Source organism: Bordetella sp. BOR01, from assembly GCF_019218885.1.
In the GTDB taxonomy this organism is placed as follows: Bacteria; Pseudomonadota; Gammaproteobacteria; order Burkholderiales; family Burkholderiaceae_B; genus Bordetella_A.
Window position 1 is genome coordinate 226,149 of record NZ_JAHUWT010000006.1, and the last position, 56,613, is coordinate 282,761.

53 protein-coding genes (2 of these 53 running past the window's edge) are annotated in these 56,613 nt (G+C 66.5%); 39 read left to right on the forward strand and 14 right to left on the reverse strand.

All coding sequences use genetic code 11. The annotated features are described in order from the left end of the window. Positions 1–211, reverse strand: the 5' portion of a protein-coding gene (locus KW845_RS28450; RefSeq protein ID WP_218372771.1) for a spermidine synthase. 560 nt of this gene lie to the left of the window's left edge; 211 of the gene's 771 nt are visible here — the first part of the coding sequence; the start codon lies at positions 209–211; the stop codon falls past the left edge of the window. Positions 212–269: 58 nt separating this feature from the next. Here KW845_RS28450 and KW845_RS28455 point away from each other — a divergent pair, with 58 nt between their 5' ends. The 5 genes from KW845_RS28455 (at position 270) to KW845_RS28470 (ending at position 5,750) form a co-directional block, all read left to right on the forward strand. Next, positions 270–1,856, forward strand: a complete 1,587-nt coding sequence (locus KW845_RS28455; protein WP_218372772.1) for a gamma-glutamyltransferase — start codon at positions 270–272, stop codon at positions 1,854–1,856. Continuing rightward, positions 1,853–2,776 carry a LysR family transcriptional regulator gene (locus KW845_RS28460; protein ID WP_218372773.1) on the forward strand — a complete coding sequence of 308 codons (924 nt, stop codon included), beginning with the start codon at positions 1,853–1,855 and terminating at the stop codon, positions 2,774–2,776. Before KW845_RS28455 ends, KW845_RS28460 begins: the two co-directional genes overlap by 4 nt. Before the next feature lie 158 nt (positions 2,777–2,934). Next, positions 2,935–3,297 (forward strand): hypothetical protein, encoded by a 363-nt coding sequence (locus KW845_RS29585; protein ID WP_255593016.1) that lies wholly within the window; start codon positions 2,935–2,937, stop codon positions 3,295–3,297. Beyond that, complete coding sequence (locus KW845_RS28465; protein WP_255593017.1) at positions 3,294–4,658, forward strand: acyclic terpene utilization AtuA family protein; 1,365 nt, start codon at positions 3,294–3,296, stop codon at positions 4,656–4,658. Before KW845_RS29585 ends, KW845_RS28465 begins: the two co-directional genes overlap by 4 nt. 72 nt (positions 4,659–4,730) lie before the next feature. After that, a complete protein-coding gene (locus KW845_RS28470; protein WP_218372774.1) occupies positions 4,731–5,750 on the forward strand; it encodes a tripartite tricarboxylate transporter substrate binding protein in 1,020 nt (339 codons plus the stop codon). Between the two features lie 240 nt (positions 5,751–5,990). Here the strand turns inward: KW845_RS28470 and KW845_RS28475 are convergent, their stop codons facing one another. Next, complete coding sequence (locus KW845_RS28475; protein ID WP_218372775.1) at positions 5,991–7,172, reverse strand: acetyl-CoA C-acyltransferase family protein; 1,182 nt, start codon at positions 7,170–7,172, stop codon at positions 5,991–5,993. 94 nt (positions 7,173–7,266) lie between these two features. After that, positions 7,267–8,061 (reverse strand): crotonase/enoyl-CoA hydratase family protein, encoded by a 795-nt coding sequence (locus tag KW845_RS28480; protein ID WP_218372776.1) that lies wholly within the window; start codon positions 8,059–8,061, stop codon positions 7,267–7,269. A gap of 316 nt (positions 8,062–8,377) precedes the next feature. Here KW845_RS28480 and KW845_RS28485 point away from each other — a divergent pair, with 316 nt between their 5' ends. From KW845_RS28485 to KW845_RS28545, 13 genes are all read left to right on the forward strand, one after another. Beyond that, complete coding sequence (locus KW845_RS28485) at positions 8,378–9,532, forward strand: acyl-CoA dehydrogenase family protein (protein WP_218372777.1); 1,155 nt, start codon at positions 8,378–8,380, stop codon at positions 9,530–9,532. Positions 9,533–9,540: 8 nt separating this feature from the next. Further along, on the forward strand, positions 9,541–10,560 hold the full coding sequence (locus KW845_RS28490; protein WP_255593018.1) for an acyl-CoA dehydrogenase family protein: 1,020 nt from the start codon (positions 9,541–9,543) through the stop codon (positions 10,558–10,560). Further along, positions 10,557–11,771, forward strand: coding sequence for a CaiB/BaiF CoA-transferase family protein (locus KW845_RS28495; protein WP_218372778.1), 1,215 nt, complete (start codon positions 10,557–10,559; stop codon positions 11,769–11,771). The genes KW845_RS28490 and KW845_RS28495 overlap by 4 nt, the downstream gene beginning before the upstream one ends. After that, on the forward strand, positions 11,768–12,748 hold the full coding sequence (locus KW845_RS28500) for a quinone oxidoreductase (RefSeq protein ID WP_218372833.1): 981 nt from the start codon (positions 11,768–11,770) through the stop codon (positions 12,746–12,748). Before KW845_RS28495 ends, KW845_RS28500 begins: the two co-directional genes overlap by 4 nt. Positions 12,749–12,763: 15 nt before the next feature. Continuing rightward, positions 12,764–13,885, forward strand: coding sequence for a mandelate racemase/muconate lactonizing enzyme family protein (locus tag KW845_RS28505; RefSeq protein ID WP_218372779.1), 1,122 nt, complete (start codon positions 12,764–12,766; stop codon positions 13,883–13,885). Between the two features lie 86 nt (positions 13,886–13,971). Next, positions 13,972–15,162 carry an ABC transporter substrate-binding protein gene (locus KW845_RS28510; protein ID WP_218372780.1) on the forward strand — a complete coding sequence of 397 codons (1,191 nt, stop codon included), beginning with the start codon at positions 13,972–13,974 and terminating at the stop codon, positions 15,160–15,162. A 25-nt stretch (positions 15,163–15,187) separates the two neighbouring features. Continuing rightward, positions 15,188–16,048: a branched-chain amino acid ABC transporter permease gene (locus tag KW845_RS28515; protein WP_218372781.1), complete on the forward strand. Its 861-nt coding sequence runs from the start codon at positions 15,188–15,190 to the stop codon at positions 16,046–16,048. Continuing rightward, positions 16,045–17,052, forward strand: a complete 1,008-nt coding sequence (locus KW845_RS28520) for a branched-chain amino acid ABC transporter permease (protein ID WP_218372782.1) — start codon at positions 16,045–16,047, stop codon at positions 17,050–17,052. Before KW845_RS28515 ends, KW845_RS28520 begins: the two co-directional genes overlap by 4 nt. After that, positions 17,049–17,804, forward strand: coding sequence for an ABC transporter ATP-binding protein (locus KW845_RS28525; RefSeq protein WP_218372783.1), 756 nt, complete (start codon positions 17,049–17,051; stop codon positions 17,802–17,804). Before KW845_RS28520 ends, KW845_RS28525 begins: the two co-directional genes overlap by 4 nt. Positions 17,805–17,806: 2 nt before the next feature. Continuing rightward, positions 17,807–18,583: an ABC transporter ATP-binding protein gene (locus KW845_RS28530; RefSeq protein ID WP_218372784.1), complete on the forward strand. Its 777-nt coding sequence runs from the start codon at positions 17,807–17,809 to the stop codon at positions 18,581–18,583. Next, positions 18,580–19,674 carry a mandelate racemase/muconate lactonizing enzyme family protein gene (locus KW845_RS28535; protein WP_218372785.1) on the forward strand — a complete coding sequence of 365 codons (1,095 nt, stop codon included), beginning with the start codon at positions 18,580–18,582 and terminating at the stop codon, positions 19,672–19,674. The genes KW845_RS28530 and KW845_RS28535 overlap by 4 nt, the downstream gene beginning before the upstream one ends. Before the next feature lie 20 nt (positions 19,675–19,694). Beyond that, positions 19,695–20,654, forward strand: coding sequence for a tripartite tricarboxylate transporter substrate binding protein (locus KW845_RS28540; protein ID WP_218372786.1), 960 nt, complete (start codon positions 19,695–19,697; stop codon positions 20,652–20,654). A 75-nt stretch (positions 20,655–20,729) separates the two neighbouring features. After that, complete coding sequence (locus KW845_RS28545) at positions 20,730–21,104, forward strand: tautomerase family protein (RefSeq protein WP_218372787.1); 375 nt, start codon at positions 20,730–20,732, stop codon at positions 21,102–21,104. A gap of 127 nt (positions 21,105–21,231) precedes the next feature. Here KW845_RS28545 and KW845_RS28550 read toward each other — a convergent pair whose 3' ends face one another. Beyond that, entirely contained in the window at positions 21,232–22,125 is an 894-nt protein-coding gene (locus tag KW845_RS28550; RefSeq protein ID WP_218372788.1) for a LysR family transcriptional regulator, read from the reverse strand. Positions 22,126–22,261: 136 nt separating this feature from the next. Here KW845_RS28550 and KW845_RS28555 point away from each other — a divergent pair, with 136 nt between their 5' ends. Both KW845_RS28555 and KW845_RS28560 read left to right on the forward strand, forming a co-directional pair. Then, positions 22,262–23,944 (forward strand): thiamine pyrophosphate-binding protein, encoded by a 1,683-nt coding sequence (locus KW845_RS28555; protein WP_218372789.1) that lies wholly within the window; start codon positions 22,262–22,264, stop codon positions 23,942–23,944. Positions 23,945–23,957: 13 nt separating this feature from the next. Next, positions 23,958–24,737, forward strand: coding sequence for an SDR family oxidoreductase (locus KW845_RS28560; protein WP_218372790.1), 780 nt, complete (start codon positions 23,958–23,960; stop codon positions 24,735–24,737). Here the strand turns inward: KW845_RS28560 and KW845_RS28565 are convergent. Next, positions 24,685–25,698 (reverse strand): LysR family transcriptional regulator, encoded by a 1,014-nt coding sequence (locus tag KW845_RS28565; RefSeq protein ID WP_255593019.1) that lies wholly within the window; start codon positions 25,696–25,698, stop codon positions 24,685–24,687. The genes KW845_RS28560 and KW845_RS28565 overlap by 53 nt on opposite strands. A 70-nt stretch (positions 25,699–25,768) precedes the next feature. On the opposite strand from KW845_RS28565, the gene KW845_RS28570 reads away from it, so the two are divergent. The 3 genes from KW845_RS28570 (at position 25,769) to KW845_RS28580 (ending at position 28,539) form a co-directional block, all read left to right on the forward strand. Next, positions 25,769–27,019 carry a CaiB/BaiF CoA-transferase family protein gene (locus tag KW845_RS28570; RefSeq protein WP_218372791.1) on the forward strand — a complete coding sequence of 417 codons (1,251 nt, stop codon included), beginning with the start codon at positions 25,769–25,771 and terminating at the stop codon, positions 27,017–27,019. Then, the gene (locus KW845_RS28575) at positions 27,016–27,486 is read left to right on the forward strand and encodes a MaoC family dehydratase N-terminal domain-containing protein (protein ID WP_218372792.1); all 471 of its coding nucleotides are present in this window, start codon (positions 27,016–27,018) and stop codon (positions 27,484–27,486) included. Before KW845_RS28570 ends, KW845_RS28575 begins: the two co-directional genes overlap by 4 nt. Before the next feature lie 81 nt (positions 27,487–27,567). Beyond that, positions 27,568–28,539: a tripartite tricarboxylate transporter substrate binding protein gene (locus KW845_RS28580; RefSeq protein WP_218372793.1), complete on the forward strand. Its 972-nt coding sequence runs from the start codon at positions 27,568–27,570 to the stop codon at positions 28,537–28,539. Between the two features lie 74 nt (positions 28,540–28,613). Here the strand turns inward: KW845_RS28580 and KW845_RS28585 are convergent, their stop codons facing one another. The 4 genes from KW845_RS28585 to KW845_RS28600 form a co-directional block, all read right to left on the reverse strand. Beyond that, complete coding sequence (locus KW845_RS28585; RefSeq protein WP_218372794.1) at positions 28,614–29,867, reverse strand: glycine betaine/L-proline ABC transporter ATP-binding protein; 1,254 nt, start codon at positions 29,865–29,867, stop codon at positions 28,614–28,616. Next, a complete protein-coding gene (locus KW845_RS28590) occupies positions 29,864–30,721 on the reverse strand; it encodes a proline/glycine betaine ABC transporter permease (RefSeq protein ID WP_218372795.1) in 858 nt (285 codons plus the stop codon). The genes KW845_RS28585 and KW845_RS28590 overlap by 4 nt, the downstream gene beginning before the upstream one ends. 165 nt (positions 30,722–30,886) lie before the next feature. Next, positions 30,887–31,888 (reverse strand): ABC transporter substrate-binding protein, encoded by a 1,002-nt coding sequence (locus KW845_RS28595; RefSeq protein ID WP_218372796.1) that lies wholly within the window; start codon positions 31,886–31,888, stop codon positions 30,887–30,889. A gap of 510 nt (positions 31,889–32,398) precedes the next feature. Further along, positions 32,399–33,658: a class I SAM-dependent methyltransferase gene (locus KW845_RS28600; protein WP_218372797.1), complete on the reverse strand. Its 1,260-nt coding sequence runs from the start codon at positions 33,656–33,658 to the stop codon at positions 32,399–32,401. A gap of 139 nt (positions 33,659–33,797) precedes the next feature. Between KW845_RS28600 and KW845_RS28605 the strand changes: the two genes are divergently transcribed. From KW845_RS28605 to KW845_RS28630, 6 genes are all read left to right on the forward strand, one after another. Next, entirely contained in the window at positions 33,798–35,003 is a 1,206-nt protein-coding gene (locus tag KW845_RS28605; RefSeq protein ID WP_218372798.1) for a multidrug effflux MFS transporter, read from the forward strand. A gap of 207 nt (positions 35,004–35,210) precedes the next feature. After that, on the forward strand, positions 35,211–35,447 hold the full coding sequence (rpmB, locus tag KW845_RS28610) for a 50S ribosomal protein L28 (protein WP_218372799.1): 237 nt from the start codon (positions 35,211–35,213) through the stop codon (positions 35,445–35,447). A gap of 35 nt (positions 35,448–35,482) precedes the next feature. After that, on the forward strand, positions 35,483–35,650 hold the full coding sequence (gene rpmG / locus KW845_RS28615; protein WP_003810296.1) for a 50S ribosomal protein L33: 168 nt from the start codon (positions 35,483–35,485) through the stop codon (positions 35,648–35,650). 95 nt (positions 35,651–35,745) lie between these two features. Further along, a complete protein-coding gene (locus tag KW845_RS28620; RefSeq protein WP_218372800.1) occupies positions 35,746–36,960 on the forward strand; it encodes an ABC transporter substrate-binding protein in 1,215 nt (404 codons plus the stop codon). Next, positions 36,960–38,837, forward strand: coding sequence for an ABC transporter permease (locus KW845_RS28625; RefSeq protein ID WP_218372801.1), 1,878 nt, complete (start codon positions 36,960–36,962; stop codon positions 38,835–38,837). Before KW845_RS28620 ends, KW845_RS28625 begins: the two co-directional genes overlap by 1 nt. Next, positions 38,834–39,592 (forward strand): ABC transporter ATP-binding protein, encoded by a 759-nt coding sequence (locus tag KW845_RS28630; protein ID WP_218372802.1) that lies wholly within the window; start codon positions 38,834–38,836, stop codon positions 39,590–39,592. The genes KW845_RS28625 and KW845_RS28630 overlap by 4 nt, the downstream gene beginning before the upstream one ends. 1 nt (position 39,593) lies before the next feature. On the opposite strand, the gene KW845_RS28635 is transcribed toward KW845_RS28630, so the two are convergent. Beyond that, complete coding sequence (locus KW845_RS28635; RefSeq protein WP_218372803.1) at positions 39,594–40,370, reverse strand: IclR family transcriptional regulator; 777 nt, start codon at positions 40,368–40,370, stop codon at positions 39,594–39,596. A gap of 128 nt (positions 40,371–40,498) precedes the next feature. On the opposite strand from KW845_RS28635, the gene KW845_RS28640 reads away from it, so the two are divergent. Both KW845_RS28640 and KW845_RS28645 read left to right on the forward strand, forming a co-directional pair. Beyond that, the gene (locus tag KW845_RS28640; RefSeq protein WP_218372804.1) at positions 40,499–41,497 is read left to right on the forward strand and encodes a tripartite tricarboxylate transporter substrate binding protein; all 999 of its coding nucleotides are present in this window, start codon (positions 40,499–40,501) and stop codon (positions 41,495–41,497) included. A 21-nt stretch (positions 41,498–41,518) separates the two neighbouring features. Beyond that, entirely contained in the window at positions 41,519–42,277 is a 759-nt protein-coding gene (locus KW845_RS28645; RefSeq protein ID WP_218372805.1) for an RraA family protein, read from the forward strand. Here the strand turns inward: KW845_RS28645 and KW845_RS28650 are convergent. From KW845_RS28650 to KW845_RS28665, 4 genes are all read right to left on the reverse strand, one after another. After that, positions 42,268–44,097: a SulP family inorganic anion transporter gene (locus KW845_RS28650; protein WP_218372806.1), complete on the reverse strand. Its 1,830-nt coding sequence runs from the start codon at positions 44,095–44,097 to the stop codon at positions 42,268–42,270. The two genes, KW845_RS28645 and KW845_RS28650, sit on opposite strands and share 10 nt — an antisense overlap. 150 nt (positions 44,098–44,247) lie before the next feature. Then, the gene (locus tag KW845_RS28655; protein WP_218372807.1) at positions 44,248–44,793 is read right to left on the reverse strand and encodes a hemerythrin domain-containing protein; all 546 of its coding nucleotides are present in this window, start codon (positions 44,791–44,793) and stop codon (positions 44,248–44,250) included. 30 nt (positions 44,794–44,823) lie between these two features. Then, positions 44,824–45,975, reverse strand: a complete 1,152-nt coding sequence (locus KW845_RS28660; RefSeq protein ID WP_218372834.1) for a D-alanyl-D-alanine carboxypeptidase family protein — start codon at positions 45,973–45,975, stop codon at positions 44,824–44,826. Between the two features lie 11 nt (positions 45,976–45,986). Then, entirely contained in the window at positions 45,987–47,801 is a 1,815-nt protein-coding gene (locus KW845_RS28665; RefSeq protein WP_218372808.1) for a chloride channel protein, read from the reverse strand. A 340-nt stretch (positions 47,802–48,141) separates the two neighbouring features. On the opposite strand from KW845_RS28665, the gene KW845_RS28670 reads away from it, so the two are divergent. The 8 genes from KW845_RS28670 to KW845_RS28705 all read left to right on the forward strand — a co-directional run. Next, positions 48,142–48,588: an HU family DNA-binding protein gene (locus KW845_RS28670; protein ID WP_218372809.1), complete on the forward strand. Its 447-nt coding sequence runs from the start codon at positions 48,142–48,144 to the stop codon at positions 48,586–48,588. Between the two features lie 137 nt (positions 48,589–48,725). Then, positions 48,726–49,247: a MarR family winged helix-turn-helix transcriptional regulator gene (locus KW845_RS28675; protein ID WP_218372810.1), complete on the forward strand. Its 522-nt coding sequence runs from the start codon at positions 48,726–48,728 to the stop codon at positions 49,245–49,247. A gap of 43 nt (positions 49,248–49,290) precedes the next feature. After that, positions 49,291–50,517, forward strand: coding sequence for an MFS transporter (locus tag KW845_RS28680; RefSeq protein ID WP_218372811.1), 1,227 nt, complete (start codon positions 49,291–49,293; stop codon positions 50,515–50,517). A gap of 82 nt (positions 50,518–50,599) precedes the next feature. Then, positions 50,600–53,257 carry a leucine--tRNA ligase gene (gene leuS / locus KW845_RS28685; protein ID WP_218372812.1) on the forward strand — a complete coding sequence of 886 codons (2,658 nt, stop codon included), beginning with the start codon at positions 50,600–50,602 and terminating at the stop codon, positions 53,255–53,257. 11 nt (positions 53,258–53,268) lie between these two features. Then, positions 53,269–53,916 (forward strand): LPS assembly lipoprotein LptE, encoded by a 648-nt coding sequence (gene lptE, locus KW845_RS28690; RefSeq protein WP_218372813.1) that lies wholly within the window; start codon positions 53,269–53,271, stop codon positions 53,914–53,916. A gap of 3 nt (positions 53,917–53,919) precedes the next feature. Beyond that, positions 53,920–54,972: a DNA polymerase III subunit delta gene (holA, locus tag KW845_RS28695; protein WP_218372814.1), complete on the forward strand. Its 1,053-nt coding sequence runs from the start codon at positions 53,920–53,922 to the stop codon at positions 54,970–54,972. A 97-nt stretch (positions 54,973–55,069) separates the two neighbouring features. After that, positions 55,070–56,335 carry a glutamate-5-semialdehyde dehydrogenase gene (locus KW845_RS28700; protein ID WP_255593021.1) on the forward strand — a complete coding sequence of 422 codons (1,266 nt, stop codon included), beginning with the start codon at positions 55,070–55,072 and terminating at the stop codon, positions 56,333–56,335. Positions 56,336–56,385: 50 nt separating this feature from the next. Next, a protein-coding gene (locus tag KW845_RS28705; protein WP_218372816.1) for a hypothetical protein crosses the window boundary here: on the forward strand, positions 56,386–56,613 show its 5' portion. It continues 153 nt past the right edge of the window; only the first 228 of its 381 coding nucleotides appear in the window; the start codon lies at positions 56,386–56,388; its stop codon lies beyond the right edge, outside the window.

The following is a 56,613-nucleotide window of genomic DNA, read 5'->3' on the forward strand; positions in this document are numbered from 1 at the left end:
GCCCCAGCAGCCCGATGGACTCTTCTTCGGGAGGGTCCAGGAACAGCAGCCAGGCCATCATCTGGGCGGTGTATTCCAGCACCAGGTCGGTGGGTGCCTTGATGCGCATGGCACCCTGGATCCATTCGGTGCCGAAATGCAGATAGCGGATGCCGTCGGCTTCGGAAAGCGTGGGCTGGTCGGAAGTGGCGGGAGAGCGTCGGGCAGGCATCGCGCGATTGTAGCCAGCGCGGTACCCTGTGGCCTGCCCCAGTCGCCAAGGAACACAGATGCCCGATCAGTTCTCGACCACGCAGGTTGTACGCAAAACGGTGATCCGCACGGCCGGCGGGCTGGTGGCGGCCCAGCATCGCCGGGCCGCCGAAGCCGGCGCCCAGGTGCTGGCCGCCGGCGGCGATGCAGTCGATGCGGCGGTGGCCGCCTCGTTTGCCGCGGGCGTGGTCGAGCCCTGGATGAGCGGACCCATGGGCGGCGGCGCCATGACCTTGTACCGCGCGGCCGAAGACCAGGCCAAGGTGGTGTATTTCGGCATGCGCTCGCCGGCCGGGCTGGATCCGGCCCACTATCCGCTAGCGGGCGACGGCGCCCTGTCGCCAGACCTGTTTCCCTGGCCGGCCGTGCAAGACGACCGCAATGCGCGGGGCGCCACGGCCGTGGCCGTGCCGGGCACGGTGGCGGGCATGGAACTGGCCCATGCCACCTATGGCCGCCTGCCCTGGCGCGACCTGCTGCAGCCGGCTGTGACGCTGGCTCGCGAAGGCTTGCTGGTCGACTGGTACACCACCCTGATGATCGCCGGCGCGGCGCGCTGGCTGGCGCGCGATCCCGATGCAGCGCAGATGTTCCTGGACGATGGCACCTGGCCCAAGGCCGGCGGCTGGGCGGCCGCGGCCGGACAGCGCATTGCCCTGCCGCGCGCCGCCGACACGCTGGCCTACCTGGCCGAACAAGGCCCGCGCGCGTTCTACGACGGCGATATCGGTGCCCAGTTGGCGCGCGACGTGCAAGCCAAGGGCGGCTGCCTCAGCCACCAGGATTTGCGCAATTATCGGGCCCTGCTGCAAGAGCCCCTGTCGATTCCGTATCGGGGCGGGCGCATCCATGCCGCACCGGAAATGACGGCCGGCCCCAGCCTGGCGCGCTGCCTGCAACGCCTGCAAGCCAGGCTGGCACCCGGCCAGGCGCCGGGCGCCGATGCCTTCACGGCCTACGCCGATGTGCTGCGCGAAGAATACCAATGGCGCCTGTCGAACATGGGCGACAACGAAGACCCGCGCACGCCCGCCTGCACCACGCATTTCAGCGTGGTCGACCGCCATGGCAACCAGTGCGCGGTGACGCAGACCCTGTTGTCGGCATTCGGATCGCATGTGGTGTCGCCCTCGACCGGCATGCTGCTCAACAACGGCATCATGTGGTTCGACCCCGAGCCGGGCAAGGCGAATTCGCTGGCGGCGGCGCGCCGCTGCCTGATGAATATCTGCCCGGTGGTGGGCGAAGCACAGGGACGGCGCTTTGCGCTGGGGGCCTCGGGCGGACGCAAGATCCTGCCGGCAGTGATGCAGCTGGTCTCGTTCCTGGTGGATTACGGAATGACGCTGGAAGCCGCGTTCCACCACGCCAGGCTCGACGCCAGCACCGATGTGCTGACACTGGACCCGAAACTGCCGCGCGAGGCATACGAGGCCGTGGCGGCCAGCCACCCGCATGCTTCGGCGCCGCGCACGCTATATGCCTATGCCTATGCGTGCCCGTCCGGCGTGCTGCGGCAGGATGGATACAACGAAGGCTGCACCGAGGTCATGTCGCCCTGGGGAGATGTGGCAGTGGGCGACCTGGATGCGGGTGCGGCATGACCACCAGCGCGCCGCCGAACATTTCGCTGTTGCAGATCAGGGCTTTCCTGGCGATCAGCCGCTACGGCAGTTTCACGCGCGCGGCAGAGGTATTGCATCGGACACAACCGGCAGTCACCCAGCAGATCCGTTCGCTGGAAGATTCGCTGGGCCTGAAGCTGTTCGACCGGACCACCCGCCAATTGCGCCTGACGGAAATCGGTGTCGATCTGGTGCCGGTGCTTTCCGCCATGCTTCAGCAGCTGGATGATGTTGTCGGCGCCACGCAAGACCTTCGGCACAGGCGCACCGGTACCGTGCGGCTGGGATGCTTGCCGTCGGTGGCTTCGTTGTACCTGCCCCGCCGCATCGCTGAATTCCGGCGCCATCACCCGGGGGTGTCGTTTCTGTTGAGTGATGGCCTGGGGGACCAGGTGGTGGCGATGGTCAACCGGGGAGACATCGACTTCGGCATCACTGATGTGCCGCAACCCGCGTCCGAGCTGATGATCCACCCGCTGCTGCAAGAGACCATTTGCCTGCTGTACCTGGAAGGCCATCCTGTCCAGGAAGCCGAAAGCGTGGATATCGACGAGCTTTCCAGGCACGACTTGATATTGATGGCACCCGGCAGCACGGTGCGGCGTATTGTCGATACGGCGTTCGCCGCCCATGGCAGGATTGCAATGGCCACCTGCCAGGCTTCATACAACACCACCGCGATCGGGATGGTCCAGGCCGGACTGGGTGTTGCCCTGCTGCCGGCAAGCGGCTTCGACCTGGCACTGGACCCCCGCTTGCGCACCCGCCCCGTCGACATCGCGGGCCTGGACCGGCAACTGAGTATCGTCCGGCTCAAGAACAAGGCATTGCCGCCTTCGGCACAGGCTTTCATGGCCATGCTGAAGGCCGAGAAAGCCTTGCGATCACTGCGCGACTGAGCGCTTATTTATAAGAATAATTAATTTTTCTTGAAAAATATCTAATTTAACTAATATATCCGCGCCCCGTAGCATTGCCCGTGTCAGGAAAGACTCCGCCGCAGCGCAGGTTTTTCTTCCCTCTATCAGCCCCGAAAGGCTCGGCACAGGCACAGGCAATGAAAACCATCGCACTGCGTGAACTGGCGCATTCCAGGTCAGGCGAAAAAGGCAATGATTCGAACGTCTCGGTCATCGCTTATGACCCGGCGCTTTTTCCGCTGATTCGCCAACAGGTCACTGTGGAGGCGGTCAGCCGCCTGTATGGGCCCATCACCAAGGGGACGATCCGCCGCTACGAATTGCCCGCCATTGGCGCCCTGAACTTTGTGCTGGAAAACGCGCTGGACGGCGGACGTTCCCGCACGCTTGCATTCGAAGAGTCCGGCAAGGCGCTGGCCTCGCTGATGCTGGCCTTGCCGGTAACGGTTCCGGACGACACGCCCGAGCGTGGCGCCCTGCGCATGCGGGAGGCCACATGAAAAGCGTACGGCTGGGGTGCGGCGCCGCCTGGGCGCGCGATCGCTTCGATCATGCCCCCGATCTGGTGGCGCGCGGCAAGCTGGATTACCTGTGCTTCGACTCGATGTCGGAAGTGACGATGAGCGCGGCCCAGGTGGCGAAGATGGACAATGCCTCGATGGTTCCCTACGACCCGTACCTGGTCGAGCGCATGCGTCCTATCCTGCAAGACTGCAAACGCAATGGCACCCGGATCATTACCAATCAGGGCTGGCTGGATCCCGTTGCCGCGGCGCGGCGCCTGGTGCAGTTGGCCCAGGAACTGGATATTGAAGGCCTGAAGGTGGCGGCGGTATCCGGCGGGCTATTGCACCGATCCATCGCCGACATGAACCTGAGCTTCAGCGAGACAGGCGAGCCCGTCGCACAGGCTCGGGACCGCATCCTGTCGGCCGAGGTCTACCTGGGCGCCGAAGGCATCGTGCAGGCATTGGACCAGGGCGCCGACATCGTCATTACGACCCGGGTGGCCGACGCATGCGTATACCTGGGTCCGCTGGCGTACGAGTTCGGCTGGTCTTTCGACGATTGCCACGCCATGGCGCGCGGCATGATCATCGGCCATTTGATGGAATGCGGCACCCAGATCACGGGGGGGTATTTCGCCGACCCTGGCTATAAAGACGTGCCCGACCTGGCCAACGTCGGCGCACCGATCGCCGAAGTGACCGAGGCCACGGCGTTCATTACCAAATTGCCGGAAACAGGCGGGGTGGTTTCCGAAGCCACATGCAAAGAGCAGCTTATCTACGAGGTGCAAGACCCGGCCACGTACTTCTGCCCCGATTGCATTGCGGACTTGACTCGGGTGTCGTTCAAGCAGGCCGGGGAAAACCGCGTCGAGATCCTGATGGACAAGCCGGGCCGACCCAAGACCGATACCTTGAAGGCGCTGATCGGCCTGGACGAAGGCTTCATGACCGAGGAAATGGTGCTGTTCGCAGGACCGGGAGCGCTTGCCCGGGCGCAATTGACCCAAGGCATCCTGCATGAGCGATTCCGGAAAATCGGCCTGGATGCCAAAGAGATGCGCATGGATTACGTAGGCTTGAATGCCGTGCATCGCGAATCCACCCCGGCAACGGACGTGGAGCCTTATGAAGTGGTATTGCGTATCGCAGTCCGCACCGATACGCGGGCCGAAGCGGACAAACTTCGCAAAGAGGTGGATCCGCTGGCCGTGAACGGCACCTATGGAACCGGAAAGTGGTCCACGACGTCACCAGGTTCGCGGGTGCGCCCGGTGGTCGGATTGAGTTCGGCCCTGGTACCCCGCCAGAACGTGCCGTTCGAGATGACCCTGCATACGCGGCCCGGATAGCCACCGCGCCGCCGGTCTTCCGGCGGCCCACGACTCATTGGGACACAGAACCCATTTCAACGGAGACAAGTCATGAAGCAAAATGCGACCGGCAAAGCGTCGGCTATCGCGCCCCTGGCCAGGAAAGCGGCGCTGGCGGGTCTGATCCCGTTGCTGGCACTGGCATCGAGCAGTCCGGCATGGGCGGCCGATCCCTGGCCCGCCAAGCCGCTGCGCCTGATCCTGCCGGCAGCGCCTGGCGGATCGTCGGATCCCACCGCTCGCCTGCTGGCCGAGGAAATGTCGAAACGCCTGGGGCAGCCTATCGCGGTCCTGAATCGTCCTGGCGCCGGGGGCAATGTCGGCATGGCCGAAGCGGCGCGAGCCGGGGCCGACGGCTACACCATCGTGCTGAGCTGGACAGGCCCCCTGGCCACCAACATGGCGTTGTACAAGAACCCGAATTTCGATTCGCAGAAAGACTTCTCGCCCATCGCGAAAGTAGGATGCGTGCCGAATATCGTGGCGGTCAACAAGGATTTGCCGGTAGAGACCCTGGCGGACTACATCAATCTGGCCAAGAGCCGGCCGCAGGGGCTGACCTACGGCTCGACCGGCACAGGCAGTTCCTGGCATATAGCCGGCGCGATGATCCAGAAAGAAACCGGGGCCAAACTCGTGCATGTGCCGTATACCTCGCCTGGCGTCGCCACCACTGATCTGATGTCCGGCCAGCTTGAATCGATGCTGCCATTGGTGATAATGATGGAGCCGTACGTCAAGGACGGCCGCATAAAGGGGCTGGCCGTGATGTCGAAGACCCGGTCGCCGGTCCTGCCGCAGGTTCCCAGCACCGCCGAACTCGGCATGCCGGACCTGGTCAGCGATACGTGCTTCGCGCTGCTGACACCGGCGGGCGTTCCCCAGCCGGTCATCGACAGGCTGAACGCGGTGGCAAACGATGTACTGAAAGACCCGAACGTGAAAGAGCGCCTTGAAGCCAGCGGGATCACGGTCGAAGGAGGATCGGCTGACCACCTGCGCGACTACATCAAGTCCGAGACCATCCGGCAGGCGGAAATCGTCCAGGCAATCAACGCAAAAGCGGACTGACCGGACTTCGGCGGGATATTCAGGTGCCGGACTCGCGCCGGGGTGCCAGGCGCCGTTGTGAAAAGCGGGTGCGGCCAGGCCGGGGACGCCGTGGAGCCGGCTTTGCCGGTCCCCCAGCGTCGCCCCCTCGAGGGGGATGAGCCCGGACATGGAACAGTCCTTGAGGACTGTTCCATGCCTGGCGAATCCGAGCGGCCTGCCAGCCGCGAAGTGGGTGCGCGCAGCGCTTCGGGGGCGAGCTTACACGCGCTCGAACACCGCCGCGATACCCTGCCCGCCGCCGATGCACATGGTCACCAGCGCGTAGCGCCCCTGCACCCGTTGCAGTTCGTACAGCGCCTTCACGGTGATGATGGCGCCGGTGGCACCGATGGGATGGCCCAGGCTGATGCCGCTGCCGTTGGGGTTGACCTTGGCCGGGTCGAATCCCAGTTCGCGCGATACGGCGCAGGCTTGGGCGGCGAAGGCTTCATTGGCCTCGATCACGTCGAGCTGGTCTACCGTCAGGCCGGCGCGCTTGAGCGCGGCCTGGGTGGCCGGTACGGGCCCGATGCCCATGATCTCGGGATCGACGCCCGCATGCGCATACGCCACCAGGCGCGCCAGCGGCTTGACGCCGCGCCGCTCGGCGACGGCAGCACTCATCAGCACCACGGCGCCGGCGCCGTCGTTCAGGCCCGATGCGTTGCCGGCGGTAACCGTGCCGTTCTCTTTCTTGAACACCGGCTTCAGCCCGGCCAGCGTTTCCGCCGTGACATCGCGCCGCACGTGTTCGTCGGTATCGAAAGTGACTTCGCCCTTGCGCGTCTTCATGACGACAGGCACGATCTGCTCGCGGAAATGGCCGGCCTCGATGGCGGCCGCCGCGCGGGCGTGCGACAGGGCCGCCAGCGCGTCCTGGTCGGCACGGCTGATGCCGAACTTGGCGGCCACGTTCTCGGCTGTCACCCCCATGTGCATGCGGCCGAAGGGGTCCGACAGCGCGCCGGTCATCATGTCGAGCAGCACCGCGTCGCCCATGCGCGCGCCCCAGCGCTGCGCCGGCGCAATGTACGGCGCGCGGCTCATGCTTTCGGCACCGGCGCCCACCGCGATCTCGGTATCGCCCAGCATGATGGTCTGCGCGGCCGACACGATGGCCTGCAGGCCCGACCCGCACAGGCGGTTGACGTTGAAGGCCGGCGTTTCCTTGCCGATGCCCGCATTCATGGCGGCCACTCGCGACAAATACATATCGCGCGGCTCGGTGTTGATGACATGGCCCACGGCCACGTGGCCAACCTCGGCACCGGCTACCCCGGCGCGGGCCAGCGCTTCCTTGATGACCGTGGCGCCCAGGTCGATGGGCGGCACGTCTTTCAGGCCACCGCCGAAATCGCCTATGGCGGTGCGGGCAGCGGCGACGACGACGACTTCATTCATGGTGTTTCTCCTGGAATCCGGTCTACCGGCACCATACCGGCAAGAACAATGGACCATCATAACTCCGCGCCGGGCGCCCCGCCGCGGGCCGGGTTCAACGGCTCCTGGAGGCGCGGCGCGCAGCGAAATCGGCCACTGCCTGCGCGTGTTCCGGTGTCTTGTGCGCCAGCGACTGATAGGCCGCCGACAGTTCCAGGAGCGTATCCAGGCGGGTATGCTGGCCCTCGCGCAGCAGGCGCTTGGTCAGCCGCACCGCATCCGCAGAATTGGCGGCAATGCGGCGGGCCAGCGCCTGCGCCTGCGGCAACAATTCCTCGGCCGGCAGCACGCGCGACACCAGCCCCCAGTCCAGGGCCGTGGCCGCGTCGATGGCATCGCCGGTGAACGACATTTCGGCTGCGCGCGCCATGCCGATCAGGCGCGGCAAGAACCAGGCGCCGCCATCGCCCGGTACGATGCCCAGCTTCACGAAGCTCTCGGCGAAGCTGGCTTGTTGGGCCGCCAGGCGCATATCGCACATGCAGGCCAGGTCGCAGCCGGCCCCGATGGCGGGCCCGTTGACGGCGGCGATGGTGGGCACTTCCAGCGCGTGGAACGCGGCGGGCAGGCGCTGGATGCCGTGGCGATACTCTTGCCGCAAGGCGGTACCGCCGACCTCGGGGCCGATCTGGCGTTGCATGTCGTTGATGTTGCCACCCGACGAAAACACCCGTCCATGCGCCGTCAGGATGACGACACGCACCGTGGCGTCGCGTTCGATGCGCGCACACGCCTGCAGCAAGGCGTCGACCATGCCGTTGCCGGTCAGGGCGTTGCGCGTTTCAGGGTGGTCCAGCGTCAGTACGACGATACCGTCGTCATCCTGTTCGTAATGCAATAAGTCGCTCATGCCCGCACTCGCCTCGCTGTCAGGGGGTTTCATGCTTGAGCCCGCTGCAAGTGCCCGGCACCCGCGGCCCAAGGCCTGCTTTCCCTGGCAGCGTATGCGGGGCGCCGGCCTTGCGTCCAATACTGTTTAGGCGCCGGGCGATACCGTTGCGGTATCACTGCCGCGCATGCGCTTGCGCTGCCATGGCGGCGGCACCCGGCCCAGGGACGATACGCCAGGCTGATACGAAAACAGTATGGACAAGCCAAAAAAAAATATTAGACAGGTTTCAGTCCCAGGGGGGATAGTCCATCGCAAAGAGAAGGTAGACGGAGACATGATCGATACCCTTGAGCTGACCGCCATCCCCGCCGAAGACGAGGCGCTGCGCACCGACATACGCGCATTCCTGGCCGACACCCTGGCAGGTGTGCCCGCCGACCGGCGGGCGCGCTCATGGATGGGCTTCGATGCCGATTTCAGCCGCGCGCTGGCCGCGCGCGGCTGGCTGGGCATGACGCTGCCGCGCGAATACGGTGGCGCGGCGCGCGGCCATTTCGCACGCTTCGTGCTGTCCGAAGAGTTGCTGTGCGCGGGCGCACCGGTATCGGCGCACTGGATCGCCGATCGCCAGAGCGCGCCGCTGATCCTGAAATACGGCACCGAGGCGCAACGCCGGTTCTACCTGCCCCGCATCTGCCGCGCCGAAGCCTTCTTCTGCATCGGCATGAGCGAACCCAATTCCGGTTCCGACCTGGCCAGCATCCGCACCCGCGCCGAACCGCGCGAGGGCGGCGGCTGGCTGCTCAACGGCAGCAAGATCTGGACCACCAACGCGCATCGCTCGCACTACATGATTGCGCTGGTGCGCACCTCGGGCACGGCGGCCGACCGGCACCAGGGCCTGTCGCAGATGATCATCGACCTGTCCCTGCCCGGTATCACCGTGCGGCCCATCGAAGACCTGGCTGGCGATGCGCATTTTTCGGAAGTGTTCTTCGACAATGTCGCGCTCGATGCGCAAGCCCTGGTCGGCACCGAGGGCGACGGCTGGCAGCAGGTCAATGCCGAACTGGCCTTCGAGCGCAGCGGCCCCGAACGCATTTATTCCAGCATGGCGCTGGTGGAATGCTGGCTGGCCCATTGCCGCGCCGCGAATATCGACGATGCGCAGACCCGCGCGGCACTGGGCGATATCCTGACCCAGCTGGCCACCTTGCGTGCCATGTCGCTGGCGGTGGCCGGCCAACTGGCGCGCGGGCTCAGCCCCGCCACCGAGGCCGCCCTGGTCAAGGACCTGGGCACCGAACTCGAACAACGCATTCCCGACCTGGTCGCGCAGGCATTGGGCCAGGCGCCCGAACGGCCCGCGCCGCCCGAACTGGTGCGCACGCTGGCCTATGTAGAGCAAGTCAGCCCCACATTCTCGCTGCGCGGCGGCACGCGCGAGATCCTGCGCGGCATCATCGCCCGCGGCCTGGGCCTCAGATAAGAAGGAACATGATGGACACCTTGTTCGGCGACACCGCCCGCCGCCTGTTCGCGCAGGCCTACCCCACTGACGTGCTGCGCGCCGTCGAGCGCGGGCAAGCACCCCAGGCCGCCTGGCAAGCCGTCGAAGACTCCGGCTTCCTGGACGCGCTGGTACCCGAAGACGCGGACGGCGCCGGGCTGCGCCTGGCCGATATTGCGCCGCTGGCGCAGGCGGTGGGCTGGCATGCCGTGGGCGCGCCGGTCATGCAGACCCTGCTCGCGCGTGCCTGGCTGCACGCCGCGGGCCACACGCCGCCGCCGGGCCCGATTGCCCTGGCGCCATCGGCGATACGCATCGATGCCGACGGCATCGATGCCCATGCGGTGGGTGCCGCCCGCGCCGCCGAATGGGTATTGGCCGCCGTGCCGGGCGGCGCCCGGCTGCTGCCCATCGCGGGCGCCCGGTCGGTAGCGTCGGGCGGCCACGGCTGCCTGGATGCCGACCTGCACTGGCCCGCGGCCACCGTGAATGCGGCGGCGCTTGCCAAGATGGCTGACGTCGCGGTGGCGGACCTTGCCGCCGTGGCCTATGCGGGCATCATCGCCGGTGCCCTGGAACGCATCCTGGACCTGACCGTGGAATATGCGAACCAGCGCACGCAATTCGGCAAGCCCATCGGCCGCTTCCAGGCGGTGCAGCAACAGATCAGCGTGCTGGCCGAGCAGGTGTGGGCCGTGCGCACGGCCGCCCAGCTGGCGTACCAGAGCGCAAGCTGGATGCCCCAACCGCTGCTGGCCGCGCAAGGCAAGGCGCGGGCCAGCGCGGCAGTGGCGCGCGCCGCCGACATCGCCCACGCGGTGCACGGCGCCATCGGCGTCACGGCCGAATACGATTTGCAATGCCACACGCGCCGGCTGCGCGAATGGCGCCGCTGCACCGGCAGCGAACTGCACTGGAACGCTCGCGTTGGCGCCCACGCCCTGGCCGCCGGCGAACAATCGGCGCTCGATTTTGTGCGCTTGCATCTGTACGCGGTGATCGAATGAGCGTATCCGACCCATCCCGCTCCCTGGCGTTGGCCGGCGTGCGCGTGCTCGACCTGAGCCGCGTGCTGGCCGGCCCGTGGTGCACCCAGACCCTGGCCGACCTGGGCGCCGATGTATGGAAAATCGAAGCCCCGGGCCAAGGCGACGACACCCGCGGCTGGACCCCGCCCGACGTAGGCGGCGAGTCTACGTATTTCATGTGCACCAACCGCAGCAAGCGCTCGCTGGCGGTCGACCTGCGCCACCCCGAAGGCCGCGCCCTGGTGCGCAGATTGGCCGCGCAAGCCGATGTGCTGGTGGAAAACTACCGCCTGGGCGCGCTGGCCAAGTTCGGGCTGGACTACGACACCTTGTCGCAAGCCCATCCCGGCCTGATTTACTGCTCGATCTCGGGCTATGGCCGCACCGGGCCCCGCGCGGCTGAACCCGGCTACGACTTCGTGATCCAGGCCGAAAGCGGCCTGATGTCCATCACCGGCGAACCCGAGGGCGCGCCGATGAAGCTGGGCGTGGCCATCACCGACCTGGTCACCGGCATGAATGCCACGCAGGCCATCCTGGCGGCCTTGCTGGCGCGCGGCAAAACGGGCCAGGGGCAACTGATCGACCTGGCGCTGCTAGACAGCGCCGTCAGTGTGCTGGCCAACGTGGGCTCGGGCTACCTGGCAGCCGGCCACGAGCCGCAGCGCTTCGGCAACGGGCACCCCACGGTGGTGCCCTACCAGATATTCGCCACGGCCGACGGCGCGTTCGCGCTGGGCGTGGGCAACGATGCGCAGTTCGCCGCGCTGTGCACGGCGCTCGACCGGCCGCATTGGGCCGCAGACGAACGCTATCGCACCAGCCGGGCCCGCGCGTTGAACCGCGACACGCTGGTGCCCGGGCTGCAAGATATTTTCCTGGTCCGATCCAGCGCCCATTGGCTGGCGCGTATCCGCGCCGCCGGCATACCCGCCGGCCCCGTGCGCACCGTGCCACAGGCCCTGGATGCCCCCGAGGTCGCCGCGCGCGGCCTGCTGGCCGACACGCCGGACAAGGTGCATGGCAGCGTGCGCCTGATGCGCTCGCCCCTGCACTTGCGCGGCACGCCGCCCCGCGAGCCCGTTGCGCCGCCGCGCCTGGGCGAGCATACCGCCGACGTCCTGGCGCAGGTGCTGGGCGCCACCGCCGTTGAAATCCAGGGCTGGCGCGATGCCGGCGCCGTGGCCTGAAAAGCGATATGAACCAGACCGTGGTCCTCGATGCGCATGGCGGCCCGGAAGTCTTGCGGGTAGTCGACAGCGCCCTGCCCGCGCCGGCGGCAGGCGAGGTAACGGTGGCGCATCGCGCCGTGGGCATCAACTTCATCGACCTGTATTACCGCAGCGGCCTCTACCCGCATGCCCTGCCCCATGGCCTGGGCTTCGAAGGCGCGGGGGTGATCGAATCCGTGGGCGCGGGCGTGGCCGGGTTGCGGCCCGGCGACCGCGTGGCCTACGCCACCGGCCCGCTGGGCGCCTATGCCCAGTCTCGCAATCTGCCCGCGTGCCACATCATCAAGCTGCCGGCCGACGTCGGCTTCGACTCGGCCATGGCCATCTTGTTCAAGGGCCTGACTGTGCAATACCTGTTCCGCCAAGCCTATCGGCTGCAGGCCGGCGAAACCGTGCTGTTCCATGGCGCGGCCAGCGGCGTGGGCCTGATTGCCTGCCAGTGGGCACGCCTGCTTGGCGTGCGGCTTATCGGCACGGTCGGCGACAGCGCGCGCGGCGCGCTGGCGCGCGAACACGGCGCCTGGCGCACCATCGATACGCGCCATGAAGACGTGGCCGCGCGTGTCATGGCCCTGACCGGCGACGCAGGCGTGGCGGCTGTCTACGACGACGTGGGCCGCGACACCTGGCAGGCCTCGCTCGACAGCCTGCAACCGCGCGGGCTGCTGCTCAGTTTTGGCGATGCGTCGGGCCCGGTCACCGGCGTGGCGCTATCGGCCTTGCAGAAAAAGTCGCTGTACCTGACACGCACCAGCCTGGCGGCCTACATGAATACACCGGCACGCCTGCTTGCCGCGGCGTCCGAGCTTTTCCGGCACATGCGCGCCAAGGCACTGAATGCGCATATTCCGCGCCACTACTCGCTGGCACAGGCCGCGCGCGCCCACGCGGCGCTGGAAAAACGCAGTATCGCGGCCGCCGTCCTCATTCCCTGAATCCGGAGAGACCCCATGTCGAACGCTGTACGCATCACCGCCCTGCATACCCGGCTTGCCAGAATACCCCTGCCGCGCCCGCTGAAAACATCGATCCATGAAATCGCCGATGTCTGCTGCCTGCTGGTCTCGGTGGAAACCGATGCCGGGATCACCGGCGAAGGCTATGGCTTCTGCTTCAATGCGCAGCGGCTCGAGGCCATCGCCCAGTTCACGCAGTCGCTCGCCCCGCTGGTGGTGGGACGCGACCCGCACGACATGGAAGCCCTTTGGACCGACTTCCTGCGCAGCTGCAACTTCTATGGCCAGAGCGGGGTGTCGATACTGGCCTACAACCCGATCGACATCGCGTGCTGGGACATCGTCGGCAAGCTGGCCGGACGGCCGCTGTACAAGCTGTTCGGCGCACATCGCAGCCGCGTGCCGGTCTATGCCAGCGCCGGCCTGTGGCTGTCGTCCAGCCGCGAGGAATTGCGCCACGAAGCAGGCCAGTTCCTGGCCCAGGGCTTCAAGGCCATGAAGATGCGCCTGGGTTCGCCCGACTGGAAAGAAGACATTGCCCGCGTGGAAGCGGTGCGCGATGCGATCGGCGATCAGGTCACCCTGATGGCCGATGCCAACCAGGGCCTGGACCTGACTCGCGCCCTGCGGTTGGGCCGCGAACTGGCACGCTTCGATCTGGCCTGGTTCGAAGAACCCGTGCCCACCTGGGACGACGACAGCGCCGCGGAAATCGTGCGCCGCCTGCCCATGCCCATCGCCAGCGGCGAAACCGAATATACGCGCTACGGCATCCGCCGCATGGCACGCGAGCGCGCCGCCGGCGTGTTCATGCCCGATCTGCAGCGCATGGGCGGCTATACCGAGATGCTGAAGGCGGTGCGCTATCTGGCGGCACACGACCTGCCGGTGGCGCCGCACATCTTCACCGAACACAGTCTGCACATCGTGGCGGCGGCCGGCAATGCCACCTGGGCCGAACACATGCCCTGGTTCGAACCGCTGTTCCACGAACGCATGGTGGTCGAGGCCGATGGCTGCGTCGCCGTGCCCGATCGCCCCGGCGCGGGCTTCACGTTCGACTGGGATCGCATCGACCCCTACCTGGTTTCAGCACGCGCAGCCGGCGGCAGCTAAGCGTGGATGGGCCTGCCCACGCGGGCACGGCCGCATTGCCGTCACACCCCACTCGCCCGAAGTGGGTAGAACATACGGAGACAATCATGAACCCGATCAAGAAACTCGCAGCACCCCTGTTTTGCCTGTCCGCTCTGGTGGCGGGCACCTTGCCCGCCCATGCGGCCGACGCACAAGGCGAGCCGATCCGCATCGGCTGGCTTTCCTCGCTGACCGGCCCGCTATCGTCGGCCGCCATCGCCGAGAACCAGGGCGTGCAGTTCGCCGTGGAAGAAATCAACAAGGCCGGCGGCATCAATGGCCGCAAGCTGGAGCTGCTGACGCGCGATACCGCGGGCGACCCCACCAAGGCGGTCAACTACGCCAAGCAGCTGGCCTACGAGGACAAGGTCGCCTACGTGATCGGCCCGGTGAACTCGGGCGAGTCGCTGGCCACGGTGCCCATCCTGGCGCGGGCCGGCATCCCCAACCTGATCATCGGCACGGTGGATACCCTGACCGATCCAAAGAAGTATCCGCTGGCCTTCCGCGTGATCAACACTAACGAGCAATGGATCACCTCGGCCAACAAATATGCCCTGGAAACGCTGAAGCACAAGAAGGTGGCCGTGATCGGCGACACCACCGGCTACGGCGCCTCGTCGGCCAAGCGCGCCGCCGCGCTGCTCGAAGACGCCGGCATCAAGCCCGTTTATTCCGTGCTGATCGACCCCAACAAGACCAGCGTCAACGACGAAATCCAGAAGGCACGCGACGCGGGCGCCGACGTCATCATGCCCTGGTCGGCCGCCACCGGGCTGCTGGCCCGCATCCTGAATGCGCGCGGCGACCTGCAATGGGACGTGCCCGTGGTCGGCCACCCGGCGCTCATGGGGCTGCCGATCCGCGACCTGCTGAACAAGCCTTCGTACTGGGACCACACCTACGCGGCCGGTTATGCCAGCACCACGTATGACGCCAACGGCAAGCTGCCCGAGCGCACCCAGGCCCTGATGGACGCCATCCGGCCCAAGCTGGGCGGCAAGATCGACTTCACGTTCTGGTGGGTGGCGCTGGGCTACGACACGGTCAAGATCATCGAGCACGCCGTCAAGCAGACCGGCGGCACCGATGCGCAGGCCTTCCGCAAGACGCTGGAAGGCACGCGCGACATGCCCGGCGTCTACGCCGACTACACCTGGACCGCCGACGACCACGACGGCTTTCCCGACTCGGCCATGGTGGTGAACCGCGCCAACACGTTCAAGGACGGCAGCTTCGAGCTCGCCCCCCGCTGACACGGCATCCAGAGGAGTTCTTTCCATGCTGACCGTTCTCGTGACCGGCCTGGCCATCGGCGCGCTCTACGCAGCGGCCGCGCTGGCCTACAACGTGATGTATTCCACCTCCAAGGTGCTCAGCATCACCACGGGCCACCTGTTCATGCTGAGCAGCATTGTCGGTGCCTGGCTGATCGGCGACCTGGGCCTGCCCATCGTCGTCGGGCTGGCCGGCGCGGTGGCGGCTGCCGTCGTGTTCGGCCTGGTCACCGAGGCCGTGGCCATCCGCCGCATCCTGGCGCGTTCCGACGAGCACCTGTGGCTGCTCAGCACCCTGGCCCTGGCCACCATCGTGCAGCAGGCGGTGGGGCTGTGGTGGGGCACCGAGCCGCGTGCTTTCCCGCGCCTGATCCCCCAGGACTTCACCGCCGGCATCTGGGACCAGAAATATTGGCTGCCGATCGGCTGCGTCGCGCTGCTGGCCCTGGGGCTGGACCTGTTCTACCGGCGCACGCTGTTCGGCAAGGTGTTCCTGGCCGTGGCCGAAGACGCCTACGCCGCCCGTGCACGCGGCATCTCGACCGAACGCGTGCGCGCATTCTCGTACGGCCTGGCGGGCCTGCTGGGCGGCCTGGTGGGTTTTGCCGCCGGGCAGCTCACGTTCGCTTTCTTCGCGCTGGGGCTGACGCTGACGCTGTACGGTTTCATCGCCCTGGCGGCCGGGGGGCTGGGCAGCAACGTGGGGGCCATTGTGGGCGGCCTGACACTGGGCCTGCTCAGCACCTTCGCCACCTACTTCTTCGGCGGGGAATACCAGCAGACCATCGCGGTAGGCCTGCTCATGGTCTTTCTCTTGATCAAGCCGGAAGGCTTGTTCGGCAACAAGCAGGTGCGCCAAGTATGAAAACCAAACAGACCTTCCACTGGCCCCTGGCCGTCGGCGTGCTGGCGCTGGCCGCGCTGCCTTTCTGGGCCGGCAATCCGTACCAGTTGCACGTGGCCACCCTGATAGGCACCTACTGGATCCTGATCGCCAGTCTCAACCTGGTGGTGGGGTACACCGGCCTGCTGTCCATCGGACACGTCGGCCTGCTGGCGATCGGCGCCTATACCTTCGCCATTCTTACCGGACACTACGAAGCCAGCCCCTGGGCCGCCATGGTGGCCTCGGCCGTGCTGTGCGGGGCCTGCGGCTTCTTGCTGGGCCTGCCTTCGCTGCGGTTGCCCGGCTTCTATTTCGCCATGGCGACCATGGCCTTTGCCCTGATGGTGACCGAGTTCTCGCTGGCCCGCGACGAATTGACCGGTGGCGGCGCGGGCCTGAGCGTGGCCTCGTTCGATTCGCCATTCGACAGCCCGGCCGGCCTGTACTGGCTGGTGGCGGCCGTGGCCGGCGTCGTCAGTTGGCTAGTGTGGAACCTGGCCCGCTATTCGTGGGGCCGGGCCATGATCGCCCTGCGCGACAGCACGGTGACCGCCGCCGCGGTCGGCATCCCGGTGTTTCGCGTGAAGCTGGCGGTCTTTACGTTCAGCGGCGTAACGGCGGGCATTGCAGGCGCGCTGTTCGCCTCGCTGCAAAGCTACATCACCCCCGAGACCTTTGTCTTCGAGCTGAGCCTGTTTTTCTTTGTGTGCATCGTGATCGGCGGGCGCGGCGTCATCATGGGGCCTTTCGTGGGCACCATCGTGCTGGCCGCCCTGCCCGAACTGGTGGCACCGCTGGCGCGCTGGGGGCAGCTGTTCTACGGCATCTTGCTGCTGCTGGTGGTGCTGCTGGTACCCGAGGGCATCGGCAGCATCGTGCGCGTGCTGCGCGACAAGTTCGCGCCGCGCAAGCCCGAGAAACACGTGGTGACGCCCGACTTGCCGCGCCTGGCGGCCGCCATCCGCGAAGGACGCCCATCATGAGCCAGCTCTGCGCCAATGGCGTTACCAAGCGATTCGGCGGTATCACCGCGGTCGATGCCGTCACCCTGACGCTGGCCGAAGGGGAAATCCATGGCCTGATCGGCCCCAACGGCAGCGGCAAGACCACCTTGCTGAACTTGTTGTCCGGCTACTACCCCATTGATGGCGGCGCGCTGCTGCTCGACGATGCGCCCATCACCCAGGCCTCGGTACAGCGGCGCGCGCTGCAAGGCATCGCGCGCACCTTCCAGAAGCCGCGCCTGCTGGGCAGCCTGAGCGCCTGGCAGAACGTCATGCTGGGCAGTTGGAAGCACAGCAATGCGGGCTTCATCCGCACCGCGCTGTCGCTGCCCGCCATGCGCCGGCGCGAACGCGAAGCGCGCGACCTGGCCTACGAAATGCTGTGCGGCGTCGGCCTGGAACGCGTGGCCGACAGGCCCGCCAACATGCTGGACCATGCCGAACAGCGCTTCCTGGAAATCGCGCGCGGGCTGGCAATGCGGCCGCGCTTCATCTTGCTGGACGAGCCGGCCGGCGGGCTGACCGAACACGAGATCGAGCAACTGGCCCAGATCGTGGGCACCTTGCGCCAGGCCGGCCTGGGTGTGCTGATCGTGGAACACCATACCGACTTCGTGTTCCGGCTGTGCGACCGCGTCACCACGCTGAACCTGGGCCGCATGATCGCCCAGGGCACGCCGGGCGAAGTCCGCGACAACGCCGAAGTCATCCGAGTCTACCTGGGAGCCTGACCATGCAGAACCCTCAACATGTGCATGCTTCGGCCCCCGTGTTGCTGGACGTCTCGGGCCTGCAAGTGGCCTACGGCAAGGCACAGGTCGTGCATGGCGTGGACCTGCGCGTACACCAGGGCGAATTCGTGGTCATGCTGGGCCGCAACGGCGCCGGCAAGACCTCGATGCTGCACGCCCTGGCCGGCCTGATCCCCAAGCGCGCCGGCCGCGTGATGTTCAAGGGCCGCGACATCACCGCCGCCGATGCCCGCACCACGGTGCGGGCCGGCATCAACGTCGTGCTGGAAGGACATCGCGTCTTTACCGGCCTGACGGTGGAAGACAACCTGCTGCTGGCCACCTACGCCTCCTGCCGGCACGGCGACCGCGCCCGCCTGCCGCGCATCTACGACCTGTTTCCCGAACTGGCGGAAAAGCGCCTGCAGCCGGCCTCGCGCCTGAGCGGCGGGCAGCAGCAGATCCTGGCCGTGGCCCAGGGCGTGATCGCCGAACCCGCCCTGCTGATCCTGGACGAACCTTCCGGCGGCCTGGCGCCCATGGTCGTGGACCGCATCCTGACAGTGGCCAAGGACCTAACGCGCAGCGGCATGGCCGTGCTGCTGGTCGAACAACTGGTCAAGGAAGCCTTGCGCTTCGCCGATTACTGCTACCTGGTCGAGACCGGCCATATCGGCGGCGCGGGCACGCCCGCCGAGGTGCAGGCCGGCGAGCTGATCCAGCGCATTTACCTGGGCGGCCGAGCCACGCCGTCGTCCCATCCCGGAGCCGCAACATGAAGATCACCGCCATCGAACCCATCGTCGTCTCTATTCCGTATCGCCACGACGGGCCGCCCACCGGCTTCGGCGGCACGGTGTGGTCCAAGCTCAATTACTTGCTGGTCAAGGTCAGCACCGATGACGGCCTGGTGGGCTGGGGCGAGGCATTCGGCTACAACGCCATTCCCGCCACCGTGGCCGCGCTGGAGAAAATCGTCAGCCCGCTGGCCATCGGCCGCGAGGCCGGCGATATCTTGCAGCTGATGGAAGACCTGAAGCGGCCGCTGCACATCTTCGGCCGCAACGGCCCCGTGATGTATGCGCTGTCGGGCCTGGATATCGCCTTGTGGGACCTGGCCGGCAAACGCGCCGGCATGCCGGTGTGCGGCCTGCTGGGCGCGGGCTCGCGCCGCTCGGTAACGGCCTACACCAGCCTGATGCGGCTGCACGAGCCGGCAACCGTGGCCACCGCTTGCGAACGCGCGCTTGAACGCGGCTTTCGCAGGCTGAAGCTGCACGAGATCACAGTGCCCGCAGTGGCGGCAGCGCGCCAGGCGCTGGGCACGGACGTCGAGCTGATGCTCGATGTCAATTGCGCCTGGCCGGCCGACGAGGCGCTGCGCATGGCGCACCGGCTTGAGCCCTACGGTCTCAAATGGCTGGAAGAACCCGTCTGGCCGCCCGAAGACGTGGCAGGCCTGGCGCGCCTGCAGCGCGAAGCACGCATCCCGCTGGCGGCCGGCGAGAACGTCGGCAACGCCTGGGCCTTCCAGCCGCTGGCCGAGTCCGGCGCACTGGACTACTTCCAGCCCAGCATCACCAAGGTGGGCGGCATTACCGAATTCCGCGCCGTGGCCGAGCTGGCCCGCGCGCATGGCCGCGCGGTGGCACCGCATTCGCCCTACTTCGGCCCCGGGCTGCTGGCCACGCTGCAAATGGCAGGGGTGTATGCGCACATCGGCGGCATCGAGATATTCGGCGTACAGCTCGAATCAGGCCTGTTCGGCGCGACGGGCCTGCCCGGCCCGGACGGCGAGGTCGCCATTCCGCAAGGCCCCGGGCTGGGCTGCGACCCCGATCCCGAGGTGATTGCGCGCTACCGGATCTGAACAACGCAACGGAGACAACCATGAAAATAAAAATCCCCCTGCTGGCAGCCTGCCTGGCCCTGGCCGGCGCCTCGGCGCACGCCGACGACTATCCGACGCGCCCGATCCGGCTGGTGGCTCCCTTTGCCCCGGGCGGCATCACCGACCTGATGGCACGGGCCGTTGCCACGCGGCTGTCGGCCGACCTGGGCCAGCCCGTGGTAGTGGAAAACCGCGCGGGTGCCAGCGGCATCATCGGCGCCAACATGGTCGCGCGCGCCGATGCGGACGGCTATACCTTGCTGATGGGCAATATTTCGACGCTGGCCATCAACTCGGCCATGATCAAGGACATGAGCTACGACCCCGTGCGCAGCTTCACGCCCGTGTCGATGGTGGCGATCCAGCCGCTGATCGTGGCCGTCAGCCCTGACACGCCGGCCACCAGCATGGAACAGCTGGTGGCGCTGGCCAAGTCCAAGCCGGGCGAACTGTTCTACGGCACCTCGGGCGCGTCCTACCAACTGGTTACCGAGGCGTTCAGCGCCGCGCTCGGCATCAAGATGACGCATGTGCCCTACAAGGGCAGCGCGCCGGCCATCGAGGCCCTGCTGGGCAGCCAGATCAATGTCATGTTCGATCCGTTCTCGACGCTTTACGGCCAGGTCAAGGCGGGCAAGGTCAAGGCGCTGGCCCTGACCACCCGCACGCGTTCGGCCATTGCGCCCGAGCTGCCCACGGTATCGGAAACCGTGCTGCCGGACTTCAACGCCAGTTCGTGGCAAGGCATAGTCGCGCCGGCCGGCACGCCGCCGCCGGTGGTGGCCAGGCTGAACCAGGCCATTGCCCGCGCGTTGCGTACCGACGAGGTCAAGGCCCAGTTCGCACGCCAGGGGGTCGAGCCCGCGCCTTCTACCCCCGATGAATTCGGCCAGTACATCAGCCAGGAAAAACAGCGCTGGCAGCAAGTGGCCAACGCCGCGGGTATCCAGCCCCAATAGCGGCGGGTTGCTATGATGCCCTGCATCCGCAGACCACGGCGGGCCGCCGGCCTGCCATTCTTACGAGGAACCGCCATGCCCATACTGAACGTCCAGATCATGCAAGGCCACAGCGCCGCCCAGAAGACCAGCCTGCTCAAGAATTGTTCGCAGGCGGTGGTCGACAGCATCGCGGCACCCTTGCCGTCGGTGCGCATTGTGCTGAACGAAGCCGCGCCCGAGCACGTCATCGTGGCTGGCGAGATCGGCAAGGCCATGGCCTTGGTGCTGGTGGGCCTGATCGAAGGCCGCACCGACGAGAAAAAAGCCGCGCTGATCGCGGCGCTGAACCGGGCCGTGGAAGAAAGCATCGGTATCTCGGGACAGGACATCCGCGTCATTATCACCGACGTCCCCAAGACCGACATGGGGGTCGCCGGCGGTATCACCGCGTTGGCGGCAGGACGCTAGCCGCCCCCAGGTGTCAGGCTCCGCAGGTGCCTGACACCCTACGACTGAGGCAGTCTTTGCACACAATGGTGTCAGGCACCTGCGGAGCCTGACACCTGGCAAGGCCTGGCAAGACCCGGCAAGCCTGCTAGGCCTTGAATGCCTGGGTTGCCACGTCCAGGAAGTTACGTACGGCGGCGCTTTCGGCTGATGGCTTCCAGGCCAGCGATATCCCGATCGAGGCGCTGGCGGGGAAGTCGGTGAGTTTCTTGTAGATGACGTGGCGGCTGTTGAAGCGGCGCGATACCGATGGCACCAGGGCCACGCCGAAACCCGCCTCGACCAGGCTCAGCACCGTTTGCACCTGGATCGCTTCCTGCGTCACCCGGGGCATGAATCCGCGCAGTTGGCAGGCATGGATGGCCGCGGTGCGCAGCCCCGGGGCGTCCACGCCCGAATACAGGATGAACCCTTCGTCGGACAGGTCTTTCAGCCTGACAGTGGCACGCTGCGCCAGCGGGTTGCTCTTGGGCACGGCCAGCACGAAGGTCTCGGTAAACAAGGTGGCCAGGCGCGTGTTCGAGCCTATCGCCACCGGCACGCGCACCACGCCGATATCGATGGCTTCTTCCTCGATGCTTTGCATGATGCGGATCGAGATCGCCTCGCGCAGCTCGAGCTCCACGCCGGGATACAGCGCGCGAAAGCGCGGCAACAGGCGTGGCAGCACTTCATGCGTGGCCGACCCCACGAAGCCGATGCGCAAGGTGCCCAAGTCGCCCGTCGAGGCCGCGCGCGCGGCCTGGCGAAACTGCGCCGCATGGAACAGCGCGCGCCTGGCCTCGGCCAGCGCCGCCTCGCCGCTCTCGGTGAGCTTGACGCCGTCTTTGCCCCGCGTGAATAGCATCACGCCCACTTCGGCCTCGAGCTTGCGGATCGACACCGACAGCGGCGGCTGGGCCATGTGCAGTTTCTCGGCGGCACGGCGGAAATTCAGTGTCTCGGCCAGTGTCAGGAACTGCTGGAAATGCTTGAAGTCCATAGTCTTCCCCCCGGACCGGTGATACCAGGAATGTATCGTTTTTTCAGAAAATAATATTGGAACAGTTGGCCGGCTCGCAATATTCTGCCTTATCGGCGGCGCTGCGCCGCCATAGAACAAGTACCGGAGACACCCCATGGCCTTGAACCCCGTGCCGCGTGCCGGCGGACAACTGCTTGCCGACGCGCTGGCGATCAATGGCACCGACACCGTCTTTTGCGTGCCCGGCGAAAGCTACCTGGCAGTGCTTGACGGCCTGTACGAGCATCGCGACAAGGTGCAAGTGATTACCTGCCGGCATGAAGCGGCCGCCGCCAACATGGCCGAGGCGTACGGCAAGCTCACCGGGCGTCCGGGCATCTGTTTTGTCACGCGCGGCCCCGGCGCCACGCACGGCAGTACCGGTGTGCACACTGCACGGCAAGACTCCACGCCCATGATCATGTTCGTCGGCCAGGTCGGGCGCGATGCCGCGCAGCGCGAGACCTTCCAGGAAGTGGACTACCGGCAGATGTTCGGCAGCCTGGCCAAGGGGGTGATCCAGATCGAGGATGCCCGGCGCGTGCCGGAACTGGTGGGCTATGCCTTCCAGCTTGCGGTGGCCGGACGGCCAGGCCCGGTGGTCGTGTCACTGCCGGAAGACATGCTGACCGACGTGGTGCAGGCCGTCGATTCGCCACCCTGGCAACCGGTGCAAGCGGCCCCCGATGCCAGCCAGATGCAGCAACTGGCCGGCCTGCTCGAACGCGCCGAACGGCCGATGATGATCGTAGGCGGAAGCGGCTGGACCGAGCAGGCGGCGCAGGACATCGCCGGCTTCGCGCAAGCGCACGGCCTGCCGGTTGCATGCTCGTTCCGCCGCCAGGACGTCATCGACAACCATCATCCCTGCTACGCCGGCGACCTGAGCCTGGCGCCCAACCCGGCATTGGCGCAGCGCGTGCGCGACAGCGACTTCCTGCTGGTGGTCGGGACCCGGCTGGGCGAGGCCTCCACCCAGGGGTTCGCGCTGATCGCCAACCCCGACCCCGGCAAGCCCATGGTGCATGTACTGGCGGGCGCCGAGGAACTGGGCCGGGTGTATCGGCCGGCGCTGGCCATCAATGCCGGCCCGGCCGCGTTCGCGGCAGCCGCGGCGCGCTTGCCCGCCGGCGACGCGGCCGCGCGGGCGGCGTGGCTGGGCGGCGCGCAGGCCGGCTACCAGCAATGGCAGGCGGTCACCGAGGTGCCCGGCAAGGTCAACATGGGCCACATCGTGCGCCATGTGCGCGCCCAGGTGGCCGACGACGCCATCATCACCAATGGCGCCGGCAACTACGCCATCTGGGTGCATCGCTATTTCTCCTATCGCCGCCGCGGCACGCAGCTTGCCCCCACTTGCGGCGCCATGGGCTACGGCGTGCCGGCGGCCATTGCCGCGCAAATCGTGCACCCCGAACGGCAAGTCGTCTGCTTTGCGGGCGACGGCTGTTTCCTGATGAGCGGGCAAGAGCTGGCCACGGTGGCCCGCTACGCGCTGCCCATCATATTCATCGTGGTCAACAACGGCATGTATGGCACCATCCGCATGCACCAGGAAAAAACCTACCCTGCGCGCGTGATCGGCACCGAACTCACCAACCCCGACTTCGCCGGCTATGCGCGTTCGTTCGGACTGCATGGTGTCACAGTGACCGATACCGCGCAGTTCGCACCGGCATTCGACGCCGCGGTGCGTGAACGGCGCGCCACGCTGATCGAAGTCCAGGTCGATCCGCAAGCCATCACGCCCGCCGCCACCCTGGACCAACTGCGGCGCCAGGCCAGCGCCGCGCACTAGCGAGGACACACGCATGGATCTGGGTATTGCAGGACGATGGGCCGTCGTGTGCGGCGCCAGCAAGGGTTTGGGCCATGCCTGCGCGCTGGCCTTGGCGCGCGAAGGCGTCAACGTGGTGATGGCGGCCCGCACGCGGGCCGATCTCGACGATAGCTGCGCGCGTGTACAGGAACAGACCGGCGTGCAGGTCATTGCGGTGCCGGCCGACGTCACCACCGCACAAGGCCGCGAGCAGGTGCTGGGCGCGCCGCCCCGGGTCGATATCCTGGTCACCAATGCCGGCGGACCGCCGCCGGGCGACTTCCGTGATCTGGCGCGCGAAGACTGGCTGGCCGCCATCGAAGCCAACATGCTGGCGCCGATAGAAATGATCCGCCAGACCGTCGGCCCCATGATCGAGCGCCGCTTCGGCCGCATCGTCAATATCACGTCGTCGGCCGCCAAGGCGCCGGTCGATATCCTGTGCCTGTCCAATGGCGCACGCGCGGGCTTGTCCGGCTTTGCCGGCGGCGCCGCGCGCCAGATCGCGCGTCATAACGTAACGCTGAACAATCTGCTGCCCGGCAAGTTCGACACTGGGCGCCTGCGCAGCAACAACACGGCACGGGCCCGGCGGGCCGGCATCTCGCTGCAAGAAGAAGCCGAACGCCAGGCCCAGGCCATCCCGGCCGGCCGCTTCGGCGACCCGGCCGAATTCGGCGAGGCCTGCGCTTTCCTGTGCGGCGCGCGCGCCGGCTACATCACTGGCCAGAACATCCTGATCGATGGCGGCGCATACCCGGGGCTGTTCTAGGGCACCCCGGAGCGTGTGGCAGGCTCGCCCAATCCTGATTGACGAGCTCGCCATGCTGACTTGCCATCAGGTCGCCTGCCGACAACATCACATCGCGCAGCTTCAAGACGGGCGCGCACGAAGTGTCGCGGTGCGCCACCAGCGACAAGGCCAACGCGTCGCGCGCATCGGCATCGACCAGGTCCACGAAGGCCACGTGCGGCGTGGAATAAGCCCGTGTCCCGCCCGGCACCAGCGCCACGCCCAGGCCGCTGGCCACCAGGCTGACCAGCGTCTGTACCTGAATGGCTTCCTGGCTGATGCGCGGCGAAAAACCGGCCTTGCGGCATAGCGCCTGGGCCACGCCGTGCAGGCCAGGCACTTTGTCCGGCGCATACATCACGAACGGCTCGGCGCGCACCGCCTGCAGCGCCACGGGCGCACCAGCCAGCGGATGCGCGGCCGGCAGCGCCAGGATCAGGCTGTCGCGCTCGACCACCCAGGCCGACAACGAGGCATCTTCGGCCAGCGGACCGCGCACCAGCCCGGCATCGATTTCATTGGCGCGCAGCATTTCGGCCAGGCGCACGGTGCTGTCTTCGCGCAGTTCCAGCTCTACATCGGGATAGCGGCGCCGGAAATCCGGCAGGCAGCGCGGCAGCAGCATATAAGTGGCCGACCCCACGAACCCCAGCCGCAGCCTGCCCTGTTCACCCAGCGCGACGCGGCGGGCCGCCTGCTGCGCCTGGTCGGCATGGAACAGCGCCCGTCGCGCATCCGCCATCAGCGCCGCGCCGGCGGGCGTCAACGACACCCCCTTGGCGCCGCGTTCCAGCAGCAGCACCCCCACGCTGTGTTCCAGTTTCTGTATGGACACCGACAAGGCGGGCTGGGCAATATGCAGGGCTTCGGCGGCGCGCCGATAGCTGCCGAGCTCGGCAATGGTGACGAATTGACGCAATTGCCGAAGATCGACAGCCATAACAAATTCCATATCACGCGATATGAACGTCATATTAGACGCTTATGCACCGGATGATTAGGATTCGCCCATGACACTAGCCCCCGCCCCCGAAAACAGCGCACTGGCCGGCGTGCGCGTGCTGGACCTGACATCGATCGTGTTCGGCCCCTATGCCTCGCAGATCCTGGCCGACTACGGCGCCGACGTGATCAAGATCGAGCCGCCTGAAGGCGATTCCACCCGCCGCACCGGCCCTCAGCAAGAAGCCGGGCTGGCGGCGATTTTCCTGGGCATCAATCGCAACAAGCGCAGCATCGTGCTGGACCTCAAGCAAGCCGGCGCGCGCGATGCCCTGCTGGCGCTGGTCGATGGCGCCGACGTGCTGATGCACAGCATGCGGCCCGCCAAGATGGCACGCCTGGGCCTGGACCCCCAGTCATTGTGCGCGCGCAATCCGCGCCTGGTCTATGCCGGCCTGTACGGCTTCGGCGAAGGCGGCGCCTATGCCGGCCAGCCGGCCTATGACGACATCGTGCAGGGCCTGGCCGGGGTGGCCGACATCACGCAGCGGCAAGGCGGCACGGCGCGTTACCTGCCCACGATCGCCGCCGACAAGACCTGCGGCCTGGTGGCGGCGCACGCCATCCTGGCCGCGCTGTTCCAGCGCGAGCGCACGGGCCAGGGGCAGCACCTGGAAGTGCCGATGTTCGAGTCGATGGCCTCGTATCTGCTGGTGGAACATTTCTACGGCCGCCACCTGCAGGACAAGCCCGGGCCGGCGGGCTACCCGCGCGTGCTGGCGCCCTGGCGCCGCCCATACCAGACGGCCGACGGCCTGCTGTGCATGATGCCGTACACCGATACTCATTGGCAGCGCTTCTTCACCGAGACCGGCCACGCCGGGCTGGCCGGCGACGCGCGCTTTGCCGACATCGGCGCGCGCACCCGGCATATCGATGAACTATACGAGCAGGTCGGCGGCATCGTGGCCGGCCACGACACCGCTTACTGGCTGGCCCTGTGCCAGCGCCTGGAAATTCCCGCCGCGCCGGTCAACCGCCTGGAAGACCTGGAACACGATCCGCACCTGCGCAGCGTGGATTTCTTCGTGCCCGTGCAAAGCGCGGCCGGCCACCGTTATCGCTTCGCGCGCAATCCGGTCCGCCTGCAGCGTTCAAGCGTGGCGCCGGCCATGCCGCCGCGGCTGGGCGAGCACACGCGCCAGGTCCTGCTGCAGGCCGGGCTGGACCCCGGCCGGATAGAGCGCCTGCTGGCCAGCGGCGCCGCCCTCGATCACGCCAACCCCACAGTACGCACGCCTTCCAAGGACTCCGCATGACCGATCCCATCCAACCTGCCCTGCTGGGCCTGGGCTACTACTGGCAAGACCTGCAGGTCGGCCAGCGCTTTCGCACCTTCCGCCGCACCATCACCGAGACCGATATCGTCAACTTCATCAGCGTCACCGGCATGCTGGAAACCATCTTCATCGATGCCACCTACGAACACGGCGCCATCCGCGGACGACCCGCGCCCGGCGCGCTGACCTACGGGCTGATCGAAGGCCTGCTGATGCAGGGCATGGTGCAAGGCACCGGCCTGGCCTTGCTGGAAGTGCACAAGAAAATGCTGGCGCCCGTGGTGGCCGGCGATACCGTCTGGGCCGAAGTGGAAGTCACCGGCATCCGCCCGACATCCAAGCACAACCGCGCCGTGGTCAGTTCGGCCATCGAAGTACGCAACCAGCACGGCACGCCCGTCATGACCTACACCGCTACCCGCATGCTGGCCGGCCGGCCCGGCTAGGTAGGCCGGCGCGGCACCGGGCGTGCCGGATGCCAGCCCCCCAAGGCAAGCCCAAGAGCAATAACGACAAAAGGAGACACCATGAAGACAAGCCTGAAAGTACTGGCGGCGCTGGCCGCCCTTGCCTGCGCCGCCATCGCCCCGTCCGCCCGGGCCGCCTGGCCCGAGCGCCCCGTCACCGTGGTAGTGCCGTTCCCGCCCGGTGGCCCCACCGACCTGGTGGCCCGCGTGCTGGCCAAGCAATTGGCCGATCAAACAGGCCAGACCTTCGTGATCGAGAACAAGGGCGGCGCCAACGGCAACATCGGCATGCAGTATGCCGCGGCCGCCAAGCCCGACGGCTATACGGTGCTCTACAACACATCGTCCATCGCGCTCAGCCCCAATCTGTACCGCGACCTGCCGTTCGACCCGGTCAAGGATTTCGCGGCCGTGTCATCCACTGCGGTGATCCCGCTGGTGCTGCTGACCCATCCGTCCGTGCCGGCCGATAACGTGCGCGAGTTCGTGGACTACGCCCGCGCGCATCCCGGCAAGCTGTCGTACGGATCGGCAGGCGCTGGCAACGTCACCCACCTGGGCGCCCTGCTGTTCCTGCGCTCGGTAGGGGTGCAGGCGGTGCACGTGCCCTACCGCGGCAGCGCACCCGCCATGACCGACCTGGTCGGCGGCCAAGTGCAGTTCATGACCAACACCCTGAACGATTCGCTGGGTTTCGTGCGCGAAGGCAAGTTGAAGGCGCTGGCGGTCAGCAGCAAGGCACGCAGCCCGCAATTACCCGATACGCCGACGCTGGCGGAAACCGTGGTGCCCGATTTCGAAATGGGTGCCTGGCAAGGCATGGTCGTGCCGGCCGGCACGCCGCAAGCGGTCATCGATGCGCTGAACATGCAAATCCGCAAGGCACTGCAATCGCCGCAAGTGCTCAAGCAGCTGGCGGCCCAGGGGGCCCAGCCGCTGGGGGCCTCGCCGCGCGAATACGGCGACTACATCCGCGCCGAAATCAGCCGTTGGCACGACGTGGTACAGGCCGCCAACGTCCGGCTGGACTGAGGCGCACAGGGGCACGGTACATGCCAAGCCAGGTGTCCGACTCCCGCCAGGGGGCCTGACACCTGGCAAAACGCCTAGGGAGCCGGCTGGGCCTGGGCAGGTTCGGCCGGCGCGGGCTCGGCCGCCTCCGAAGCCGCTTCGGGGGCGGTGTCCATGATGGCGGGCGTGACCAGGTCCACCACTTTCTTGCGCGACAGCATGCCGATGAACTCGTCGTCCTCGCCGGTCACGGCCACGGGCTGGTCGCTGTGCACCAGGCGGGCCAGCACTTCGTCCAGGCCCGCGGTGGCGGGCACCGACGCCAGGTCTTCCACGAATGCCGATACGTCGCGGGCTGCGCTATCGACGGCGCGCTGGGCCGCTTCGGCGGTCAGCACGCCAGCCAGGCGCTTGCCGTCGAGCACCGGGGCATACTCGAAGCTCAGCGCGCGCATGCGGTCCAGCGCATGGGCCGGACGCGAACGCATGGTCAGCGTCAGCCGCGGCGGATTCACCGCATGGGCCGCGTTGAGCACCTTGGTGCGATTGACGTCCTGCAGGAAGGCCTGCACATAGTCGTTGGCCGGGTTCAGCAGAATGTCTTCCGGCGTGCCTTCCTGCACCAGTTCGCCGTCTTTCAAGATGGCAATGCGGTTGCCCAGGCGCAGGGCTTCGTCCAGGTCGTGCGTGATGAACACGATGGTCTTGTTCAGCTTGGCCTGCAACTGCAGCAGGTGATCCTGCATTTCGCGGCGGATCAGCGGATCCAGCGCGGAAAACGCTTCGTCCATCAGCAGGATCTCGGCATCGGTCGCCAATGCGCGGGCCAGGCCCACGCGCTGCTGCATGCCGCCGGATAACTGGTGCGGATATTGCGCCTCGAAGCCGTTCAGGCCGACCTGGTCCAGCCAGTGGAGCGCGCGCTTTTCGCGCTCGGCCTTGGGCACGCCCTGCACGGTCAGGCCGTAGGCGGCGTTGTCCAGCACCGAGCGATGCGGAAACAACCCGAAGCGCTGGAACACCATGCTCATTTTCTTCTGGCGAAAGTTCTCCAGTTCGCGCTTGCCCAGGCTGACGACGTCCACGCCATCGACCAGGATGTGGCCCGCGCTGGGCTCGATCAGCCGGTTGAAATGGCGGATCAGCGTCGACTTGCCCGAGCCCGACAGGCCCATGATCACGTAGATGCTGCCTTCTTCGATCGACAGGCTGATATCGCGCAGCCCCAGCGTGTGGCCGCTCTTGGCCAGCAGGTCTTCCTTGCTGATGCCTTCCTGGGCGGCCTGCAGCCACTTGGCGGGGTGCGGGCCGAAGACCTTGTAGATGTTCTTGACCTCGATCTTGCTCATCGGTGGCCTCCTTTGCGTACGCGGTGCCCATAGGACTGCGTGATCCGGTCAAACAGCACGGCCAGCACCACGATGCCCAGGCCGGCCAGCAGGCCGCGGCCCACTTCCAGTCGGTTGATGCCCAGCAGCACTTCATAGCCCAGCCCGCGCGCGCCGATCATCGAGGCGATCACCACCATCGACAAGGCCATCATCGTGGTCTGGTTGACGCCGGCCATGATGTTCGGCAGGGCCAGCGGCAACTGCACGCCGAACAACTGCTGGCGCGCCGTGGCGCCGAAGGCGCGCGAGGCCTCGAGCACTTCGCGGTCGACCAGGCGGATGCCCAGGTCGGTCAGGCGGATCAGCGGCGGCACGGCGTAGATCACCGTGGCGATGATGGCCGGGATCTTGCCCAGGCCGAACAGCATCACCACCGGGATCAGGTACACGAAACTGGGCATGGTTTGCATGATGTCCAGCAGCGGCAGCATGATCGAACGCAGCCAGTTGGCGCGTGCCATCAGCACGCCCACCGGAATGCCGATAATGACCGACAGGCCGGCGGCCATGATCATCAGCGCCAGCGTCTGCATGCCGGCGTCCCACAGGCCCAGCAAGCCGATCACGCACAGCAGCGCGCCCATGGCCACGCTCAGCCCGATACGGCGGCTGACGCCCCAGGCGATGGCGATGGTCACCGCCACCACCACCCACCACGGGGTGCTGCGCAGCACATGCTCCAGCCACACCAGCACGTCCAGGAACGGTCGCGACATCGCCTCCAGCGTATCGGCATAGCGCGTGACCAGGTGATCGACGAATGTGTCGATGGCGCCGCGCACGGCGCGCGGCGGAATAATCTCAGGAAACATAGGCAACTCCTTACGGACGTGCCGTGGGCGATGCAGCCGGGCAAACAGCGGCCAGCCGCATGGCCCTCGACACGCGGGCCCCTGGCGGCGCGGCCATGGCCGCGCCCGGGATGTGCACCAGGCAAACCGGCGCCGCGCGCAGCACGGCGCGGCGCAAGGGCTTGCTTACAGCGCGGCCTGGACGCGCGTCGCGACCTCGGCGGGCACCCACTTGGTCCAGACATCGGACTTGTTCTTCAGGAACCATTGGGCGATGGCGGCAGAATCGTCGCCGGACTCTTCCATGTGCGCCAGGGTCTTGTCGACTTCAGGCAACGGGATGGAAACCTTGGACAGGAACTCGGTCAGTTGGGGCGCTTTCTGCGAAAACTCGGTATTGACCGCGGTGAACACGGGGTTCTCGGGGTAGGCGCTGGGCTGCGGATCGGCGCACTTGGGCGCGGTCAGGCACTTGTGCTTTTCCGCATCGTACGGCGGCAGTTCCAGCTTGACCAGATCCAGCGCCCCTACCAACGGCGTCGGATACCAGTAATAGAACACCACGTTCTGCTTGCGCTTGTAGGCCGAGGTCAGGGCCGCTTTCTGGGCCGCGCCGGTACCGGGCGAATACAGCGTGTAGGTATCGTCCAGCTTCAAGGCGTGGAACAGGTTGGTGCTGACGACCTCGCAACCCCACCCGGCCGGGCAGCCATAGAACCGGCCCTTCGAGGGTTCTTCCGGATCTTTGAACTCATCCTTGAATTTGGGTAGGTCGGCGGCCGACTTCAGTTCCGGCAGGCGCTCGGCGGTGTAGCGCGGAATGAACCAGGCTTCGCCGCCCATGTACACGTCGCCGATGCGCTTGACCTTGCCGGTCTTCTCGGCTTTTTCCCACGGATCAGACACGCTGTTCAGCCAGATCTCGGTGTTGATGTCCAGATCGCCGCGCTCGAGCGCGGCCAGGGCGGGCAGGGTCTCGGTGGGCAGGGTTTCGGTCTTGCAGCCGTAGCCCTTTTCCATGATGAAACGCTCGACATCGACCAGCACCAGGTTGGATTCCCAGTTCATGCCGCCGAACTTGACGGGACGGTCCAGTTCACACTTGGGTGCATCGGCCGCTTGGGCGACGCCGGCAAACGCAAAAAACACCGCCGCGGCGGCCAGGGTTTTGACAGGGGTAAAACGCATTGGATTTTGCCTCCATAGGTTCAAGGACACAACGGCAGCGGGTCGCGCTGTGCTATGCCGTGGAGCTAAGGGGGGTTGTGCGGAAGACGGGCAGAACCGCCAATACAAACCGACACTAGCAGCAAGACGCGAGGCCGGAAGCGGCGACGATCTTGTTCAGACAGCAGGCCCGACGCATGATCAAAATGGCCAACGACGGACTGACAGTAAATTGAATGAAACTAAATGAAGAAGCCGGCATCTTAGCCGATTTTGCAGCGGCCACCAACCACAAGACTGAAAATTCTTGATACAAACCGCCAAGAATTGCCTAGGGAAACCACTAATTCCCGGGCGCCATAGCCCCGCAGCACGCGGTATTGCGGCGCAACATGATATTGGAATATTTAGTTTCTTCTAATTTCTAATAGACAAATCTTGCCCGCCTGGACAGCTATTTTTCCGTGTCGGGATGCCCGGTGCCAGGCACCCAAGAGCGCCTGGCACCGTCCTGATGAGTGAACCACCCACTCAAGGCTCGGCATACATGTAGCTGCGCCGCCACGGATAGGCCAGGTCGGCGGGGTTGTCCAGTTCATCGGGCCGGCCGGTGGCCGGGCTGGTGCCCAGGATCTGGTGCAGCGCGATCCAGCCGTGCTCGAACGCCATGGCGCAGCCGGCCAGGTACAGGCGGTAGGCACGCAGCGACCGTGCCCCTTGCTCGCCCTTGAGCACCAGGGTGGCATCGGCCAGCCTGGCCTCGAGCGCATCGCTCCAGGCCCACAGGGTGCGGGCGTAATGAGGCCGCAGGTTTTCCACGTCCACGGCTTCCAGCCCGCCGTTGGTTACGGCTTCCATCACGCTGCTGACGTGGGTCAGTTCGCCGCCGGGGAAAATGTACTTTTCGATGAACTCGCCCATTCCACTGCCCAGCTCGCCGTTGTACAGCCCGGCGGCGGTGATGCCGTGGTTCATGATCAGCCCGCCCGGCTTGACCAGGCGGCGCAGCTTGGCAAAGTAGCCCGGCAATTGCGCCCTGCCCACGTGTTCGAACATGCCCACCGAAGCCAGCTTGTCGTAGGGCTGCGACTCATCCAGCTTGCGGTAATCGAGCAGTTCCATGCGCACCCTGCCCGACAGGCCTTTTTCCTGGATCAGCTTGTTCACGTAGGCATGCTGGTTGCGCGACAGGGTGATGCCGGTGCCGTCCACCCCGTAATTCTCGGCCGCCCACAGCAGCAGCCCGCCCCAGCCCGCCCCCACATCCAGGAAACGCTCGCCGGCCTGCAGGCGCAGCTTGCGGCAGATGTGATCCAGCTTGGCCTCTTGCGCCTGCGCCAGGTCCATGTCTTGTGTGCGGTAATAAGCGCAGGAATACACCCGGCGCGGGTCCAGCCACAGGGCATAGAAGTCGTCGGACAGGTCGTAATGGAACTCGATCTGCTTGGCATCGCGCTCGATGGAGTGCCGCCAGACCGAGATGACCCTGCGCACCAGCTCGGTCAGCCAGCCTCCGCGGGCGGCTTCGACCGGCGACCCGGGCAATAGCGCCGAGGCCGCCTCCATCACGTGGCGCATGTTGCCTTGTATATCAATGCGGCCTTCGACGTAGTCTTGGCCCAGCACACCAACGGCACCTTCGGCCAAGTGCGCCAGGGCGGCCTTGTCGCGGGCCACGAAGCGCACTTGCGGGTCGGCCTGGCCGACCACGGTTCCATCGGGCAGTTCCATTTGCACGGTAACCGGCAAGGACTGCAATTTGCGTTCTACAACAGACAGCAAAGGATTCACAGCTTCTCCCCGACATGAAAAGAACCCGGCAACTTTATCGGAAACGATTGCCAACCGTAAGGCCCCGCAACCCGTGATAAAGTCGTCGGCTTGCCGTCGATCGCTGTTGCCTCGGCGGCATAGGTCCATCCCCCACCTCATGCTACCCCAATCCTTATCCCGCAGCCTGCCCGGCTGGCTTGTCCTGATGGGCATGCTGACGGCCATCGGGCCGTTCTCCATCGACATGTACCTGCCGGCGTTCCCGGCCATCGCCGGCAGCCTGCAAGTGCCGCGCGGCGACGTCGAGCGCACGCTGGCGGCCTACCTGATCGGCCTGGCCATGGCCCAGGTGGTCTATGGCCCGCTGGCCGACCGCTACGGGCGCAAGAAGCCGATGCTGGCCGGGCTGGCCCTGTACGCGGCCGCCTCGCTGGGCTGCGCCCTGGCCACCAGCATCGAGATCCTGACCCTGTGCCGTGTGCTGCAGGCCCTGGGCGGGGCGGCCGGCGTGGTAATCCCGCGCGCGGTCATCCGCGACCACTACGAAACCCAGGATGCCGCGCGCGCCATGTCGCTGCTGATGCTGATCATGGGGCTGGCACCGATCCTGGCGCCGCTGGCCGGCGGGCAGTTGTTGCTGGTGGTGGGCTGGCGCAGCCTGTTCTGGCTGATGGCGGCCGGCGCGCTGGTCATGATGGCCGCCACCGCCCTGGTCATGCGGGAATCGCTAGCGCCCCACCGCGTGCAGCCGCTCAGCGCCGCCTCGATCGCCCGCAATTACACGGCCCTGGTACGGCACCGCGGCTTCATGGCGCACAGCCTGGCGGGCGGCTTCGGGCAGGCGGGCATGTTCGCCTACATCATCAGTTCGCCGCGGCTGTTCATCGAGTTCTATGGCATCGATCCGCAGCACTACGGACTGTTGTTCGGCGCCAACGCCGCCGGCCTGATCGTCGGTTCGCAGATCAGCGCCCGGCTGCTGCGCACCCATACCCCGCTGCAACTGCAGCGCGGCGCCCTGCACGCGCTGGCCGCGGCCAGCCTGGCGATGCTGGCGCTTGCCCTGGCCGGCCTGATGACCCTGCCGCTGCTGATGGCATGCTTGGTGGGCTATATGTTCAGCCAGGGTTTCGTGAACCCCAATTCGGCGGCGCTGGCCCTGTCCGAACAAGGCTCGCGGCTGGGCGTGGGCTCGGCGTTGCTGGGCACGCTGCAATTGTCGTGCAGCGCCGTGGCAGGCTTCGTAGTCAGCGTCTGGCAGGCCGCCGGGCCCCTGCCCCTGGCCACCGTGCTGGCGTGCTGCGCCTGCCTGTCGTGGCTGTGCGGCCGCATCGCCCGTAGCCTGGCGCGCCCGGGTGCTTGATTTTTCTACGTATTTCGTATTAGAATAGCCAGCTTCACCTGAAGTTTTTCCCGTGAGCAGCTTACTATGCTTTGTGGCTGCCACTTTCGACCCCATCCCCGTGTATAGGGTGGCAGGCAGCGGGTATAAGCACGGGCCAGCCCACTGGCGGCCCTCCACCTGTCTTTCCTTCCCCATGCGCGGCCAAGAATACTTAGAGGTAAAACAATGGCACGCGTATGCCAAGTAACTGGCAAAGGCCCGATGACGGGCAACAACGTTTCGCACGCTAACAACAAGACCAAGCGTCGCTTCCTGCCCAACCTGCAATCGCGCCGGTTCTGGGTCGAAAGCGAAAACCGCTGGGTTCGCCTGCGTGTTTCCGCCAAGGCCATCCGCACCATCGACAAGAACGGCATCGACGCCGTCCTGGCCGACCTGCGCGCCCGCGGCGAACTGGCCTGATCCGGCCCGCCCTCATCGACATCTAGGAGCACGACATGGCCAAAGGTATCCGCGAAAAAATCAAGCTCGAGTCCACCGCCGGCACGGGCCACTTCTACACGACCACCAAGAACAAGCGCAACATGCCCGAGAAGATGCTGATCAAGAAATTTGATCCGGTCGCTCGCAAGCACGTTGACTACAAAGAAACCAAGCTGAAGTAATCCAGCGGGTTTTGAGTATAGTTATACGGCCCTGCTTATGGCGGGGCCGTTTTTTTTCGTCTGCCCACGCCACCTTACCCGCCCCGCCGACCGCCATGCTTCGACCCCTGACCCTGCTGCGCACCGCCGCATTCGCGGCCGCGCTGGCCATGCTGCCCACGGCCTACGCCAAGAACGGCGCGCCGCCCATTCGCATCGGCGAAATCAATAGCTACAAGGCCATTCCCGCCTTCCTCGACCCCTATAAAAAGGGCTGGCAACTGGCGCTGGAACAGGTCAATGCCCAGGGCGGCGTCCTGGGCCGCCCCCTGCAGGTGATCTGGCGCGATGACAACGGCAACCCCGGCGATTCGGTGCGCGCCGCGCAAGAACTGATCACCCGCGAAAAGGTCGACCTGCTGTTCGGCGGCTTTCTGTCGCATACCGGCCTGGCGCTGGCCGATTTCGCCAAGCAGCGCAAGGTGTTTTTCCTGGCGGCCGAGCCCCTGACCGACAAGATCACCTGGCAAGACGGCAACCGCTACACCTACCGGCTGCGCCCCTCCACCTGGATGCACATCGCCGCGCTGGCCCCCAAGGCCCTGGCGCTGCGCAAGCAGCGCTGGGCGCTGGTGTACCCCAACTATGAATACGGCCAGTCCGCCGTGGCCACGTTCAAGGCCATGATGACCTCGTTCCAGCCCGACATCGAATTCGTGGCCGAACAGGCCGTGCCGCTGGGCAAGATCGACGCCGGCGCAGTGGTGCAGGCACTGGCCGACGCCAAGCCCGATGCCATTTTCAATGTGCTGTTCGCGGCCGACCTGACCCGCTTCGTGCGCGAAGGCAATACCCGCGGCCTGTTCGAAGACCGCGCGGTCGTGTCGGTGCTGACCGGCGAGCCCGAATACCTGGAACCGCTGGGCGCCGACAGCCCCACCGGCTGGATCGTCACCGGCTATCCCTGGTATGCCATCGATACGCCTGAACACAAGGCCTTTGCCGAAGCCTATCGCAAGCGCTACAACGAGTCGCCCAAGGTCGGCTCGGTGGTGGGCTACGCGTCGCTGATGTCGATTGCGGCAGGCATCGAGCAGGCCGGCACCACCGATACCGAAAAACTGGTCGACGCCTTTGCCGGCCTGCAGGTCGGCACGCCCTTCGGCCCGGTCACTTACCGTGCCATCGACCATCAATCCACCATGGGCGTCTACGTGGGCGTGACCGCGCTGCAAGACGGCCAGGGCATCATGAAAGACTTCACCTACCTGGACGGCAGCCGCCTGCAGCCGCCCGACCAATACGTGCGGCAACTGCGCCCAGCGCCCTGATGAACCTGACCGGCCTGCTGCTGCAACTGCTCAACGGCCTGGCCGAAGCCAGCGCGCTGTTTCTGGTGGCAGCCGGGTTGTCGCTTATTTTCGGCGTTACCCGCATCGTCAACTTCGCACACGGGTCGTTCTACATGCTGGGCGTCTACCTGGCATGGACCCTGACCGGCTGGCTGGGCGGCTCGGCGCTGGGCTATTGGGTGGCGCTGCCGCTGGCGGCACTGGCAGTAGGCCTGCTGGGCGCCGCCATCGAAATACTGGTGCTGCGGCGCATCTACCGCGCCCCCGAACTCTTTCAATTGCTGGCCACGTTTGCGCTGGTGCTGGTCATCGGCGACGCGGCGCTGGCGCTGTGGGGCCCCACCGACCTGTTCGCCGCCCGCGCCCCCGGGCTGGACGGCGCCGTGCCGATCCTGGGACGGCGCTTTCCGCAGTACGACCTGCTGCTGATCGTATTGGGCCCGGTCGTGCTGGGCCTGCTGTGGCTGTTGCTGATGCGCACGCGCTGGGGCCGGCTGCTGCGGGCCGCGGCCGAAAACCGCAACATGCTGGCGGCGCTGGGCGTCAACCAGGCCTGGCTGTTCACCTCGGCCTTCGCGCTGGGGGCATTCCTGGCCGGACTGGGCGGCGCCATGGCGGCACCGCGCACGCCCGCCACGCTGGGGCTCGACCTGGAAATCATAGCCAGCGCCTTCGTGGTGGTGGTGGTGGGCGGGCTGGGCTCGGTACCGGGCGCCTTCCTGGCTGCGCTATTGATCTGCCTGGCCAAGGCCATATTCGTGTACGCGGGCCAGACCCAGATCGGACCATGGACATTCAATTTATCCAAGCTGACGCTGGTGGCCGAGTTCGCGGTCATGGCCATCGTGCTGGTGCTGCGGCCCTGGGGGCTGCTGGGCAAGCCGCCCGAACCATCCGGCACCGCTGTCGCCGCCGCGCAACCCTTGGCGCCAGCCTCGCGCCGCGTGCGCCTGGCTTATGCGGCGCTGCTGCTTGCGCTCTTGGCCTTGCCGCTGGCCGATGCCGCCTGGCCCTACCTGACCGTGCTCTTTACCGAGATCCTGATCGCCGCCCTGTTCGCGGCCAGCCTGCACTTCCTGATCGGGCCGGCCGGCATGACCTCGTTCGGGCACGCCGCCTGGTTCGGACTGGGCGCCTATGGCGCCGCCTTGTTGCTGAAGCTGGCCGCCCTGCCCATGGAGGCCGCACTGCTGGCCGGGCCGCTGGCAGCCGTGCTGGGCGCGCTGCTGTTCGGCTGGTTCTGCGTGCGGCTGTCGGGGGTCTACCTGGCCATGCTGACCCTGGCCTGCGCACAAATCCTGTGGGCGCTGGTCTACCAATGGGACGGCGTCACCGGCGGCAGCAATGGACTGATCGGCCTGTGGCCATCCGACTGGCTGTCCAGCGGCCCGGCGTACTACTACGCCAGCCTGGTGCTGTGCGTGGCGGGCATCGCCTGGCTGCGGCGCCTGGTCTTCTCGCCGCTGGGCTATGCGCTGCGCGGCGCGCGCGATTCCACCCTGCGTGCGCAGGCCATCGGCATCAATGTGCAGCGCGTCCAGTGGGCAGGCTTTACCGCGGCGGCACTGGCTGCCGGCCTGGCCGGCTCGCTGTATGCCTTTTCCAAGGGCAGCATCGCCCCTGACGTGCTCGGCGTGGGCCGCTCGGTCGATGGGCTGGTGATGGTGCTGCTGGGCGGCGTGCAGGCCCTGGCGGGCCCGCTGGCCGGCGCGGCCGCCTACACCTGGCTGCAGGACACGGCCGCGCGCCTGACCGAATACTGGCACGCAGTGCTGGGCCTGGCGGTGCTGGCGCTGGTCATGGCGCGTCCCGATGGCCTGGCCGGCATTGCATTGCGCCGCAAGGCTCGCCCATGAACCCACCCCTGCTGCAAGCGCGCGGCCTGCGTAAATCGTTCGGCGGTATCCACGCCCTGGACGATGTCTCGTTCTCGCTTGCGGCCGGCCACATGCTGGCGCTTATCGGCCCCAACGGCGCTGGCAAATCCACTTGCTTTAACGCACTCAGCGGCCAGATGCGGCCCGACGCCGGGTCGGTGCTGCTGGACGGGCGCGAACTAGTGGGCCTGCGGCCCGAGCAGATCTGGCGCCAGGGCGTGGGCCGCACCTTCCAGACAGCCGCGACCTTCCGCTCGATGAGCGCCCAGGAAAACGTGCAGACCGCCCTGCTGGCGCGCGATCGCAAGCTGTTCGACGGCTGGCGCCGTGCCGAGCGCTATGGCGCCAGCGAAGCGCTGGCCTTGCTGGAACAGGTCGGCATGGCCGGGCTGGCGCGGCGCCCCTGCGGCGAACTGGCCTACGGCGACGTCAAGCGCGTGGAACTGGCCATGGCCCTGGCGCATTCGCCGCGCCTGCTGCTGATGGACGAGCCCACCGCCGGCATGGCCGCCAGCGAGCGCCACGCCCTGATGCGCCTGATCCGCGGCCTGGCCGACACGCGCCGTATCGCCGTGCTGTTTACCGAACACAGCCTGGACGTGGTGTTCCAGCACGCAGACCGCATCGTGGTGCTGGTGCGCGGGCAGGTGCTGGCCGAAGATGTGCCGGCAGCCATTGCGGCCGATGCGCGCGTCAAGGCCGCCTATCTGGGCAGCGACAGCGTAGCGGTGTGACTCACGGCGATGGCACCTTGACCCGCGCGCCCAGCGAGCGGGAAATCGCGGCGGCCGCGTCTATGGTCTCAATGCGAATTGCCTCTTGCCTGGCTTGCTGCGTTCCCGCGTAGATATACACAGCCACCACCGCCGCCAGCACCTGGCCGTCCGCACCGCACACAACAGCCGCCGCCGCCCCGACCCCTTCGACACCTTCATTGACGCTGCAGGCCCACCCTCTTTCGCGCAAGGTGCCGAGTTCCGCACGCAACTGCGCCGCATCGGTAATGGTGTTTGACGCACGGCGCTGATGAGGCGCCGCCAGCACGCGATCAACAACCTCTTGCGGCGCATACGCCAACAGCAGACGCTGCGATGCCCCCAGCCACAACGGCAACCGGCCTCCGATACGGGATGCCACGTGCATATCATTGGTAGGCTGCGACACGGCCAATGTCACGGCCTCGTCGCCTTCACGCACCACCAGCTTGACCGTTTCGCCCAGGCGTTCGCTCAAAGCCGCCATGACCGACTGCGCAACACTGGGCAGATTGCGTGGCGAGGCGACCTGGGCCCCCAGGCGGGCCAACGCGGAGCCGAGCACCACCGTGCCCGGCTGGTCGGCCGCATCGGCCACGAACCCGTGCGCTTTCAAGACCCGCAAGATGCGATACAGCGTCGCGCGGGGCACCCCGGTGGCCGCGGCAATACTGGCCACATCGCTGCCGCCCGGAGACTGCTCCAGATATTCGATAACGCCAATGGCGCGCTGCAGCGCCGGCATGGAATTGTCCATTACCCCCCTCAATTGCACGAGCGCTATCCGCGCCGCACTTGCACGCCCAAGATATCGCCTGCTAAAATTCTCATATACAAGATTGTAATCTCATATTTGAGATTTAACAACCCATTAAGGAGACATGCATGCGCTTCCCATCCTTGCGTCGATTACCGTGCGGGCTGAGCGGCCTGTTGCTCACCTTGGCCACCCTGCTGCCCACCGCTTCTACTGCCATCGCGGCCACCTGGCCCAGCAAGCCCATCCATATGCTGGTGGGCTTTCCGGCCGGCGGCGCATCGGACGTCATGGCCCGGCTGGTGGCCGACAAACTCAGCCAAGGCCTGGGCCAGCCGGTCATCGTTGAAAATCGCCCCGGTGCGGCCGGTACCCTGGCTGCCTCGACAGCCGCCCGCGCCGAACCAGATGGCTACACCTTGCTGCTGGCCTCGCCCACCGCCATCACGCTTGCGCCGTCGACCATGGCCGGCACCATCAGCTACGCCCCTGCCAAAGACCTGGCCGCCATATCGAAAGTGGCCGACTATCCATTATTCCTGCTGGCCCGCCCGGACCTGGGGCCGCGCGACATCGGGCAACTGCTGGCCTTGGCGCACAAGCAGCCCGGCCAGCTCAATTTCGGCTCGTTCGGCAATAACACCAGCGGTGCGCTGGCTACCGAAATGCTGAAGCTCATGGGCCAGGCCGACATGCTTCATGTTCCCTTCAATGGCAGCGCGCCCGCGTTGCAGGCCCTGCTGGGCGGCAATGTCGACCTGCTGTTCGACACCGCAGTGACTGCCGTGCCGAACATGCGGGCCGGCAAGCTGGTAGCGCTGGCCGTCTCTGGCGCCGAACGTTCGAAAATCGCCCCCGACCTGCCCACGGTGGCCGAAACCCTGCCCGGCTTCGAGGCCGGTAGTTGGGTCGGGCTGATGGCGCCGGCCGGCACGCCAGCCCCGGTCATCGACCGTATCCAGGGCGAAGTCGCCCGCCTGGTTGCGCTACCGGATATGCGCGCGCGCTTTGCGCAGATGGGCGCGGAACCGGTAGGCGATACCCCCGCCGAATTCCAGCGCACGCTACAAGCCGAAACCCAGCGCTACGCCCAATTGGTCAAAGCGGCCAATCTCAAAGCCCAATGACCCCCTTTGCAAGAGACCACTATGCCAGATACCCAACCAGCCGCCGGCGCCCTGCAACGCGAAGCCACCATGATGAAGTTGGACAGACTCATCGCCCAGCGCGAAAGCCTGCCGGATGTGCAGTTTTCCATTCCTGAAAGCGAATTGCTGGATCGCTATGAACGCCTGTACACCGGTGCCATCAGCGACGTCTTGCGCGAATTCTGCCTGCTCGACCAAGCCCTGCCGCACGAACTCAAGCCGCTGCTGCCGCAGCGCACCGTTGCGGGTTTCGCCTTTACCGTCAAGAGCGCGCCCAACACCCGCATCAGCGGCGAAATGACGTTTCGCACCGAAATGCTCAATAGCATGCACAAGAACGCCTTCGTGATCTGGGATGCGTCAGGCGATCATCGGGCCACCATGTGGGGCGGCGTCATGACCGCCACCGCTCATGGCCGGGGAGTTCGCGGCGCCTGCATCGATGGCGGAATCCGCGACACCCACCAGATACTGGAGAAAGATTTTCCCGTATTCCATCGGTATCAATCTCCCAATGGCAGCCTGGGCCGCTGCCTGATCACGCACTACCAGGTACCCGTGCGTGTCGGCGATGTATTCATCCGTCCGGGCGACATCGTGCTGGGCGACATTGACGGAGTCGTTGTCGTGCCGCGCGACATTGCCTTCGATGTCTTGGTGCGCGCCGAGGAAATCCTGGCCAACGAGAAGCAGATCTTCGATTGGGTCGCACAAGGACAAACCATCGAAGACATCACGCGGCAAGGCGGTTATTTCTGAGGCGCCCGCCGGCCAGCGCAAGATGGGCGCTGCCCGGCATGGCCCAGCGGCCCGCACTCGCGAAAGATGCGGGCCGTGCAGCTTGCGCAGATGTCCGGATCGAGCCGTTCGTAGATAGCGGCGATGGCCGAGTGCTTGTCCGGGTAGACATGGTCTTCGCCCAGCCGGTCGATGAAACCCAGCCGCCGCCACGTCTGCATGACCTCGGGCCGGGGCCGGTGAAAATACAGGTCGCCGCCGGCCTCGCGCCGCTTGCGCAACTCGTCTTCCCATACCAGCGCGCCCGCATGATCGATGAAGTTCATGCTCTTGGCCATGACCAGCAGGTGGCGCGGCGCACCGGCTGCCGCCCGCAAGGCCTGCAGCCGGTCAGCCACATGGGCCACCGCCCCGAAATAAACCGAACCCTCCATGCGCAATAGCTTCAGTTGAGGGCATTCGGGCAATGCGTCGGGCAGGCCTTCCAGCACCGCGAAATGACGATCCGGGTCGTGTGCGTCAAAGCCCATGACGCGCATGGCCGGATGCGAGGTGCGATGCAAGTACACCATCAGCGACAGCAGCGTGCCCAGCAAGATCGCGATTTCCATGCGGATGGTCACGGTCGCCACTAGCGTGGCCAGGGCGATCATGCATTCGTTGCGCTGCACGCGCGCGATATGCCGCCAGCGCGGCAGTTCCAGCAGGTTCCACGCCACCAGCAGCAGCAGGCCCGCGATCGCCGCGTGCGGAATCCGGGCCAGCAAGGGCGCGCTGACCATCACCAGCACGATCAGCAGCGCCGCCGCGAACACCGCGGCCAAGGGGGTGCGCGCCCCGCCCTCGTAATTGGGAATCGACCGGTTCAACGAGCCGCAGGACAGATAGGAAGAGAAGAATCCGCCCACGATGTTCGACAGGCCCTGCCCGATGAATTCGCGATTGGCATCGATGGCCTGGCCCGAACGGGCCGCCACCACCTTGGCAATGGAAATGGACTGCGCCAACGCCACGATGGACAACGCGAATGCCAGGCCCAGCAGATCGGGCAGTTGGCTCCAGTCGATATCGGGCACATGAAACGGCGGCCAGGGTTGCGCCAGCGCCCCCAGCACCGAGATCGGCCGGCCGGCCGGCTCGAATACCCAGGCATTCAGCCCCGCCGCCAGGGCCGTGCCGGCAGCCAGTCCCACCAGCATGTAGGGCTTGCGGCGGTCCCAGCGCCGCGCCAGCACCGAGACCGCAATGGTGGCCAGGGCCACCAGCAAGGCCCCCCAGTGCAACCCGCCCAACCCCCGCGCCACGCCCAGCAAGACGGCACCGGCGGCGTGTGCCTGGATGCCTTCCATCCCCAGCGCATCTTTCAGCGCGTGTACGGCGATCAATAAGGCGGCGCCGCTGGTGAACCCGAACAGCGCCGAAGGCGAAATGAAATTGGCCAGCGAGCCCAGCCGCAAGATGCCCACCAGCCATTGCAGTATGCCGACCAGGATGGTGACCGCCAGCGCCAACTGTATATACGCGGGGCTGCCCGCCATGGCCAGGGGCGCCAGCACGGCATACAGCGCCAGCGAATTGGCGTTGGTGGGGCCCGACATGACGTGGCGGCTGGACCCGAACAAGGCCGCCACCACACAGGGCACGATGGCCGAGTACAAGCCGTATTCGGGCGGCAGGCCCGCCAGCGTGGCGAACGCCACCCCCTGCGGCAGCACCAACAGGGCGCCCAGCAGCCCGGCCATGGCATCGGCACGTAGCGTTTGCGGCCCGATCTCGTCGACCCATGTACCGAATAACCTGCTGGCGGCCTTGCCCACGTGCTGCGTCGTCCCTGATGTCATTGGCATGCCGGCGCACGGCGACGGCCGTCCGGCGGAGATCTAGGGTAATCGCTCGTTACGCCGGGCGCAAACGCATCGGCCGGCCGCATGGCAGGCCATGGCGGGGCGCCGGCGCGGCCGTCGATACGCCCGCTGCCTGATTGCACCAGCCTAGGCAACTCCGCCGCGCCGGGCCCGCATGGCCTGGCCGATATCGGCCAATGCACGGTCGTCCAGCAGGCGCGCCGCCATGGGTAGCAGTTCATCGTCTTCGCGCTGCATATGGGTCGCGTACAAGGTGCAGAACTCGTCCACGCCGCGGGCATCCAGGTCGGCCGGCTGCCCGTCGCCCAAGGCCTGCAACGGACCGTGCAGCCGGCGCCACGCGGCTTCCAGTTGGCGGTGCTCTTGCGTCAGGCCATCGACCAGCGCATGCAGGCACACCGCGTCCGAACCGGCCATGGAGTCGATCAACGCGGGAAACAGGTCTTCTTCTTCATCGCGATGATGGTGCACGGCCGCCGTATCGAAGTATCGCAACACGCTGGCCGCGGCCGTGCGGGCAGCGGCGTCGACGCCATGGGCGGCCACGTGGGCGGCCAGGCGCCGCAGCGTGGCGCACTGGCGCCCCATGCGTTCGTGGCAGGCCGACAGCAATTCCAGGGGCGCCTCCGGTCCGGCTGCCGGCGATGAAAATCCGGGAATGTCCACTGCCATGATATTGCCCTCGTCAGGTATCGCGCGCCGCTATCCCATGTGCTGGCGCCACCACAGCCGCACACTGTCCCAGGCGCGGCCCGCCAATCCGGCCTGCGGCACGGCATCCAGCGCGATCACCGGCCACTGCATCGCAGGCTTGCCATCGACCAGCACCTGCAGCTCGCCCACCTGGTCCTGCACAGCGATGGGGGCAAGCAGCGGTTGCCGGCTGGTAAGCACCGGCTTGACCTGCGCCGCCACCGGCACCGTGATGTAGGCGTCGCGCGCCATGCCTATGCGCACCGATTCGCGCTCGCCTTTCCAGACTTCCGGCGAATCCATGGTTTCGCCCTTAGCATACAGCTTGATCGTCTTGAAACCCTGGAATCCCCAGTTCAGCAAGACACGGCTTTCCTCGGTGCGCAGCTTGTCCGATGCCGTGCCCATCACCACCGATATCAGGCGCCGGCGGGCCTGGCCGTCGGGACGCTCGGCCGACGCAATCAGGCAGTAGCCGGCCGCCTCGGTATGGCCGGTTTTCAGGCCATCGACGCTGGGATCCAGCCACAGCAGGCGATTGCGGTTGGGCTGCGAAATATTGTTGTAGGTGTACGTGCGTACCGAGTCGTAGGTCTTGTACAGATCGGGATAGTCGCGCACCAGGCGCTGGGCCAGCATCGACAAGTCGCGCGCGGTGGAATAGGTGCCCGGGTCGGGCAGGCCGTGCGGGCTGGCGAAATGCGTATCGGGCAGGCCCATCGCAACGGCCTGCTGGTTCATGCGCTGCACGAAAGCCTCGACCGAACCCGACACGGCCTCGGCCAGGGCAATGGCGGCGTCGTTGCCCGATTGCACCAGCAAGCCGTACAGCAGATCGTTCACCGATACACGCTTGCCGGGCTCGAGGAACATCTTGGAACTGCCGGGCGCCACCTTCCAGGCCCGCGTCGACACGGTGACCTGCTGCTGCGCCGACAACCGGCCTTCGCGCAAGGCCTGGAACACCAGGTAGGCCGTCATGACCTTGGTCAGCGAAGCGGGCTCGACCCGTGTATCGGCATTGAACGAAGCGATTTCCTGGCCGCTGGTGGCATCGAGCAGCATCCAAGCCTTGGCCGTGACCGGCGGCGGTACCACTTGCGCATGCGCGCCAGCCAGGCAAGCTGTGGCAAGCAGCAAGCCCGCGCATAATTTCTTGATCAAGAGAACTCCTACAAGGTATCGGCCGGACGTTGGCGCGCTCCGCGCCAACGGAAATATGCGGTGCGCTCGCGTTCATCGCGCAGCCGGCCGGCCCGCACGCGCAGCAGGTCTTTGCGGCCCACCAGCCCCACCAGCCGGCCCGTCGCGCGCTCGACGATGGGCACGCGCCCCACCCCCGTCAGTGCCATGCGATCGGCCAGCTGGCTGGCAAGTTCGTCCGGATAACCCACTAAAAGTTCACGGCCGGCCAGCATCTCGCCCAGCGGCCTGGCATTATCCTCGTCTTCCAGCGTCCAGGCCAGACTGTCGGCCCGCGTAATCTCGCCCACCACCATGCCCTGCTCGTCCACTACCGGATAAGTCGTATGGCGCCGTTCGGCGGTGGTGAAATACGCGACCGCATCGGCCACGCGCATCGAGGCCGGCAATGTCTGGACAGCCGTGGTCATCACCGCCGACACCCGCACCAGGTCGAACGGATCCACATGGTATTCGCGCGTGATGTGATGGCCGCGGCGAGCGATTTTCTCGGTCAGGATCGAACGCTTGAGCAGTAATACCGTCAGTCCGTAGGCGAATGCGCAAGCCGTAAGCACCGGCAGCAGCACGCTGAAGTTGCCTGTCAGTTCCACCGCGAACAAGGTGGCCGTCAAGGGCGCCCGCATGGTGCCGCCCATCATCGCCGCCATGCCCAGTAGCGCCCAGAAGCCCGGGTCGGCCTGCGGCAACAGGGGCGTGGCCAGTGCGCCCAGCGCTCCGCCGAAAATCAGCAACGGAGCCAGCACGCCGCCCGAGGTGCCCGAGCCCAGCGCCACCGACCAGATCACGACCTTCACGATCAAGAGCAGCAACACCGCCTGCAAGGCCAGCTTGCCCGCCAGCAGGTCGACGATGTTGTCATAGCCCACGCCCAGCGCCGCCGGCTCGATCATCCCGCCCAGGCCAATCACCAGGCCGCCGATGGCCGGCCACCACATCCAGTGGATAGGCAGCTTCTCGAACAAGTCTTCCGAGGCATACACCAGCGAGGTCAGCACGCCGGACCCCAGGCCGGCCATCACGCCCACGGCGGCCCAGGCCACCACATGCACCAGGGAAGGCTCGCCCACTCCCGCGTACGGGAAAATAGGAGCGGCATCGAGCAGCAGCGGGCGCGCCGCGGCCGCCACCACGGCGGCCACTGCCACCGGCAGGAAGCTGCGCGGCTTCCATTCGAACAGCAACAGTTCCACCGCCAGCAAGATCGCCGCCACCGGCGTGCCGAACACCGCGGTCATGCCGGCCGCCGCGCCAGCCACCAGCAGGGTCTTGCGTTCGCTGGAGCTCATGTGAACCATCTGCGCCAACAGCGAGCCGATGGCCCCGCCTGTCATGATGATGGGCCCTTCGGCGCCAAACGGGCCGCCGGTGCCGATCGATACGGCCGACGACAGCGGCTTGAGCACCGCCACTTTGGGCTGGATGCGGCTCTTGCCGATCAAGATGGCTTCCATGGCCTCGGGAATGCCGTGGCCACGGATTTTCTCCGAACCGTAGCGCGCCATGAAGCCGATGATGAGGCAGCCCACCACCGGCACGGCCACCGCCCACCAGCCCAGGGTATTGCCCGAGATGGGCAGGCTTTCCAATGAGAAACGGCCGTAGTACGCCAGGTTGGTGCACAGCGTGATCAGGCGCAGCAAGACCCAGGCGGCGCCGACGCCGGCCAGGCCGACCACTGTGGCCATCAACATCAGCAGCAGGACACGGCGGTCCGTCGTGAAATCGCCCAGGCGCGCGGCACCTGGCGAGCGGGTGGAAGATAAAGATGCAGGGGAAGCCATACGAAGGAACAAGCGAAAGAGGAAAGAGCAGGCGAAAAGAAACAGGACCGGCGCAATGCCGGCCCTGGAGAAAAATATCGTATCACGATATAAATTACACATAGCTGACTCACTGCGCATGCGATTTCCGGCGCCCAGGCCGCGACGCGCCAATCGCGATGAGCAAGCCGCCATGCACGCGAAAACCCCTCTCTTTGTCGCGAAAACAACATGTTTTGCGGCAACAAAGCGCTGAAGTACTCGCGAGAATGAGAACTTCCGCTATCATCGGGCGCGAGGTGCCAAGTGCCGATCTTCGGTGCCGCGCTATCTCGTGTCCTCAAACATACGGATTTCGACCATGGCTACCAAAGCAAAAGCTCCTGCCAAGAAAGTCAGCAAGACCGCCGTCAAGGCTCCGGCCAAAAAGGCCCCCGCCAAGAAGGCAACCGCCGCCAAGCCCGCCGTGAAGAAAACGGCTGCTGTCGCTCCCCGCGCTATCAAGCAAGCGCTGAACAAGTCGCAACTGATCGCTCACCTGGTTGAACAAACCGGCGTGGAAGCCAAATCGGTCAAGGCCGTACTGGCCAGCCTCGAAGGCGCCGTGCTGGGTTCGGTCGACAAGAAGGGTGCCGGCGAATTCTCGCTGCCGGGCCTGTTCAAAGTTGCCGTGCAGAAGGTTCCCGCCAAGGCCAAGCGCTTCGGCAAAGACCCGTTCACCGGCGAAGAGCGCTGGTTCCCGGCCAAGCCCGCTTCGGTCAAGGTCAAGGTTCGCCCGCTCAAGAAACTGAAAGACGCCGCCCAGTAAGCGACCGTCCTACAGTCTCATCGGCAAGGCCCGTCTCGCAAGAGGCGGGCCTTGCCGTTTCCGGGCCTGGCATATTGGTACGCGTTGGTACGCGCTACAATTATCTTTACGTCAAGATATTTGATATAAAGACAATCATGCGCGACCACGTCGATTTCGTACTCTCCCAATGGCGCGACCAATGTCCCGGCCTGGATGTGTCGGCCATGGCGGTATTCAGCCGCCTGTTCCGCCTGCATACCCTGGCCGCCCGCGAGGTCGATACCGCCTTCCGCAAACACAGCCTGCACCAGGGTGAATTCGATGTACTGGCCACGCTCTACCGGTCCGGCCCCCCGCATACCCTGAATCCGCAGGCACTCGTCAGCGCTTTGCTGCTTTCCTCGGGCGCCATGACGAACCGTCTCGACCGCCTCGAACAGGCCGGCCTGCTGGCACGCGAGCCCAACCCCGACGACCGCCGCGGCGTCATGGTGTCGCTGACGCCGCAAGGCCTGCGCGCCATCAAGGCTGTACTGGGCGACTACCTGGCCGAACTCGAACAATTGCTGGCGCCGCTGCCTGCGGCCGACCGCAAGCAGCTTGCCACGCTGTTGCGCCGGCTGCTGACCGCCCACGACCGCCAGTCTCCCGGTGCCATCGGGCCGGGCAAGCCCTGAGCCCGCCCACGCCCACGCCACTCTACCCCCCGCTCTATATACGATGTCCCAAGACTCCTCCCAGCACGGTACCGCAGCGCCCACGCTGACCACTCCCATCATTTTGCTGATGTCGGCGGCCACCGGCCTGATCGTTGCCAGCAACTACTATATGCAGCCGCTGCTGCACACCATCGGCGAACACTTCGGCCTGTCCGAGACCGCGGCCGGCGGCATCGTCACGACAGCGCAGTTGTCATACGCCGCGGGGCTGATCCTGCTGGTGCCGCTGGGCGACATGATCGAGCGGCGCACCCTCGTCGTAGCCATGACGGCGCTCGCCGCGGCGGGCCTGCTGCTGTCGGCCTTCTCCAGCAGCTTCTCGATGCTGCTGGCCGGCACGGCCATCACGGGCTTCCTGTCGGTGGTCGCGCAAGTGCTGGTGCCGTTCGCCGCCACGCTGGCATCGCCCCAGCAACGCGGCAAGGCCGTGGGTACCGTCATGAGCGGCCTGCTGCTGGGCATCTTGCTGGCGCGCACCTTCGCCGGCATGGTCGCCGGGTTGGGTAGCTGGCGTACCGTCTATTGGGTGGCGGCCCTGCTCATGCTGGCCATGGCGGGCGCGCTGTGGCGCGTGCTGCCCCGCTACAAGACCCCTATCGACCTCGATTACACCGGGCTATTGGCCTCGATCTTCCATTTATATGCACGCGAACCCCTGTTTCGCGCACGCTCGGTGCTGGGCGCGCTGATCTTCGCCTCGTTCAGCATGCTCTGGACGCCGCTGACCTTCCTGCTGGCGAGCCCGCCCTATTCTTATAGCGACGGCACAATCGGCCTGTTCGGCCTGGCCGGTGCGGCCGGCGCCGTTGCCGCCAATCGCTACGGACGCCTCAGCGACCGGGGCCGCGGCAACCTGGCCACCCGTGCCTGCCTGGCCCTGCTGCTGGGCTCGTGGGGGCTGCTGGCGCTGGGCGGACACTCTCTGGCGGCCCTGCTGGCCGGCGTCCTCGTGCTCGACATGGCGATCCAGGGCGTGCATGTCACCAACCAAAGCGCCATCTACCGGCTGCGGCCCGATGCCCGCAGCCGCCTGACCGCGGGTTACATGACCTCGTACTTCATCGGCGGGGCGGCCGGCTCGCTGGCTTCGGCCGCCTTGTACACCCATACCGGCTGGATCGGCGTCGCGGCCGGCGGGGCCGTGGTCAGCGCGCTGGCACTCGCCTACGCCGCCTGGATGCCGGCAGCGCGCATCCCCGAAATCCCGCCCGTCCCTGCCCAGGCGTAGGTACTTCTATAATCAATAGTTCGACCGTCGCCGCGCATGCGCCGCGACGGCCCTTTTCATTTACCGAAACGCGCACGAGTCCATGCAGGAACGCTACAGCCCTACCGCCGTCGAAGCAGCCGCCCATCAAGACTGGCAGGCCCGCGACGCCTATCGTGTCACCGAGCACGCCCGCAACGCCGACGGCACCGAAAAGCCCAAGTTCTACGCCTGCTCGATGCTGCCCTATCCCAGCGGCAAGCTGCACATGGGCCACGTGCGCAACTACACCATCAACGACATGATGACGCGACAACTGCGAATGCGCGGTTACAACGTTCTCATGCCCATGGGCTGGGATGCCTTCGGCATGCCGGCCGAAAACGCCGCCATCAAGTCCAAGGTGCCCCCGGCCAAATGGACCTACGACAACATCGCCTACATGAAGAAGCAGATGAAGGCGATGGGGCTGGCCATCGACTGGTCGCGCGAAATGTGCGCCTGCGATCCCAAGTATTACAAATGGAACCAGTGGCTGTTCCTGAAGATGCTTGAAAAAGGCATCGCCTACCGCAAGACCCAGGTCGTCAACTGGGATCCGGTCGACCAGACCGTGCTGGCCAACGAACAGGTCATCGACGGGCGCGGCTGGCGCTCGGGCGCCCTGGTCGAAAAACGCGAGATCCCGGGCTACTACCTGCGCATCACCGACTACGCCGATGAACTGCTCGACCAGGTCCGCGAAGGCCTGCCCGGCTGGCCCGAACGCGTGCGCACCATGCAGGAAAACTGGATCGGCAAATCCGAAGGCCTGCGCTTCGCTTTCCCGCACACCATCGCCGGTGCCGACGGGCAGCCCATCCAGGACGGCAAGCTGTATGTCTTCACCACGCGCGCCGACACCATCATGGGCGTCACCTTCTGCGCGGTGGCACCCGAGCACCCGCTGGCCACGCACGCGGCCCGGTCCAACCCCGAACTCGCCGACTTCATCGAGCAATGCAAGCTGGGCGGCACCACGGAAGCCGAGGTCGCCACGCGCGAAAAGGCCGGCATGCGCACCGGCCTGGCCGTCACGCACCCGCTCACCGGCGCCCAGGTCGACGTCTGGGTCGGCAACTACGTACTCATGAGCTACGGCGACGGCGCTGTCATGGGCGTGCCCGCGCACGACGAGCGCGACTTCGCCTTCGCCAAGAAATACCAACTGCCCATCCAGCAAGTGGTGGCCGTGCAGGGCAAGACCTATAGCACCGATGCCTGGCAAGAATGGTACGGCGACAAGCAAAGCGGCCGCACCGTCAATTCCGGCAAGTACGACGGGCTGTCGTACACCGAGGCCGTCGACGCCATCGCCGCCGACCTGGCCGGGCAGGGCCTGGGCGAAAAGCAGACCACCTGGCGCCTGCGCGACTGGGGCATTTCGCGCCAGCGCTACTGGGGCACCCCCATCCCCATCATTCACTGCCCCGACTGCGGCCCCGTACCGGTACCCGAGCAAGACCTTCCGGTGGTGCTGCCCGACGACCTGATCCCCGACGGCAGCGGCAACCCGCTGGCCAAGAACGAGGCTTTCCTGTCCTGCTCGTGCCCCAGCTGCGGCAAGCCCGCGCGGCGCGAAACCGACACCATGGATACCTTCGTCGATTCGTCGTGGTACTTCATGCGCTACACCTCGCCCGGCAACGACCAGGCCATGGTCGACGCACGCAACGATTACTGGATGCCCATGGACCAGTACATCGGCGGCATCGAACATGCCGTGCTGCACTTGCTGTACGCGCGCTTCTGGACCCGCGTCATGCGCGACCTGGGGCTGCTGAAATTCGACGAACCCTTCACCAAGCTGCTGTGCCAGGGCATGGTGCTCAACCACATCTATTCGCGCAAGAATGCCCAGGGCGGCATCGAATACTTCTGGCCCGAGGAAGTCGAGAACGCCTATGACGCCAAGGGTGCCATCATCGGCGCCCACCTGAAGGCCGACGGCTCCGAAGTGCACTACGGCGGCGTGGGCACCATGTCCAAGTCCAAGAACAACGGCGTCGATCCGCAAGCGCTCATCGATACGCTGGGCGCCGATACCGCACGCCTGTTCGTCATGTTCGCCAGCCCGCCCGAACAAACGCTCGAGTGGTCGGACTCCGGCGTCGAGGGCGCCAACCGGTTCCTGCGCCGCCTGTGGTCGCACAGCTACGCGCAACGCGACGCCGTGGCGCGCGGCCTGGCTGCCGGCACCGACTGGCCCCAGGCGCCGGCCCCGGTAAAAGACCTGCGCCGCGAGGTCTACAGCCTGCTCAAGCAGGCCGACTACGACTACCAGCGCATCCAGTACAACACCGTGGTGTCGGCCTGCATGAAAATGCTCAATGCCATCGACGACGCCACGCTGCCCGACGGCGCCCATGCCGACGCCGCGCGCGCCGAGACCCTGGGCGTGCTGCTGCGTGTGCTGTACCCTGTGGTGCCGCACGCCACCTGGCTGCTGTGGCGCGACCTGGGCTACGCCGATTCGCTGGGCGACCTGCTCGACGCCCCATGGCCGCACGTCGACGAAGCCGCGCTGGTGGCCGACGAAATCGAACTCGTGCTGCAGGTCAACGGCAAGCTGCGTGGCTCGATCCGCGTGGCGGCCCAGGCATCCAAGGCCGATATCGAGCAAATTGCCGCCGCCCAGGAAGAAGTCGCCCGTTTCCTCGAAGGCCGCCCTCCCAAGCGCGTCATCGTCGTGCCGGGCAAGTTGGTCAACGTCGTAGGCTGAAGAGGTTCCGCATGCATCCTGCCCCGCAACGCTTCCATTCCCGCTGGCTACTGCGTGCCGCCAGCCTGGCGGTCGTCATGCTGCTTGCGGCGTGCGGGTTCGCACTGCGCGGCGTCACGCCGCTGCCGTTCGACACCATGTATGTCGGCATCCCCGACAACACCCGCTTCGGTGCCGACGTGCGCCGCGCGCTGCGGGCGGCCTCGCCCGACACGCGCCTGGTCGAGCAGCCCGACCAGGCCCAGGCCATCCTGCAGATGGTGCGCAACGAGCGCACGCTGCGCGAAGTCTCGCTGAACGCCCAAGGCCGGGTCGAAGAATACGAACTGGGCATCGTATTCACGTTCCGCCTGGTCACCAACAAGGGCGTGGCCATCCTGCCCGACACCACCCTGTCGGTCTATCGTGAAATGCCTTACGACGACCAGGTCGTGCAAGCCAAGCAGGGCCAGATCGAAAGCCTGTACCAATCGATGCAGCAGTCGCTGGTCGGCCGCCTGCTGCGCCGCCTGACCGCGCCTGACGTACGCATGGCCGCCGAGGCTGCGGCGCGTGGCGAAAGCGACCCCGACGCACCGGTGTTCGATCCCAACGCCAGGCCTGTGGAACGGCCCGAAACCTGGCAAACACCCGCCTCGCCCGGTACGGGCTCCTGGTAAGCCATGGCGCAGGCGCTCGACGCTGACCGGCTGGCCGATCACCTGCAACGCGCGGGCCAGCGGCTGGCGCCGCTGTACACGGTATCGGGCGACGAGCCGCTGCTGGTCATCGAGGCGGTCGATGCCCTGCGCGCCGCCGCGCGTGCCGCCGGCTATACCGACCGCACCACCATGGTCATGGACGCCCGCAGCGACTGGAGCGCGGTCATGGCGGCCACGCAAAGCGTGTCGCTGTTCGGCGACCGCCGCGTGCTGGAAATCAAGCTGCCCACCGGCAAGCCCGGCAAGGCTGGCGCCGATACACTGGCGCGGCTGGCTGCCCAGGCCGCCAAGCAACCCGACGCCGACACCCTCATCCTGGTTGCCCTGCCCAAGCTGGACAAGGCGACCCGCGAATCCAAATGGGCGCTGGCATTGGCGCAAAGCGGGGTAATGGTCGACCTGCCCTCCGTCGAGCGCGGCCGCCTGCCCGCCTGGATCGCCACCCGGCTTGCCCGCCAGAACCAGCGCGCCGACAGCGCCACGCTGCAATGGATGGCCGACAAGGTCGAAGGCAACCTGCTGGCCGCCCACCAGGAAATCCAGAAACTGGGCCTGCTCTACCCCGAAGGCCAATTGGCGGCCGAAGACATCGAGCGCGCCGTGCTCAACGTGGCCCGCTACGACGTCTTCGGCTTGCGCGATGCCATGCTGGCCGGCGACGCGCCGCGCACGGTGCGCATGATCGCCGGCCTGCGGGCCGAAGGCGAGGCCCTGCCGCTGGTGCTGTGGGCCGTGGGTGATGAAATCCGTCTGCTGGCACGCGTGGCCGAGGCCCGTGCCAGCGGCCAGGATGCCGGTGCCATGATGCGCCGGCTGCGTATTTTCGGCGCCCACGAGCGGCTGGCGCAGCAGGCCCTGGGACGCGTGCCCGCGCGCGCCTGGCCCCTCGCCGTGCAGCACGCCCACGAGGTCGATCGTCTCATCAAGGGGCTGGCCGTGGCTGGCCGGCTGTCCGACCCCTGGGAAGAAATGACCCGGCTGGCCCTGCGCGTGGCCGCCGCCGGCCGATCGTGACGGCCGCGGACGGCCCATCCGGCCGCCGCAGCACGATACACTTGAACTATCTGCTGGCGCACGCCGCGCCACCCCCGAAATCATGCAAGACACACTGATGCCCGCTTCCGACATCGATACCGCCATGCTGGCCCTGGGTGAAAATGCCCGCCGCGCCTCGCGTGCCATGATGCGCGCCACCGGCGCAGCCAAGAACCAGGCCCTGCACGCCATGGCCGAGGCGCTGCGCGACAGCGCCAGCGAACTGAAAGCCGCCAACGCACAAGATGTCGACGCCGCGCGCGCCAACGGCCTCGAGCCCGCCTTGCTCGATCGCCTTACGCTGTCGGACCAAGGCATCGACCGCATGGCCGAGGGCCTGCTGCAAGTGGCGGCCCTGCCCGACCCCATCGGCAGCACCACCGCCAGCACCTTGCGCCCCAATGGCATGCGGGTGGCCCAAATGCGCGTCCCGCTGGGCGTGATCGGCATCATCTACGAATCGCGCCCCAACGTCACCATCGACGCGGCCGCGCTATGCCTGAAATCCGGCAACGCCACCATCCTGCGCGGCGGCAGCGAAGCGCTGCACTCCAACGTGGCGCTGGGCCGCGTCGTGCAGGCCGGCTTGCGGGCGGCCGCGCTGCCCGCCGAAGCGGTGCAAGTCGTGGACACCACCGACCGCGCCGCCGTCGGCAAGCTCATCACCATGACCGAGCATATCGACGTCATCGTGCCGCGCGGGGGCAAGGGCCTCATCGCCCGCCTGGCGCGCGAAGCGCGCGTGCCGCTGATCAAGCACCTGGACGGCAACTGCCATGTCTACATCGACGCGGCGGCCGATCCCGAAAAAGCCCATGCCATCGCCTTCAATGCCAAGACCTACCGCTATGGCATTTGCGGCGCCATGGAAACCCTGCTGATCGACGCCGGGGTCGCCGTATCCATCCTGCCTCGCCTGGCGGCCGCCTTTACCGCCCATGGGGTCGAACTGCGCGGCTGCCCGCGTACCCTCGAAATCGTGCCGGCCGCCAAGCCCGCCACCGACGAAGACTGGGCCACCGAATACCTGGGCCCCATCCTGGCGGTGCGCATCGTCGATTCGCTCGACCAGGCCATCGAACATATCGGACGTTGGGGTTCGGGCCATACCGACGCCATCGTTACCGAAGACCTGTCGGCGGCGCAACGGTTCCAGTGCGAAGTCGACTCCAGCTCGGTCTACGTCAACCTGCCCACCTGCTTTGCCGACGGTTTCGAATATGGCCTGGGTGCCGAGATCGGCATTTCCACCAACCGGCTGCATGCGCGCGGCCCGGTAGGCCTGGAAGGCCTCACCACGCTGAAGTGGATCCTCAGCGGCGAAGGCCAGACCCGCGGCTGACCCGCCCGCCCCACGTATCAAACACGCACTACGTCACTTTTCGGATATCCATGCCCACGCAAGTCCTGGCCTACGCCTTCAGCCTCGTCACCCTCTGCTTCCTGGTCTGCTCCATTTGCGGCATCGTGCTGTTCTTCGTACGCACCGACCACATCAACAACACCCTGCAGCATCCGCTGCTCAAGCACGGGCCGTTTCGCCGGTTTCCCCTGGTGATCAAAACCACGATCCTCCAGGATTATTTTTTTCGCCTGGCCTTTCCCGGCTTCAATTTCGGG

Excerpts from the sequence above, each read along its gene's own strand:
- KW845_RS28565 (WP_255593019.1), bottom strand. The coding sequence starts at position 25,698 with ATGGCTGTCGATCTTCGGCAATTGCGTCAATTCGTCACCATTGCCGAG.
- KW845_RS28580 (WP_218372793.1), top strand. The coding sequence starts at position 27,568 with ATGAAGACAAGCCTGAAAGTACTGGCGGCGCTGGCCGCCCTTGCCTGC.
- KW845_RS28665 (WP_218372808.1), bottom strand. The coding sequence starts at position 47,801 with ATGGCTTCCCCTGCATCTTTATCTTCCACCCGCTCGCCAGGTGCCGCG.
- KW845_RS28550 (WP_218372788.1), bottom strand. The coding sequence starts at position 22,125 with ATGGACTTCAAGCATTTCCAGCAGTTCCTGACACTGGCCGAGACACTG.
- KW845_RS28485 (WP_218372777.1), top strand. The coding sequence starts at position 8,378 with ATGATCGATACCCTTGAGCTGACCGCCATCCCCGCCGAAGACGAGGCG.
- KW845_RS28495 (WP_218372778.1), top strand. The coding sequence starts at position 10,557 with ATGAGCGTATCCGACCCATCCCGCTCCCTGGCGTTGGCCGGCGTGCGC.
- KW845_RS28510 (WP_218372780.1), top strand. The coding sequence starts at position 13,972 with ATGAACCCGATCAAGAAACTCGCAGCACCCCTGTTTTGCCTGTCCGCT.
- KW845_RS28515 (WP_218372781.1), top strand. The coding sequence starts at position 15,188 with ATGCTGACCGTTCTCGTGACCGGCCTGGCCATCGGCGCGCTCTACGCA.
- KW845_RS28645 (WP_218372805.1), top strand. The coding sequence starts at position 41,519 with ATGCCAGATACCCAACCAGCCGCCGGCGCCCTGCAACGCGAAGCCACC.
- KW845_RS28540 (WP_218372786.1), top strand. The coding sequence starts at position 19,695 with ATGAAAATAAAAATCCCCCTGCTGGCAGCCTGCCTGGCCCTGGCCGGC.
- KW845_RS28595 (WP_218372796.1), bottom strand. The coding sequence starts at position 31,888 with ATGCGTTTTACCCCTGTCAAAACCCTGGCCGCCGCGGCGGTGTTTTTT.
- KW845_RS28545 (WP_218372787.1), top strand. The coding sequence starts at position 20,730 with ATGCCCATACTGAACGTCCAGATCATGCAAGGCCACAGCGCCGCCCAG.
- KW845_RS28670 (WP_218372809.1), top strand. The coding sequence starts at position 48,142 with ATGGCTACCAAAGCAAAAGCTCCTGCCAAGAAAGTCAGCAAGACCGCC.
- rpmB (WP_218372799.1), top strand. The coding sequence starts at position 35,211 with ATGGCACGCGTATGCCAAGTAACTGGCAAAGGCCCGATGACGGGCAAC.
- KW845_RS28625 (WP_218372801.1), top strand. The coding sequence starts at position 36,960 with ATGAACCTGACCGGCCTGCTGCTGCAACTGCTCAACGGCCTGGCCGAA.
- KW845_RS28675 (WP_218372810.1), top strand. The coding sequence starts at position 48,726 with ATGCGCGACCACGTCGATTTCGTACTCTCCCAATGGCGCGACCAATGT.
- KW845_RS28680 (WP_218372811.1), top strand. The coding sequence starts at position 49,291 with ATGTCCCAAGACTCCTCCCAGCACGGTACCGCAGCGCCCACGCTGACC.
- KW845_RS28520 (WP_218372782.1), top strand. The coding sequence starts at position 16,045 with ATGAAAACCAAACAGACCTTCCACTGGCCCCTGGCCGTCGGCGTGCTG.
- KW845_RS28630 (WP_218372802.1), top strand. The coding sequence starts at position 38,834 with ATGAACCCACCCCTGCTGCAAGCGCGCGGCCTGCGTAAATCGTTCGGC.
- holA (WP_218372814.1), top strand. The coding sequence starts at position 53,920 with ATGGCGCAGGCGCTCGACGCTGACCGGCTGGCCGATCACCTGCAACGC.
- lptE (WP_218372813.1), top strand. The coding sequence starts at position 53,269 with ATGCATCCTGCCCCGCAACGCTTCCATTCCCGCTGGCTACTGCGTGCC.
- KW845_RS28585 (WP_218372794.1), bottom strand. The coding sequence starts at position 29,867 with ATGAGCAAGATCGAGGTCAAGAACATCTACAAGGTCTTCGGCCCGCAC.
- KW845_RS28590 (WP_218372795.1), bottom strand. The coding sequence starts at position 30,721 with ATGTTTCCTGAGATTATTCCGCCGCGCGCCGTGCGCGGCGCCATCGAC.
- KW845_RS28455 (WP_218372772.1), top strand. The coding sequence starts at position 270 with ATGCCCGATCAGTTCTCGACCACGCAGGTTGTACGCAAAACGGTGATC.
- KW845_RS28655 (WP_218372807.1), bottom strand. The coding sequence starts at position 44,793 with ATGGCAGTGGACATTCCCGGATTTTCATCGCCGGCAGCCGGACCGGAG.
- KW845_RS28555 (WP_218372789.1), top strand. The coding sequence starts at position 22,262 with ATGGCCTTGAACCCCGTGCCGCGTGCCGGCGGACAACTGCTTGCCGAC.
- KW845_RS28470 (WP_218372774.1), top strand. The coding sequence starts at position 4,731 with ATGAAGCAAAATGCGACCGGCAAAGCGTCGGCTATCGCGCCCCTGGCC.
- KW845_RS28525 (WP_218372783.1), top strand. The coding sequence starts at position 17,049 with ATGAGCCAGCTCTGCGCCAATGGCGTTACCAAGCGATTCGGCGGTATC.
- KW845_RS28460 (WP_218372773.1), top strand. The coding sequence starts at position 1,853 with ATGACCACCAGCGCGCCGCCGAACATTTCGCTGTTGCAGATCAGGGCT.
- KW845_RS28480 (WP_218372776.1), bottom strand. The coding sequence starts at position 8,061 with ATGAGCGACTTATTGCATTACGAACAGGATGACGACGGTATCGTCGTA.
- KW845_RS28530 (WP_218372784.1), top strand. The coding sequence starts at position 17,807 with ATGCAGAACCCTCAACATGTGCATGCTTCGGCCCCCGTGTTGCTGGAC.
- KW845_RS28620 (WP_218372800.1), top strand. The coding sequence starts at position 35,746 with ATGCTTCGACCCCTGACCCTGCTGCGCACCGCCGCATTCGCGGCCGCG.
- KW845_RS28570 (WP_218372791.1), top strand. The coding sequence starts at position 25,769 with ATGACACTAGCCCCCGCCCCCGAAAACAGCGCACTGGCCGGCGTGCGC.
- leuS (WP_218372812.1), top strand. The coding sequence starts at position 50,600 with ATGCAGGAACGCTACAGCCCTACCGCCGTCGAAGCAGCCGCCCATCAA.
- KW845_RS28560 (WP_218372790.1), top strand. The coding sequence starts at position 23,958 with ATGGATCTGGGTATTGCAGGACGATGGGCCGTCGTGTGCGGCGCCAGC.
- KW845_RS28575 (WP_218372792.1), top strand. The coding sequence starts at position 27,016 with ATGACCGATCCCATCCAACCTGCCCTGCTGGGCCTGGGCTACTACTGG.
- KW845_RS29585 (WP_255593016.1), top strand. The coding sequence starts at position 2,935 with ATGAAAACCATCGCACTGCGTGAACTGGCGCATTCCAGGTCAGGCGAA.
- rpmG (WP_003810296.1), top strand. The coding sequence starts at position 35,483 with ATGGCCAAAGGTATCCGCGAAAAAATCAAGCTCGAGTCCACCGCCGGC.
- KW845_RS28490 (WP_255593018.1), top strand. The coding sequence starts at position 9,541 with ATGATGGACACCTTGTTCGGCGACACCGCCCGCCGCCTGTTCGCGCAG.
- KW845_RS28475 (WP_218372775.1), bottom strand. The coding sequence starts at position 7,172 with ATGAATGAAGTCGTCGTCGTCGCCGCTGCCCGCACCGCCATAGGCGAT.
- KW845_RS28650 (WP_218372806.1), bottom strand. The coding sequence starts at position 44,097 with ATGACATCAGGGACGACGCAGCACGTGGGCAAGGCCGCCAGCAGGTTA.
- KW845_RS28465 (WP_255593017.1), top strand. The coding sequence starts at position 3,294 with ATGAAAAGCGTACGGCTGGGGTGCGGCGCCGCCTGGGCGCGCGATCGC.
- KW845_RS28605 (WP_218372798.1), top strand. The coding sequence starts at position 33,798 with ATGCTACCCCAATCCTTATCCCGCAGCCTGCCCGGCTGGCTTGTCCTG.
- KW845_RS28635 (WP_218372803.1), bottom strand. The coding sequence starts at position 40,370 with ATGGACAATTCCATGCCGGCGCTGCAGCGCGCCATTGGCGTTATCGAA.
- KW845_RS28535 (WP_218372785.1), top strand. The coding sequence starts at position 18,580 with ATGAAGATCACCGCCATCGAACCCATCGTCGTCTCTATTCCGTATCGC.
- KW845_RS28640 (WP_218372804.1), top strand. The coding sequence starts at position 40,499 with ATGCGCTTCCCATCCTTGCGTCGATTACCGTGCGGGCTGAGCGGCCTG.
- KW845_RS28505 (WP_218372779.1), top strand. The coding sequence starts at position 12,764 with ATGTCGAACGCTGTACGCATCACCGCCCTGCATACCCGGCTTGCCAGA.
- KW845_RS28700 (WP_255593021.1), top strand. The coding sequence starts at position 55,070 with ATGCCCGCTTCCGACATCGATACCGCCATGCTGGCCCTGGGTGAAAAT.